Source organism: Thermomonas sp. (assembly GCF_023953935.1).
Classification (GTDB): domain Bacteria; phylum Pseudomonadota; class Gammaproteobacteria; order Xanthomonadales; family Xanthomonadaceae; genus Thermomonas.
This window is the reverse complement of sequence record NZ_JAMLIW010000002.1, coordinates 1-56,056: the sequence shown is the minus strand read 5'-3', so window position 1 is coordinate 56,056 and position 56,056 is coordinate 1. Positions and strand designations below refer to the sequence as shown.

Sequence of the window (56,056 nt, the reverse complement as noted above, 5' to 3'; positions counted from 1 at the left end):
TTGCGCCTTGGGCGCAAGAAGAGCGCGTGATTGGTGATTCGTGATTGGTGATTCGAAAGAGCACTGTTTCCCTTCCATCACCAGTCCCGGTCACCCGACTACCCCCACCAGCCCTCAGCTTCTGCCAATCACCAATCACGAATCACCAATCACCACTGCAATGAAATCCTTCTCCCGCACCGACCGCGTTTCCGCCTTGCTCCGGCGTGAGCTGGGGACGCTGGTGCATGAGGCGGTGCGCGAGCATGGGCTGGATTCGTCGAGCGTGTCCGATGTCGAGGTGACCCGTGACATGGCCCACGCCAAGGTGTTTGTCACCGTGTTGATGACCGAGCGTGCGGCGGACACCGTGAAGGCACTGAACGCGCTGGCTCCGGAGATTCGCCACCAGCTGGCGCGGGCGGTGCGGATGCGCCACGTGCCGGAGCTGCGCTTCCATTACGACAGCTCGGTCGAGCGCGGCGAGCGCATTGACCAATTGCTGCGCGGCGGCTGAGCCCGTGCTCGCCGCGACGGCGCTTGTCCGCTGCGGCGCCCCCGCCTACAGTCGCAACCATGACGCCCGCGCGCATCGTCTTCCGCAAACTCGACGGCATCCTGCTGCTGGACAAGCCGCAGGGGCTGTCGTCGAACCAGGCCTTGCAGCGCGTGCGGCGCCTGTTCCGCGCGGAGAAAGGCGGGCACACCGGCAGCCTCGATCCGCTGGCCACCGGGTTGCTGCCGGTCTGCTTCGGCGAGGCCACCAAGATTGCCGGCGGACTGCTGGGCGCGCGCAAGGCCTATGAAACGGCGGCGCGGCTGGGGATCACCACCGACAGCGACGATGCCGACGGCCAGGTGCTGCGCGAGCGCCCGGTGCCCGCGCTGACCGTGGATCGGATCGATGCGGCGCTGGGGCAATTGACCGGGCGCATCGCCCAGAAGCCGCCGATCTACTCGGCGCTCAAGCGCGGCGGCGAGCCGCTGTACGCGCGCGCGCGACGCGGCGAAATCATCGAAGTCGAAGCACGCGAGGTGGACGTGCACGCCTTCGATCTGCTCAACGCCGCCGACCTGCTCGATGCCGGCACGCCGCAGCTGCGCCTGCACGTGGAATGCGGTTCGGGAACCTACGTGCGCAGCCTGGTGCGCGATCTCGGTGAGCTGCTCGGCTGCGGCGCCCACGTCGCCGCGCTGCGGCGGCTGTGGGTCGATCCCTTCCGCGAGCCGCGGATGTGGACGCTCGATGAGCTTGAACGGCTGCTGGAACAGGCCGGTGAGCGCGTGCTCGACGCCTGCCTGCTGCCGGTCGAGGCGGGGATGACGTCCTGGCCCTGCGTGCGGGTCAACGCGGCGCAGGCGCAGCGGCTGGCGCACGGGCAGGGCCTGCACGGGCCTTACCAGCCGCGCCAGCGGCAGGTGGCCCTGCTCGACGAACGCGGCCGCGGGCTTGGGCTGGGCGAGGTGAATGCAGAAGGCGCGCTGCGCCCGAGCCGGCTGTTCACCTGGGCGGTCGGCGCGCCGGCCGCCTGAAGCGCGGTCAATCCCGAGCGAGTGGCCTGCTAAACTGCGCGATTGTCATCACCTTCGCGGTTTCCCCATGCTGGAACTCAATCCCATCCGAGCCCGCATCGCCGACCTCACCGGGCGGCTGGACGCGCTCCGGGGGTATCTTTGACTACGATTCCAAGCGCGAGCGGCTCGAGGAAGTCGAACGTGAACTGGAACATCCCGATGTCTGGAACGACCCGGCGCGCGCGCAGGCGCTGGGCCGCGAGCGTTCGCTGCTCGACAAGGTCGTCAACGGCATCCGCGAACTGAAGGACGGCCTGTCCGGCTCCGACGAACTGCTCGAGCTGGCCGAGATGGAAGACGACGAGGCCACCGCGCTGGCAGTGGAAGCCGACGTCGACCGCTACCAGAAGGGTGTCGAACAGATCGAATTCCAGCGCATGTTCTCCGGCAAGATGGACAGCGCCAACGCCTTCGTCGACATCCAGGCCGGCGCCGGCGGCACCGAGGCGCAGGACTGGGCCGAGATGCTGCTGCGCATGTACCTGCGCTGGGCCGAATCGCGCGGCTGGAAGACCGAGCTGCTGGAAGCCTCCGGCGGCGACGTGGCCGGGATCAAGTCGGCCAGCTTCCGGGTCGAGGGCGAATACGCCTACGGCTGGCTGAAGACCGAAATCGGCGTGCACCGGCTGGTGCGCAAGTCGCCGTTCGATTCCGACAACCGCCGTCACACCAGCTTTACCTCGGTGTTCGTGGCGCCGGAAGTCGATGACGACATCGACATCGAGATCAATCCGGCCGACCTGAAGACCGACGTCTATCGTTCATCGGGCGCCGGCGGTCAGCACGTCAACAAGACCGAATCGGCGGTGCGCATCCACCATGCGCCATCGGGCGTGGTGGTGGCCTGCCAGACCGAGCGCAGCCAGCACGCCAATCGCGACCGCGCGATGAAGATGCTCAAGGCCAAGCTCTACGAGCTGGAGATCCAGAAGCGCAACGCCGAGCGCGATGCGGTGGAAGCCACCAAGTCGGACATCGGCTGGGGCAGCCAGATCCGCAACTACGTGCTCGACCAGTCGCGGATCAAGGACCTGCGCACCGGCATCGAGCGCAGCGATACCCAGAAGGTGCTGGACGGCGACCTGGACGAGTTCATCGAGGCCAGCCTGAAAGCCGGCCTGGAGGCGGGTGCCAAACGCAGCGACGCGGCGTGATGGATCGCCGTTCATGGTTCGACAGGCTCACCATGAACGGTCTTGCGGCGAACGGTTTTCCGTTTGTCCCGAGCTTGTCGATGGATCGCCGTTCATGGTTCGACAGGCTCACCACGAACGGTCTTGCGGCGAACGATTTTCCGTTCGTCCCGAGCTTGTCGATGGATCGCCGTTCATGGTTCGACAGGCTCACCATGAACGGTCTTGCGGCGAACGATTTTCCGTTCGTCCTGAGCCTGTCGAAGGATGAACGGAACCCATGAACAATTCGCAGGACACCACGCAGCAACCCGCCCGGGACGAAAATCACCTGATCGCCGAGCGCCGCGCCAAGCTGGCGGCGCTGCGCGGGCAGGGCGTCGCTTTCCCCAATGATTTCCGGCGCGCGGACTACGCCGGCGACCTGCAGGCCGAGTACGCCGATGCGGACAAATGGACCGGTGAGGCGCTGGAAGCCGATGGCCGCTGCGTTGCCATCGCCGGCCGCCTGCTGGCCAAGCGGGTCATGGGCAAGGCCGCGTTCGCCACCGTGCAGGACATGAGCGGGCGGATCCAGCTGTTCCTGCAAAGCACCGCGCTGGGCGAGACCTACGAAGCCTTCAAGGGCTGGGACATCGGCGACATCGTCGCCGCCGAAGGCGGGCTGATGCGCACCAGAACCGGCGAGCTGTCGGTGCGTGCGGAATCGCTGCGCTTGCTGGTGAAATCGCTGCGGCCGCTGCCGGACAAGTTCCACGGCCTGAGCAACGTCGAACAGCGCTACCGCCAGCGCTACGTCGACCTGATCGTGACGCCGGAAGCGCGCGAGGTGTTCGTCGCGCGTTCGAGGATCGTCGCCGGCATCCGCCGCTGGCTGGATGCGCGACGCTTCCTAGAGGTGGAAACGCCGATGATGCACTACCTCGCCGGTGGTGCCACGGCCAAGCCGTTCACCACCCACCACAACGCGCTCGACCTCGATCTGTTCCTGCGCGTGGCGCCGGAGCTGTACCTCAAGCGTCTTGTGGTCGGCGGGCTGGAGCGGGTCTACGAGATCAATCGCAACTTCCGCAACGAAGGGGTGAGCACCCGCCACAATCCCGAGTTCACCATGCTGGAGCTGTACGAGGCCTACGCCACCTACACCGAAGTGATGGACCTGACCGAAGGCATGATGCGCGATGTCGCCTTTGATGCGATGGGCGCCACCGTGTTCGAATGGGATGGCAACAGCATCGACCTCGGCCCCGCGTTCCGTCGCTGGAAGCTGGAAGAAGCGGTGCTCGAATTGAATCCGGAGATTTCCGTCGCCGACTGCCGTGATCGCGACGCGCTGGCCGCGCATTGCGCACGCCTGGGCGTCCACGTGAAGCCGGGCTACGGCTGGGGCAAGCTGCTGCTGGAAATCTTCGAGAAGACGGTCGAGGGCGGCCTGATCCAGCCCACCTTCATCACCCATTATCCGGTGGAAGTCAGTCCGCTGGCGCGCGAATCCGACAGTGAGCCGGGGATCACCGACCGCTTCGAGCTGTTCATCGGCGGCAAGGAGCTGGCAAACGGGTTCTCCGAATTGAACGATCCGGAAGATCAGGCGGCGCGGTTCAAGGCGCAGGTTGCGGCCAAGGATGCCGGAGACGACGAGGCCATGCACTTCGACGCCGATTACATTCGCGCGCTTGAAATCGGTTTGGCCCCGACCGGCGGCCTGGGCGTGGGCATCGATCGCTTCGTGATGCTGCTGACCGGCTCCAGTTCAATCCGCGACGTGCTGCTGTTCCCGTACATGCGGCCGGAGGGCTGAGCGCGGGGCCGGGCGTTGCCCAGCCCGGGCTGATTGTCGTCAGTCGAATCTTCGGCAGTCGAATCGTCCTCAGTCGAAAATCCGCAGCGGGCTGGCGGCGTGCATCGGGGTGCCAACCGGGCAGCCCCAGGCGCTGGCAAAGCCCTGCGACTGCATCAGTGGCACGTTGGCGCGCCACTCGCCAGGCGCGCGCACGTCCTGCTGGACGCGGGTCTGCGCTTCGTTGAGGGTGACACGCTGTGCCCAGACCTGGGCCCAGCCGGTGAAGAAGGCCTTGCGCGTGGTCGTGTTGGCATTGGGCTGCGCGGCGTTGAGTGCCGCAAAGGCCAGTTCAACGCCGGCCAGATCGGCAAGGTTCTCACTGCGGGTCAGCGTGCCGTTGACCTTGGCGCCGGCCAGACCGGGGTAGGTGAGGCCGCCGTACAGGGCCACCACCTTGTTGCTGATGGCATCCCAGGCGCTGGCGTCGCTGGCACTCCACCAGTCGCGGACGTTGCCGTCGGCGTCAACGTGGCGGCCGCGGTCGTCGATGGCGTGGCTGAGCTCATGCCCGACCAGCGCGCCGAACGCGCCGTAGCGGTTGCCTTCCGGCATGGCCATGTCCAGCACCGGCATCTGCAGCATGGCGGCGGTGATGATCAGGCGATTGTGCGCCAGGTCGTAGGCCAGCGCCGGCTGCTGCGGCAGCACGTCCCAGCGGCGGACGGCATTCTTGCGTCCGATCCGGCGCATTTCCTGGGCATGGCGCCAGGTCGAGGCGATCAGCATGTTGCTGCCGAAGCTGCCGCGGCCCATCGGCTGGATGGTGTAGTCGATATCGTAGGCCGGCACCCCGATTTCGATGCGCAGACGCTCCAGCTTCTTCACCGCTTCGGCCTTGGCAGTCTCACTCATGCGGTGGCTGCCTGCGACCGCCTGCTTGAGAGCGTCGCGCACCTGCAATGCGATCTGCTCGGCCTGGCGGCGGCTGGCGTCGCTCAGGTTGGCGGCCGCGTATTCGCGGCCCAGCATCGGCCCGGCGGCAAGGTTGATGGCGTCGAGCACCTGCTGCCAGCGCGGTGCCGGCGCGGCCAGTCCGTGCAGGACCTTGCCGCGGAACTCGAAGTTCGCGCTGCGCCAGGGTTGTGACAGGTACGGTGCCATCGCATCGCCGACCCGGAACCGCAGGTAGGCCTGCCACTGGGCCGGGCGCTGCGTGCCGACCAGCTTGTCGATCTGGGCGAACAGCTCCGGGTTGGCCAGCGATACCGTGTCGTCACTGACGCCCTGGGCCTTGAGGAAAGCGTCGAGCTGCAAGTTGCGGAATTGCTTGCCGAGGCCGGATGTGGCCACCGGCACGAAGTTGCTGCGCGGATCGCGCAGTTCCGGAAGCGGGCGCGCGGCCTGCGCGAGCTTGCGCTCCAGGTCGAGCACCAGCGCGGTCTGGTTCTCGATGTCAGCCTGAGGTACCCCGGTCAGGGCGAGGACCTTGCGGATGTAATCGGCGTAGCGCGCCACCAGCGCCTGGGTGTCGGGATCGATGCGGGTGTAATAAGCCGGGTCGGGCAGGCCGAGGCCGCCCTGGCTGAAATAGCCCAGATGACGGCCGAGGTCGCGCAGATCGACATCGGCACCGAACTGGAACGCCACCGGGATGCCGACCTGATGCAGCGCCGCGATGGCGGGGGCGATGTCCTTGCTGGACTTGATGCCGTTGATGCGGCCCAGCAGCGGCGCCAGCGGCTTGGCGCCGTCGGCTTCCACCGCCGCTTCATCGAGGCCGCTGGCCCAGAAATCGCCGAGCAGCTTCTGCACGTCGTTCTGCGGCGACTGCATCGCCGCATCGAGCAAATTGCGCTGCTGCAGCTGCGCCCGCGCCGCCAGCTCGCCCAGCGCCGAGGTCGCTCCTGCCGCCGGCATCGGGTTGGCGGCCAGCCAGCCCTTGTTGGCTTCAAGGTAGAAATCGTGGCAGGCGGCCGCGGGCTTTCTGGCGGGAGCCGGACGCTTGGCCGCCTGGCTGGCGGGTGCGGCCAGGGCAGCGGCGAGGGTGACGGCAAGGGCGAGGGCAAGCGGGCGCTGGTTCGGCATGCGGCATGACTCGACGGGATCAAAGGACCGAGTTTAGCAGCAGCCCACGCCCCGATTGGCAGCCGCGGTTCAGCCTCACTTCACCCCGTGCATCATCCGCCGCAGCAGCGGCGCGACCAGGAACGCGAGCACCGCGCAGCCGATCCCGATCCACATCAGCAGCCAGAACAGGTGGGCGTATTTTGCCGCGGCGTCGGCGAGATTCAGGGCCTCGCCCTCGGGCACGTCGATGGCGGCCAGCTTGCCGAACAGCGCGGCCAGCGTTTCCGAAAACGCGGTGGCGAGGAACCAGGTGCCCATCATCAGGCTGACCACGCGCGGCACCGCCAGCTGCGTCACCGCCGACAGCCCCACCGGCGACAGGCACATCTCGCCGATTTCCAGAATCAGGTAAGCCAGCACCAGCCACCACACGCTGGCGATCGCGCCGGTGGCGCCCACCTGCTGCGCCGCCAGCGCCATCGGCACGAACGACAGTCCGCCGAACAGCAGCCCGATGGCCGATTTGGTCGGCTTGGACGGATCCAGCCTGCGCTTGTCCAGCCAGCCCCACAGCGCGGTGAAGATCGGTGCCAGCGCCACCAGGAAGAACGCGCCCAGATAGGTCAGCGAACCGGCGGTTTGCGGCAGCGCCACGCAGTCGCGGATCAGCAGCACCAGGATGACCGCGCTGGCGGTGAGGAACAGCGTGCGCGGTGCGGTCGAGTCCGGCTTGCGGTCGGACATCCGCGCCGCGAGGAAGAACGCCAGCGGCGCCAGCAGCAGCGACACCGTGGACCACGGCCAGGGCGTGCCGTCGCGCACCACCATCGCCGGCACGATGTCCTTGGTCAGCAGCCGATCGGTGAAGGTCACCCACGAACCGTAGGTCTGCTCGTAAAGGGTGAAAAACACCAGCGCCATGAAGATCATCGCCATCATCGCCAGCATCTGCTCGCGCTGGACCTTGCTGCAGCGGGCGCCGATGAACCAGCCAAACCAGACCAGCACCGCGCCCAGCACCACGATCATCAACAGCAGTGCCAGCGAGATTTCGCCGCCCAGCGCAAACGCGCCGTTGGCGGTGGCCCACATCAACCAGCCCACCGGCAGCACGCCCAGCAGCGCCAGCGCATAGATCAGCCACTCGCGCGGAATCCCGCCCAGCCGCTGGCGCAGCGCGGCCGGATTCGCTGGCTCGGCGTGGCCGTGCAGGTACTTCTGCCCCCACAAAAACATCGCCAGCCCGATCACCATGCCGATGCCGGCGGCGCCGAACCCGTACTTCCAGCCCCAGGTTTCGCCGACGTAGCCGCACACCAGCGAGGCAAACAGCGCGCCAAGATTGATCCCGGCATAAAACAGCGAAAACCCGGAATCGCGGCGCGGATCGTTGTCCGCGTAGAGCTTGCCGACGATGGTGGAAATGTTCGGCTTCAAGAAGCCCACGCCCATGATGATCAGCGCCAGCGACAGATACATCACCCGCAGCGCGCCCTCATCGCGCACCACCGCCCCGTTCACGACACTGGCCGCATGGCCTTCCACCGCCATGCCCAGATGCCCCAGTACCAGCAAGATGCCGCCAAACGTCACCGCCTTGCGCATCCCCAGCCAGCGGTCCGCCAGCAACCCGCCGATCACCGGCAGGCAGTACACCAGCCCGCCATAAGCCCCCAGCAGATCCAGCCCCGACGCATCCCCGAACCGGTGATATTTGATCAAATACAACAACAACAGCGCCTTCATCCCGTAAAACGAGAAGCGCTCCCACATCTCGGTGAAGAAGCAGACGTAAACCCCCTTGGGATGGCCAAGGAAATCCTCGCGGGCGGGCAGGGCGCTGGCGGCTGCGGTCAAAGGCGTGGCCTGGATGGGGTGGAGGGGGGATTGTAGGGGTGATTGTTGGCAGGGCGGGGTTTGGTTGCTGCAGCCGCGTGGCGAAGTGCGTTCAGTGGTCAAATGGCAGCGGACAGCTGTGCATTGTTGCCGCTTGACATGCTATATTTAGCCTAGCCACAATAAGCAATGTGGAAGATACTGGAACATCGCCAGGCGGACAAGGAACTCTCTTCCGGGCGTGTTCCCGTCGAAATCCTCAAGCGCTATGAAAAATGGAAGGACATTGCCATGCTTTCCGGCCCGCAAGGGCTTCGCGCCATCAAGGGCTTCCGGGATGAGGCACTCTCGGGCGACTGGAAAGGTTGCAGATCCTCCCGGCTGAACGAACAATGGCGTGTCATCTATTCCGTCGAGGCGGATGTGATGATTGTCCAGGTCGTTCGGGTGACTCCACATGACTATCGGAAACGCTGAATATGCGCAGACTCATTCCCGCCAAAAAGCGCATCGACGTCACGCCCGGTGAATCGGTGCGCATCATCCGCGAACTGCAGGGGCTCAGCCAGACGCAGCTCTCCGCCCTGTGCGGCATTCCTCAGACCACCATTTCCAGCATTGAAAATGGCCGGGTCAATCTGGGTGTGGAACGTGCCAAGGCGCTGGGTACGGCCTTGCGCTGCCATCCTGCCGTTCTCGTGTTTCCCGGCTGGCAGATCAAATCTGCCGCCTGACAATTCAGTCAGGTTTCCTCGACTTTGCGCGTCGGCAAGCAGCCGTTGAAGCCGGCCGGCGGGAACAGGCTACCGCGTCTACTACACATTCAAGGGCAAGACCTTGATTCTTCTGCTCTGTGGCGGAGACAAATCCTCGCAAAGCGAAAGACATACGGCTCGCCACTGAAATTGCCGCATCTTGGGAGACATGAACATGGCCAAATCCAAAGAGACCTTCACTCGCTTCGACACCGCCGACTACCTCGAGACCGAAGAAGACATTGCCGCTTATCTGACCGCTTGTGCGGATGAAGACGACCCTGCTCTCTTCCTCGCAGCTCTCGGTGACGTGGCTCGCGCGCGCAACATCACTCAACTCGCTGCGCAAACTGGCCTGACCCGCATGGGGCTATACAAGGCATTGTCAGGCACAGGAAATCCGAGCTTCGCCACCGTCAGCAAAGTTGCACATGCTCTTGGCCTGAAGATCACGGTAGCCGCCGCCTAACAATTCGTTCACGTCGAATGCACTTCAAGGCATCGGCTGCGTGTCTGCGCTACGCTAGCACGCAGCCGCTGCCACGACGCGAGTCGGCTCAACTCAAGCGTTAGCCATCACAAGGCGGGCACGCAGGACGGCCAAGCGCTCGGGTTGTTGGAGCAGCCGACTGCACTTGCTGGCCCGTTCGGCCTCGGAGTCGATGCGGGGCGGGAACAACCGAACCCAGCGTTTCGCGATGTCGGCATCTGTCCATGCCGCCAGCCAGGCCGGATCCATGTGCAGGACAAGATGCAGGTGGTTGCTCATTACCGCGTAGGCGTGGATGGCAACGGCAAAGCACTCGGCCAGCAGGTGAAGTCACTGTTCGACCCAGTGCTTGCGGTGTTCGAAGGATTGCCCGGAGTACCGATCCACCCCGCACAGGAAGGCGCGGCGCACGCAGCGCTGGACGCAGTGGTAGGCTCCCGGGGTGCCGGGTGCAATCAGCGTGGAGCGTGCGGTCGTCATGGTGCAATCGTGGCTTGCACGAGGCCATGACGGAATCGGAATTGGCTGGTTGCGGGGTCAGGGAAGTGCTGAATGGTGGGTGTTCTTGTTCTTGCTCCATCGACGTGATGACGGGATGGCTGCGCCAGCGAAGGAGCCAGTCAAGTTTCGGGCGCTGTTGTCTTTGTGTGCGTGGGTGAGAAGTGTGGAAAAAACCTTAGCCAAATGATGCGCTTGACGACGTGTGGGTGGCGTAGCAGTATCGGCGGATAGCTCCTTTTGGGAGTGTAGACAGATGTTATGTTGCAGATGAGACTACATGGCTAGCCAAGAACTGCTCCGTTATACCGAATTGCCATCCCTAATTCACATGCTCACCAACCGTGAGCTGACGCTTCTTGACCCGCTATCTTGGGACGACAAAAACGATTCGAGCTATATCACGCTGTATCGTGAAAAGTGCAAGCTAAAGTCCGTCCTAGCACTTTGTTTCGCCAGAGCGGAGGAAACCTATCATCACTGGCGAGTCTTTGCGCCCGGAGCATCCGGGGTACGCGTACAGTTTGATGAGAATAGACTCGAAGGGTCATTTGCCAACGTGCAAGGATTAAAATTCCAAAACGTCGAGTACCTGACCATCAAAGAGCTAAAAGATCAGGCTGTAGCTAAAGAGCGACTTCCTTTTCTAAAGCGTTACCCGTTCCGCCCAGAGCAGGAGTCAAGGCTTCTGTGGGAGTCAAAAACGGAAGAAAGGGCATCTCTTGCAGTTGCAATTGATCTAGCCGCAATCTCTAGAGTCACTCTCAGCCCATGGCTACATCCGTCGCTAGTTAAGGACGTCAAGTCGCTTATCAAAAGCATTAAGGGATGCTCCAACATCAATATCTATCAATCCACACTCATAAGCAATGCAGACTGGCTTAAGCATGGCGAGTCTGCAACATAACAATTCGTTCAAGCCGAACCCGCTTCACGGCGGCAAATTTTTTAGGCATGTTCGTGCTCTATTGCCGCCGTGCAGCGGGTCGGCTTAACTCAGGCGTTAGGCAACAGAGGGTTGTTCAATGGCTACTGCAACCAACAGCCTCATCTCATGCAACAGCGTATTTGCCTGGATTGCGGCAATTGCATGTGCACTGCTACTCATTCCGCTAATCGCAATGCAATTGAAAGATTCTGTCAATTGGAGCACCGCAGACTTCGCCGTCATGGGCGCACTCATTTTTGTTGCTGGATCTTCCTTTGTTCTCATCGCAAGAAAGGTCAATCCAAGCCGTAGGCTCGCGGTCGGCGCCTTAGTCCTAGCGCTGTTCCTGTACGTGTGGGCAGAACTTGCTGTTGGCGTCTTCACAAGCTTGGGCAGCTAGTTCATGCACTCAAGGTGCCCGGCCTGTTTTGTCCGCGCTCTATTGCCGCCGTGCAGCGGGGCGGATTAACTCAGGCGTTAGAGCTCACAGGAAAGATTATGACAATTGACCTTAAAAGCATGCACTTTGGCGCGCCCGCTGCGGAACGCGACATCAATGTTGGACTCGCCGAGTATTTTTTTGAGTCTGAAGCCTTTAAAAGAATCTCCGATCGGAAAAGAACCATTCTTCTTGGAAATCGCGGAACAGGGAAAAGCGCGATCTTCAAAATATTGGGCGAGAGAGCCCGTGCAAGCGGCGAACTTGTACTAGAGCTCAATCCGGAAACATATTCGTATGAAATGCTTTCATCCATCCTCAGGTCGGAGAGCGAAGGTGCTTGGGCAAAGCACGGCGCTTTCTCATCCGCCTGGAAATACTTGATTCTCGTAAAAACGATGCAGGCACTTTCGAAGGTCGGTAAAAAGCTAAAAACTGGGCCTTCCGCAAAAATATATGAATATCTTCGCGACAAACACGCGGAGTCGCAGGATAACCCCATTTCTGTGCTAATTTCCTACCTCAAGCGGATAGAGGGACTGAAAGTCGGCACTTACGAGGCCAGTGTAAAGACCAGACAGCTGGCAAACTTATATCAACTTCAGGAGTTGGAACCCTTTTATGACCCTCTACGAGAGCTCCTCAAGTCCCAAAAAATTGTCATCATCATCGATGAGCTGGACAAGGGATGGGACAACTCAGAGGACGCCCGCGCTTTCGTCTCCGGTTTGTTTCAAGCCTCAATATGGTTAAACGAACAATTCTCAGGCCTAACTACATACATCTCATTGCGGCAAGAGTTGTACGACAGCATCCCGTCGCTTTACGACGATGCCCAGAAATATCGCGACCTAATTGAGACCATTCGCTGGAACGAGGAGTCCTTATTGACCGTCGCAGCGAACAGAATCAGACATTCGTTTCCAGAGCTGAAGGGCCGAACAGACCAAGAAGCTTGGAACGAGGTCTTTGCTGAAACGCTTGCTTACCGCAAAACGAAGTCATTCAATTACCTGGTTGACCGGACACTTTACCGCCCTCGTGAGCTAATTCAATTCTGCTCTGACGCAGTAGACGACGCCCGCAGTGGCGGCGCGGCGCCTATTGATTACAGCACCATATCGAGGGTGGAACTTGACTACTCGGCGTCGCGCAACAAAGACATCGCCTCAGAGTATAGATTCCAAACACCTGGGCTAGAAAACATATTCGAAGTTTTTCGCGGAAGAGTATATCTGTTTGACCGCTCCGAGTTAGAGTATCTTTGCCTACAAATTTGCGAGGGCGAGATCAAAACATCTTCTAGCTCGTCATGGATTCAAGAGCAGAGTTACGATTACCTAATAGACCTTCTGTGGAACATTGGTTTTCTTCGGGCGAAAGCGATTGGCGGCCTCAAAGCGCAGAGACGCAGCGGTAGTTCCTATGTAGGTCCCCATCAAGTTTCAACATTAAATTTGAACTCAATCAACAGCTTCCAAGTGCACCCTATGTTCAGGGCGGCATTGGGCATGAAAGAGCCCAAGAACGATCCCTCAGGCGAGCTCTAACAATTTATTCAAGTCGAAGCTGCTTCGCGGCTCGGCTTGATTCAAGAGTTAGGTGCCACAAGAGAATTCAAGCATGTCTATACACCTGGAAGAGGTCTTCGCCCAGTGCGGCGCCTTCTATCGCGACACTTCGATCCCTTGGCCAACCATCTTGTCTTATGAGGTCGGGATGCTGTTTCGTGAGCCTACATTTTGTGATGCAACTTACAAATTCGGCGGCTTAGCCGCCCCGCATAGATATTTAATCATTTCAGCTAACGCTCGGTGTGTGGACAGCTTTTCCGCTTACCCAGAGTGGGGTCTATGCATGTGGAAATCCGGGCGAATTTTTAAAGTCATCGCAAGGCACCGTACCGATGCATTTACGCAAATTACACTATTGGAAGTTCCAGACGATCTGCGTGAAGAGCTTACAACTGCCCAATTGAGTGAAATCGAACATGAGTTTGCTGAACGTGCCGGCGAGCAATTCCTGATTGCAGCAACTCTACCGCCTTTGCCGGAACATACGGATGCCTCGTGGCTTAGTCGCCTTGAATTTCCGCTAGGCATTAACGACAGTGGTGAGTTCTTTGAAAAATGGCAATATTGTGGCACCTAACAATTCGTTCAAGCCGACCCTGCTTCACGGACACTTGGCTAAGCGATTCAATATCGCAACCCGAGTGGAGACAGATGAGCAGGGAGAAGTCAGAGACCAACCCTTCCGCACTGGACTTGCCCGCCCGCAGCGGCTAGCGTTGCGCGGTTGCCTGTCTGAAAGGATCGCTGATGTCGAACCCGGGTGAGAAGGTGCCGCAGTTGACGCTGCGTGCGGTGGTGCTGGCAATCGTGCTGGCGGTGATCCTGTCGGCGGCCAATGCCTACCTGGGGTTGTTCGCGGGCTTGACCATCGCCACTGCCATCCCGGCGGCGGTGGTGTCGATGGGGGTGCTGCGGCTGCTTGGCGGCGGCAGCATCCTGGAGAACAACATCGTCCAGACCGGCGCGTCGGCGGGGTCGTCGATCGCGGCGGGGGTGATCTTCACCATCCCGGCGCTGATCATCCTGGGCTACTGGCAGGACTTCAAATATCTGTGGGTTCTGGCGATCGCGGGCCTGGGCGGGTTGCTGGGCGTGCTGTTCTCGGTGCCGCTGCGGCGTTCGATGATCGTGGAAGAGCCGCTGCCGTTCCCGGAGGGCAAGGCGGCGGCCGAGGTGCTCAAGGCCGGCGAGAATCCGGGGCCGGGGCTGAAGATCCTGGCGTTTTCGGCGACGCTGGGCGGGCTGATCAAGGCGGCCGCGGCCAGCGGCATGCGGCTGATCCCCGACACCGCCGCCGGGGCCGGGTTCTTCGGCAAGTACCTGGGCTACATGGGCACCAACCTGTCGCCGGCGCTGCTGGGGGTGGGCTACATCGTCGGGCTGAACATCGGGATTGTGGTCGTCTCCGGTTCGATCCTGTCCTGGCACATCGCGATCCCGATTTACCACGCCTTCTTCCTCGATGCCGATCCGGCGCTGGCGCAGTCGATCGTGGGCGCCAGCCCGGCCGATGTCGCCGGGGCGATCTGGTCGGCCAAGATCCGCTATTTGGGCGTCGGGGCGATGCTGATCGGCGGGGTGTGGACGCTGTTTTCGCTGCGCAAGTCGCTGCTGTCGGGCGTGAAGAGCGGGATTGCCGCCGCGCGCAAGGGCAGCGGTGAATTGGTGGCGGAAACCGAACGCGATCTGCCGATGAAGTGGATGCTGATCGCGCTGGTGGTGTTCGTGCTGCCGCTGCTGGGGCTGTACCAGGCCATCGTCGGCCTGTGGCACGTCAGCATCCCGATGGCGATCATCATGATCGTCGCCGGCTTCCTGTTCGTCTCGGTGTCGGCCTACCTGGCCGGGCTGGTGGGCAGTTCCAACAACCCGGTGTCAGGCATCACGATTGCCACCATCCTGTTCGCCTCGGCGGTGCTGCTGGTGCTGTTGGGCGAGGCCGGCAAGCAGGCGGTGGGGGTGAACGGCGCGCCGTTGGGAGCGGTGGCGGCGATCATGATCGGCGCGGTGGTGTGCTGCGCGGCGGCGGTGGGCGGCGACAACCTGCAGGATTTGAAGGCCGGTTACATCGTCGGCGCCACGCCGTGGAAGCAGCAGTTGATGCTCGGCATCGGCGCGTTTTCCTGCGCCCTGATCATGGCCCCGGTGCTGAGCCTGCTGGCGCAGGCCTACGGCATCGGCGCGCCCACGCCGGAGCACCCGAATGCGCTGTCGGCGCCGCAGGCCACGCTGATGGCCTCGGTGGCCAAGGGCATGTTCGGTGGCGAGTTGCCGTGGACGATCATCGCGATCGGCTGCGGGATCGGCGCGGTCATCATCGCGCTGGACGAATGGCTCAAGGCCAAAGGCAGCAGCTTCCGCGTGCCGGTACTGGCCGCCGCCATCGGCATCTACCTGCCGCTGGAACTGATGGTGCCGATCTTCCTTGGCGGCCTGCTGGCGTATCTGGTCGAAAAGCGCCACGGCATGGTCGGCACGAAGGACGAATCCGCGCGCGATCGTCTGCATCGTCCGGGCACCCTGTTCGCGGCCGGCCTGATCACCGGCGAGGCGCTGATGGGTATCCTCATCGCGATCCCGATCGTGGTCTCCGGCCGTGCTGACGTCATCGCCTTGCCTGAATTCCTGCAGCAAGGGCAGTGGGTGGGCCTGGCGGTGCTGGCCGTGGTCGGCTGGCTGCTCTACCGCACCGGCGCCAAGGCCAATCCGAACGCGACTTGATCGTCGTTCCTGCGAAAGCAGGAACCCATGGACGTTTGTTGCATGCATCGAACGACCATGGATACTCGGACATTCGTATGTGAAACGATGCCCGCCTGCGTGGGGATGGACGAGCGAATGCCGCTCGTATCGGCGAGGTATCAGAGGTATCAAAGAATCCGCCATGAAACTTAGCAAGGACACCGCCATGAAACTCCATCACGCCGTTCTCCCGCTTGCCCTCGCCCTGGCGCTGCCGACGCTGGCCAACGCCGCGCCGGCCCGCCACGGCCTCAGCCCGCAGGAGATGATCCAGCTCGACCGCTATTCCTCGCCCACGCTGTCACCGGACGGGCGTTTCCTGGTGTTTTCCAAGCGCGTACTCGACCCGGCCACCGGCAAGGCCAGCAGTTCGCTGTGGCTGCGCAATCTCGTGACGCGCGACAACGTGCCGCCGCACCAGATCAGCCCGGAAGGGTGGAACGTCAATTCGCCGGCGTTTTCGCCGGATGGCCGCACGCTCTACTTCCTGAGCGGCAAATCCGGATCGAGCCAGCTGTATGCGATGCCGACCGAGGGCGGTGAGCCGCGCCAGCTCAGCAACTTCCCGCTCGACGTCGACGGCTACAAGCTTTCGCCCAATGGCAATCAGGCGGCGCTGGCGTTTGCGGTGTTTCCGGAGTGCGCGGCGGATCTGGCCTGCACGAAGAAGAAGCTGGATGAGGTCGCGGCGCGCAAGGCCAGCGGCGTCACCTTCGACCGCATGTTCATCCGCCACTGGGACACCTGGAACGATGGTCGCTTGAACCGCGTGTTCGCGGCGCCGCTGGGCGGCGAGGGCCAGCTGACCACCGCCACCCTGCTCAGTGGCGGCATCCACGGCGACATCCCCTCCAAGCCCTTCGGCGATCTGTCGGATTTCGCCTGGTCGCCGGACGGCAAGCAGGTGGCGATGAGCGTGCGCCAGGCCAACCGCGAGGAGCCGTGGAGCACCAATTTCGACATCTGGCTGGTCAATGCCGACGGCAGCGGCGCGCGCAACCTGACCGCCGCCAACCCCGCCTGGGATGCCGGCCCGGTGTTTTCCGCCGACGGCAAGACGCTGTACTACCGGGCGATGAAGCGCCCCGGCTTCGAGGCCGATCGGTTCGGGCTGATGGCGATGAACCTGGCCGACGGAAAGATTCGCGAAATCGATCCGCAGTGGGACCGCAGCGCCGATGGCATCACCCTGTCGGCCGATGGCGGGACGATCTATACCACCGCCTCCGACATGGGCCAGCATCCGTTGTTCGCGGTGGACGTGACCACCGGCGCGACGCGCAAGGTCGTCGGTGACGGCAGCGTGTCCAGCGTCGCCCTCGCTGGCGACACGCTGGCGATTTCACGCAACTCGATGCGCAGCGGCGACGTGATCTACACCACCGGCACCGATGGCCATTCCTCATTGCGCCAGATCACCCCGAGCGCGCAGGACATGCTGCCGAACGTGGCCTGGGGCGAGTACGAGCAGTTCAGCTTCACCGGCTGGAACAACGAAACCGTGCACGGCTACGTAGTCAAGCCGTGGAACTACGAGGCCGGCAAGCAATACCCGGTCGCCTTCCTGATCCACGGCGGTCCGCAGGGCAGCTTCGGTGATGGCTGGAGCTACCGCTGGAATCCGCAGACCTACGCCGGCCAGGGCTATGCGGTGGTGATGATCGATTTCCACGGCAGCACCGGCTATGGCCAGGCCTTCACCGATGCGATCAGCCAGCACTGGGGCGACCGCCCGCTGGAAGACCTGAAAGCCGGCTGGGCCGCCGCGCAGGCGAAGTATTCCTTCCTCGACGGCAACCGCGCCTGCGCGCTGGGCGCCAGCTACGGCGGTTTCATGGCCTACTGGATCGCCGGCAACTGGAACCAACCGTGGAAGTGCATCGTCTCCCACGACGGCGTGTTCGACAATTTCCTGATGGGCTATGCGACCGAAGAGCTGTGGTTTTCGGAATGGGAAAACGGCGGCACGCCGTATGACAACCCGGAAAGCTACCAGCGCTTCAACCCGGCCAACTACGTCAAGAACTGGCGCGCGCCGATCCTGATCATCCACGGCCAGCAGGATTTCCGGATCCCGGTGGAGCAGGGCATCGCCGCCTTCACCGCCGCCCAGCGCCGCGGGGTCGAATCGAAGTTCCTGTACTTCCCGGACGAGAACCATTGGGTGCTCAAGCCCGCCAACAGCCTGCTCTGGCACACCACCGTCAACGACTGGCTGCGCGCGCATATCGGGAAGTAAGGCAGCGGTCGCGGGCAGGGCCCGCTCCTGCATGAGAATTTGCAGGAGCGCCCCTGCGCTCGACATGGACATTGTGGGAGCGCGCCCTGCGCGCGACGCGGTGTGCTACAGCCAGTCGATCTTCTTGAGGTAGTAGTACAAGGTCAGGCAAGCCAGGATCACGACGCCGATCAGAATGGCGTAGCTGTAGCGGCCTGGCAGTTCCGGCATGTGTTCGAAGTTCATGCCGTACCAGCTGGTGATCAGGGTCGGCGCGGCCAGCAGAGCGGCCCAGCCGGCCAGCTTCTTGACGATCTCGCCCTGTGCCACCGTCACCAGCGACAGGTTCACGTTCATCGCCGCGGCGACCATTTCACGCAGGGTGTCGATGGTGTCGCCGACGCGTCGCGCGTGGTCGTGGACGTCGCGGAAATACGGCCGCACTTCCTCGGGGATGGCAAATGCCGGGGTGCGGGTGATCTGCGACAGGATGTCCTGCATCGGTGCGGCCGCCAGCCGCATCCGGGTCAGTTCCTTGCGCAGTTCGTACAGGCGCTGGATGGTGCCTCGCTTGTAGCTTTCGGCGAACACGTCCTGTTCCAGCGCATCGAGTTCGTTCTCGAAATCGGAGGCGATCGGCTGGTAATTGTCGACCACGAAATCCAGCACCGCGTGCAACGCCGCACTCGGGCCCAGCGCCAGCGCTTCCGGTTCGCGTTCCATCCGTTGGCGGACGCTGGCATAGCTCAGCGATGCCCCGTGCCGGACCGTGATCAGGAAACGCGGGCCGACGAAGATCTGGGTTTCGCCGAAAGCGACGTGGCCATTGACTTTCTGCGCAGTGTGCACGGCGACGAACAGGCTGTTGCCGTAGGCCTCGATCTTGGGACGCTGGTGCGCGCTCTGGGCGTCCTCGATGGCAAGGTCGTGCAGGCCGAACTCTTCCTGCAATTTGACCAGCAGGTGGGCGTCGGGCTCGTACAGGCCGACCCAGACAAAGCTGCCGTCGTCCACGGCCAGCACGTCGCTGATGGCGTCGAGGCTGATGTCGCGGCGTTGGCCGTGACGATCGTAGGCGGCGCAGTTGACCACGCATTGGGTCAGGGCGAGGGTGTCATTCATCGGCGAATCCTGCGCTGCTTGAATCGCCTGATCAAGTCGCGGCGGCGGTGCTGCGTCCCCAGCGCCAGGCCAGCGCCGCGTGCAGGGGCAGCAGCAGGGCGATCCAGTGGCCATTGCGCTGCGGGAAAACCTGCAGCCACAGCGGCAGGCAGGCCAGCGCGGCGAGAACGGCGACGGCCAGAAGCAGGAAACGGAATCGCGCCGATGGCTGGCGCCCGCGCAGCAGTGCCAGCGCCCCCGGCAGCAGCAGCAGGCACAGCGGATCCAGCAGCAACAGATTGCGATTGGCCCAGAGCGCGCGGTGTTCGGTGAAGCCCCAGGCCAGCGCCAGCGTCAGCCCAAGCACGCCGCACAGCAGCCAGAAACCGGCGGCCAATGCCGCCAGCGGACGAGTACTGCGCGTTCCGGCATTGCCGATCAGCAGCGCCAGCGCAATGCCTGCCAACAGCCACGGCCACAGCGGCACGCTGCCGTCTTCGGGTTCTGCGGCCAGCCGCTGCGGCAACAGCTCCACCTCCTGGGTGACCAGCGGGCGGCCATCGTCGAGGCGGATCTGGCGCAAGTCATCGGCGAGGCGACGCGGCAGGAAATCCTGCTGCCAGCGGGTCAGGGCGCGATCGTTCGACGGCCCCAGCGCGATGTCGAAACCGACCCAAAGCCACGGTGCCGGCGCGGCCAGCCGCAGCGATTCGCTGCGGTAGCTGTCGCCGCTGGAGCGGTTTTCGGTCTGGCGCCGCAGCCGTCCATCCAGCGCACGGTCGAGCGCGTCGCGCACCTTGGTGGTGCAGTTGCTGGTGAAGTAGTCGTAGTGGTAGCGGGCGTTCTCGGGACGGGCGTTTTCCGCCAGCGCGGCCGCCAGCGCGCGCGCCTGGGCGGGGCTCAGGTCCAGCCACTGCACACGCACGCCGCGGCCGACCCGGCGGTAGTAGTCCAGGTCCTCGGACAGCGGCAGGGCCACCAGCATGTATTGCATCCGTCCTTCGATGAAGCGACGCATGAATCCGGCCTCGTGCAGGTCGAAGAAGCCGAAGTTGTAGCTGGTCGGTTCGACCAGGGTGGGATCGGCGACCACGATCGAGTCGTGGCCGAAGCGTTCCCAGAAGATATCCCCCGGGCCCATGGTGAGCACGCCGATCCGCGGCGGCTCCGCGGCAGCCGGCGCAGCGGGTTCAGGCGCGGAAACCGGGGCCGATGCCGGCACCGCCGCAACCGCCAGCCGCAGTGCGCCCAGGGCCAGCAGGAGCAATGGAAGCAGGATGCAGAGCAGGCGCCGGGCGGTGCTGTCGCTGCCGCCGCGCCGGCGCTCACTGCTCGGCATCGACGCTCACCAGCAGCGCGATCAGGCGCCGGGCATCGGCGCGGGCGACCCGGAAGGCGAAGCGACCGAGGGTGAGTTCTTCGCCAGCCTCGGGCAGATGGCCGATGGCATCGGTGATGACGCCGCCGATGGTGTCGTATTCGTCGTCGGGGAAGTCCGCGCCGAAGCGCTCGTTGAAATCGGCGATCGGGGTCAGGGCGTCGACCACGAACTGGCCGTCGGCCTGCGCGGCGATCAGGGTGCCTTCGTCGCCGGCCTCGTCGTGCTCGTCGTCGATTTCACCGACGATCTGCTCCAGCACGTCCTCGATGGTCAACAGGCCGGAGACGCCGCCGTATTCGTCGATGACGATCGCCATGTGGTTGCGCGACTGCCGGAACTCGCGCAGCAGCACGTTGAGGTTCTTGGACTCCGGGATCAGCACCGCCGGGCGCAGCAGGGAATGGATGGTGGCCTGGCCGTGCTCGGTGGCGACGGCGCGCAGCAGGTCCTTGGCCAGCAGGATGCCGAGGATCTCGTCCTTGTCCTCGCCATGCACCGGGAAACGCGAATGGCCGGATTCGACGACCTGGGCGATCAGCTCCGGCAGGCTGGCGTCGGCGGGCAGGGTGACCATCTGGGCACGCGCGACCATCACGTCGCCGACGGTCATGTCGGCCACGCCGATGGCTCCTTCCAGCATGCGCAGGGTGTCCGCGCCGATCACGCCGTCGGTCTGCACGTCACGCAGCAGTTCGATCAGGTCTTCGGGGGTGGTGGGTTCGCCGGACAGCGCGGAGCTGATCCGGTCCAGCCAGGAGCGGTGGCCTTTGTCCGACGATTTCTCTTCGGGTTCGGCGGCGGTTCGACTGTCGTCCTCGGGCATTGGGTGCATTGGCGGATGTCTGAAACGCCGCCAGTCTAGCGAATCACGGCGCCCCGCGCCGGGTGGGCATGGTGCGAACGCCGGATTCCACGAATAATTGGCGCGTTGCTGCGGGAGGACCCCATGCGTCATTTGTCCGAAATCGGAGATGCAACAGCGGTGCGCAAGGCGCTTGCGGCGGTTGCGCTGCTGCTGGTCTTCGTGCTGACCGCCTGTTCGAAGCCCGCCGCACCGCCGCCGGCGAGCGCCCAGGCCACGGCGTCGCAATCCTCGCGGGCCGCGCCGACCGGGCAATTCCTGATCGGGGTCCTGCCGCTGGCCACCGCAGCCGACACCCCGGCCTATCTGGGCGATGGCATTGCCCGCCACCTGTCCGATGCGCTCGCCCGCACGCCGGCGCTGGCGACCATCGCGCCGGCATCGGCGTTCCGATTGCGCGATTCGGCGGAACTCACCCCGCAGATCGGGCAGCGGCTGGGTGCGACCCACCTGCTGCGCGGCAAGCTCACCCAACGCGGCGATCGTCTGCTGCTGGATCTGGACTTCGTCCGCGCCGGCGATGGCCAGAGCCTGTGGCACGAAACGCTGGACCGCTCTGCCGCGGAGCTGCCGGGTTTGGCGGAGCTGATCGCGGCGCGGATCGCCGCGGTGCTGAAAGTGTCGAGGGCGGCACTGGCCACCGCGCCGGACCTGCCGCCCGGCGGCAGCGCGCTGGCGTTCGACGCCTTGCTGAAAGGCGAGTGGGCCATGCAGCGCGGCGATCCGGCAGCGCAGCAGGCAGCGCTCGGGTTTTTCGCCAATGCAATCGCCATCGATCCGCGCTGGGGACGGCCGCACGCCATGCAGGCGCTGGTGCGGTTGCGACAGCTGGCGCTGCGCGATGCGGCGGCCGGCCCGGTGGAAGCGCTGCGCGAGCAGGCGCGGCTGGATACCGAAGCGGCGCTCAGGCTCGATCCCTCCGATCCGCTCGCGCACCGCGTCCGCGCGCTGTGGCTGGGCGACGTGGCCCTCGATGCGGTCAGCGCGGAGCAGGAGATCCGCAGCGGGCTGGCCTTGCAGCCGGATGACCCGGCCCTGCTCGGGATGCTGGCCGTGCGCCAGACCGGCTTCGGGCAGATGGAGGCGGCCGCGGCCACGCTGCGGCAGGCGCTGCGCCGAGATCCACTGTCCGCGTCGATGCTCTACCAGATGGGCTATGTCGAATTGGCGCTGGTCGATTACAGCCAGGCCGAGACGGCGCTGCGGCGCGCGCGTGACCTGGAACCGCGTCTGCCGCTGGTGCATGCGTTCCTTGCCGTGGCCCTGTTTCAGCAAAACCGGACCCGGGAGGCGATTGATGCGGCGCGCAGCGAGCCGCTGCCGCTGTGGCGGGAGTATGCGCTGGCGATGGCGTACTGGGCGGCCGGCGATCGCGCCAATTCTGAAGCCGCCCTGCAGGCGCTGATCCGTGATCACGGCCGGGATGCGCCCACCCAGATCGCCGGTATTTATGCCCAGCGCGACGATCGCGAGGCCTTGTTCCACTGGCTGGACGTGGCCCGCCGCAGCGGCGACCCGGGAATCGTGGAAATCCGCTACATGCCGTTCCTGGCGCGCTATGCCGACGATCCGCGTTTCAAGGCGATCCTGCGGGACCTGGATATCGCCGGCTCGGGGGCATCGCCCGACAATTGAAGCGGCAATGACGGGGGCTCAATCCTCGCGGTAGGGGTCGGGCAAGCCCAACCCGGCCAGGATCTCGCGCTCCAGCTGCTCCATCGCCTCGGCTTCGCGCGGGTCTTCGTGGTCCCAGCCGAGCAGATGCAGGCAGCCGTGCACGATCAGGTGGGCGTAGTGGGCGGCCAGTGGCTTGCCTTGTTCCTTCGCCTCGCGTGCCACCACCGGCGCGCACAGCACCAGGTCGCCCAGCAGCGGCAGCGTCACGCCCTTGGGCAGACCCTCGGGCAGCTCGGCGGGGAAGCTCAGCACATTGGTGGCGTAATCCTTGCCGCGGTAATGGCGATTGAGCGCGCGCCCCTCGCGCGCACCGACCAGCCGGATCGCCAAGTCTGCTTCACGAATCCGCCCGTTCAGCGCCGCCGCCACCCATTTGCGAAAACTCGTCGCTGCCGGGATTCCCTTGCGCGGCAGCGCATAGCCGACGGCGACTTCGAGATGGACGGGCCCTTGGGTCATTCGGGAGACCTCTGGCAGCTTGATGAAGATTCCTGATGCGGTTTGGCGTCGAAACAGCGAATTTCAGGATTCCGCGTTTCGTCCGTCGCGCGCATCGTAAGCGTTGACGATACGCGCCACCAGCGGATGCCGCACCACGTCGCGGGCTTCGAAGAAGGTGAAGCTGACGCCTTCCACGCCGCGCAGCACTTCGACCGCGTCCTTGAGGCCGGATTTCTGGTGCTTGGGCAGATCAATCTGGGTGAGGTCGCCGGTGATGACCGCGGTGCTGCCGAAGCCGAGCCGGGTCAGGAACATCTTCATCTGCTCGATGCTGGTGTTCTGCGCTTCGTCGAGGATCACGAAAGCATCGTTCAGGGTGCGCCCGCGCATGTAGGCCAGCGGGGCAATCTCGATGACGTTGCGTTCCAGCAGCCGCATTACCTTGTCCAGGCCGAGCATTTCGTACAGCGCGTCGTAGAGCGGGCGCAGGTAGGGGTCGACCTTCTGGGTGAGATCGCCGGGCAGGAAGCCCAACTTCTCGCCAGCTTCGACCGCTGGTCGCACCAGGATCAGGCGTTGCACCCGCGACTGGTTCAGCGCCTCGACCGCCATCGCCACCGCGAGGAAGGTCTTGCCGGTGCCGGCCGGGCCGACGCCGAAATTGATGTCGTGGCGGGTGATCGCCTGCAGGTAATGGCGCTGGTTGTCGCCGCGCCCGCGCAGGGTGCCGCGCTTGACCCGGATCGCCACGTCTTGCGAAGTGTGGTCGCCGGCTGGGCCGGGCGTCGGGGTATCGCCGGCGAACGCACCCAGGCGCAGGTGCACCGCTTGTTCGTCCAGCACTTCGCCGGCGGTTTCGTCCCAGAGCAGGCGCAGCAGGCGTTCGGCCTGCGCGGTGGCCTTGTCGTCTTCGCCGCTGACGCGGAACACGCAGCCACGATTGGCGATTTCCACCCCCAGCCGCAGTTCTATCAGGCGCAGATGGGCGTCGAACGGGCCGCACAGGTTGGCGAGCCGCTCGAGGTCGTCGGGTTCCAGGCTGAAGTCGTGCTGTGGCATGCAGCGTGCAGATTAGCGCGGCGCTGGCTCTGTCGTCACGCGCGGGCATCCACAGCCACCCGTGCGCTTGCTGTTGTGTATGGTTTGTCGCATCGTTCGCACGGTACCCCCGGGGCAATCACCATGCACAGATTCTTTCTTGCCGTGCTGCTGGCGCTCGCCGCCGGGCCGCTGGCAGCGGTTGATGTCACCATCCTGACGGCGCATCGCATCCACACCATGGACACGAACCAGCCGCAGGCGCAGGCGATGGCCTATGACGCATCCGGCAAGATCCTGGCGCTGGGCGATGCCGCCAGCTTGTTGCAACGCTATCCGGCTGCGCGCCGGCTCGATGTGGGCGCCGCCACGGTTGTGCCGGGGCTGATCGATGCGCATGGACACCTGCCCTCGTTGGGAATGAGTTTCCTGCAGGTCGATCTCAACGGCACCCGCAGCAAGGCGGAAATCCTTGCCCGGCTGAAGACATTCGCGGCGACGCTGCCCAAGGGCGCGTGGTTGACCGGACGCGGCTGGGACCAGAACGACTGGCCCGAGCAGGCGTTTCCCACGGCGGCCGATCTGGATGCGGCGTTCCCGGATCGCCCGATCTGGCTGCGCCGGGTCGATGGCCATGCCGGCTGGGCCAATTCCGCGGCGCTGCGCGCGGTCAAGCGTGACCTCAGCGGCAGCTGGCAGCCGGATGGCGGGGTGATCCGGCGCGACGCGCAGGGTCGTCCCGATGGCGTGTTCATCGACAACGCGATGGACCTGATGGACGCGACCGTCCCGGCGCCGGATGCGGCGACGCTGGAGCACGCGCTGGAATTGGCGATGCACGCTGCCGTCGCCGACGGACTGACCGGCGTGCACGACGCCGGTATCACCCTCGAAGAGCTGCGCGCTTACCAGCACCTGGCCGACCAAGGGAAGCTGCCGCTGCGGGTTTACGCGATGGCCTTTGGCGATGGTCCGGCGCTGGACTGGCTGTGCGCCAACGGGCTGTATCGGCACCCCTCCGGGCGCCTGCAGATGCGCACGGTGAAGCTGTTTGCCGACGGCGCGCTCGGCAGCCGCGGCGCGGCCCTGTTGCAGGATTACAGCGATGACCACGGCAACCGCGGGCTGTACGTCACCAGTCCCGAGGCGATGGCGGCGGCGACCGTGAAGGCCAGGCGCTGCGGCGTGCAGGTCGCCACCCACGCGATTGGCGATCGCGGCATCCGCATGACCCTCGATGCCTACGCGCATGCGCTCGGCACTGACAGCGGCAGCGACCACCGCTGGCGCATCGAGCATGTGCAGGTGCTGGCGCCCGAGGACTTGCCGCGCTTGGTGCAGCTGCATCTGGTCGCTTCGATGCAGCCCACCCATGCGACCTCCGACATGCCGTGGGCGCAAGCCCGGCTGGGGCCGCAGCGCGTGGTGTGGGCTTACGCCTGGCGCAAGGTGCGCGATGCCGGCGTGCCACTGGCGCTGGGGTCGGATTTCCCGGTCGAATCACCGGATCCGCGTCTGGGCCTGTATGCCGCCGTGACCCGCGAAGATGCACAAGGCAATCCGCCGGGAGGCTGGTATCCGGATGAAAAGCTGACCGCGTTCGAAGCCCTGCGTGGCTTTACCCTCGGCGCTGCCTACGCCGGTTTTGCCGAAATCGAGATCGGCAGCCTCGCGATCGGCAAGCGCGCCGATTTCGTGGTGCTGGCACAGGATCCGCTGGCGGTACCGGAGGCGCAGCTGCGTACGCTTGCCGTCAAGGCGACTTACGTGGACGGCAAGCCGGTGTTCGAAGCGCCCTGATCGCGGCAAGGCGCAGGCTCTGGTGCCCTCAGCCTGGTGCCCTCAGTCCGGTGCCCTCAGGCCGAGGATTGCAGCTTGAACAGCCGCCGTGCATTGGCGCAGGTGGCCTCGGCGATCCGCTCGCGCGGCGCATCGCGCAGCACGGCTACCACGTCCAGCACCTCGACCAGGTGCGCCGGTTCGTTGCGCTGGCCGCGCTGGGCGACGCCGGGCTGGTCCGGGCTGTCGGTTTCCAGCAACAGCTGTTCCAGCGGCATCGTTGCCACGACGCTCCGCAGGCGGTGCGCGCGTTCGTAGGTGACGGGCCCGCCGATGCCGAGCAGGAAGCCGAGTTTGTGCAGCTGCGCCGCCTGTTCGGCGCTGCCGGGAAAACTGTGCACCGCCCCGCGCAGGCCACCGATCTTGCGGATCGCGGTGATCACCGCGTCCACCGCGCGGCGTGCGTGCACGATCACCGGCAGATCGAACTCGCGCGCCAGCCGCAGTTGTCCATCGAAATAATCATGCTGCACATCGACATCGAGGCCTTCGACAAAAAAATCCAGTCCGCATTCGCCGATCGCGACCGGACGTTCCCGCGCGATCCAGTCGCGCAGTGCATGCAGGTGTTCCGGTCGGTGATCGGCCAGGAACATCGGATGCAGGCCGTAGGCAGGATACAGGCCGGGATGGCTTGCGCAGACCTGCCTGAGTTTTAGCCAGCCGTCGGCAGATATGGCGGGAACGATCTGAACGTCAATGCCCGCAGCCTGCGCACGGGCGAGCGCGGCGTCGCGGTCGGTGTCGAAGTCCGCAGCGTCGAAGTGGCTGTGACTGTCGATCAGGCGCATCTCAGCGCCGGACTTCGCCGTCGATCGGGGGGCGCGGGTCGGGTTCGGCCGCATCCGGTTTCTTCAACCGGGCCAGCAGCAGTGTTCCAAGCCCCAGCAGGATTTCATCGGCAAACGGTATGAAGTCCGGGATCGCGACGTCGAACAGGAACAGCGCAGCGGCGATGACGAACAGGCGCGGGAAGCTCAGCTTGCCCAGCCACTGCAACAGCCGTTGGGTGAAGGGATTGACCATGTGGAAAAACTAGCACGCACGGCGGCAAGGTGAGCGCTGCGCTTGATTCGGTCCGGATCGTCCGTTCAGGTGGGCAGGGCCGGGGTGGTTTGCGAATCGTGCGCCGGGATCGGCGGGATCGTCGATTTGCATGGCATCGTGGGCGAATTGCACGTACCGGCTGGGCGCTGTGCACGGGTAAAATGGCGGTTTCACCAAAACGAGTGCGGCCATGGCCCTCAATCCCGTTGATCTGTTCGATGTCCGCTCCCTCCTGACCGATGACGAACGCGCGGTGCAGGACACCGTGGCGCGCTTTACCGATGCGCGCGTGATCCCGATCATCGGTGAGGCCTTCGACCAGGGCCGCTTCCCGAAGGAACTGGTACCGGAAATCGCCGAACTCGGCCTGCTCGGCTCCTCGCTGCCGGAGAAATACGGCTGCGCCGGTTTGAACGGCGTCAGCTATGGCCTGATCTGCCAGGAACTGGAACGCGGTGATTCCGGCATCCGCAGCTTCGTGTCGGTGCAGAGCTCGCTGTGCATGTACCCCATTTATGCCTACGGCAGCGAAGAACAGCGCCAGCGCTGGCTGCCGGACATGGCGGCAGGCAAGGTGATCGGCTGCTTTGGCCTGACCGAACCGCACGGCGGTTCCGACCCGGCCAACATGAAGACCCATGCCAAGCGCGATGGCGGTGACTGGGTGATCAACGGCAGCAAGATGTGGATCACCAATGGCAACCTCGCCGATATCGCGATCGTGTGGTCGCAGACCGACGACGGCATCCAGGGCTTCCTGCTGGAAAAGGGCATGCCCGGTTTCACTGCGCAAGAGATCAAGCACAAGATGAGCCTGCGCGCCTCGGTGACGAGCGCGCTGTTCTTCGACAACGTACGCGTGCCCGATTCCAGCCGCCTGCCCAATGTGAAGGGCCTGAAGGGTCCACTGGGCTGCCTCACGCAAGCGCGCTATGGCATCACTTGGGGCCCGATCGGCGCGGCGATTGCCTGCCTGCAGGAAGTGCTGGGCTATACCAAGGAGCGCATCCTGTTCGACCGTCCGGTGGCCGCCACACAGAGCGCACAGATCAAGATGGCCGACATGGCGCGCCGGATTACCCTCGCGCAATTGCTGGTGTTGCAGCTGGGTCGCCTGAAGGACGCCGGCACGATGGCACCGCAGCAGGTGAGCCTGGCCAAGTGGAACAACTGCCGCATGGCGATTGATATCGCCCGCCAATGCCGCGACCTGCTTGGCGGCGCCGGCATCACCACCGAGCACGCCGCGATCCGCCACGCGCTGAACCTCGAATCCGTGATCACCTACGAAGGCACCGAGACTGTGCACCAGCTGGTGATCGGCCGCGAACTGACCGGCATCAACGCGTTCTGAGTGCCTGTTTTCCTTCTCCCGCCGGGAGACAAATCGGCAGGACTGCCGATTTGCACGGCGTAAGCCGCCCGAAGGGCGAGGCACAAGGATGTGCCGAGTGTATGTGACCCGCAGTGCCGGATGAGGGTTCACTGCATCGAACCTTTGTCATTGCTCGCGTGCCAGTCCTCACCCCAACCCCTTTCCCGGCAGGAGAGGGACCAGGATCTCCATCACAACACCATGTTCAACACCGTCCCGAACCCCATTCCTGCCCGCATGAAGGGCCTCAACCGCGCTGAAATCTGCGACGTCAATTTCAGCGAATTCGTGAAGAACTGGGCCGGGTCGCCACGTCCAAAGCCGGCGCCAGGCGAGGCCATTCTCGACGGCAGCGCGCTCAACGCGCAGGGCTTTCGCGAGTTGTTCGAATCGCAATTGATCTCGCGCCACCTCGACTTGATGGCGCGGGTGCTGCGGGTGCAGAACAAGGTCTTCTACACCATTGGTTCGTCCGGCCACGAAGGCAATGCGATGGTGGCACGGGCGGCGCGGCATACGGATCCGGCCTTCTTGCACTACCGTTCCGGCGGCTTTATGGCAGAAAGGTTCAGGAAGTTGCCGGGGATGGATCCGATCATGGATTCGGCGCTGTCGTTTGCGGCGAGTGCGGAAGATCCGGCGTCGGGCGGCCGCCACAAGGTTTGGGGTAGCAAGCCGTTGTGGGTATTGCCGCAGACCTCGACGATTGCCTCGCACTTGCCGAAGGCGCTGGGTACGGCGGTGGCGATCGAAGCGGCCAAGCGCATCGGTCATGCCCTTCCGATTCCGGATGACAGCATCGCGATTTGCAGTTTTGGCGATGCCTCCAGCAACCATGCTACCGCGCAGACCGCGTTCAATGCGGCTTCGTGGACGGCCTATCAAAAGCTGCCCGCGCCGGTGTTGTACGTGTGCGAGGACAACGGTATCGGCATCTCGGTGAAAACCCCGGGCGGCTGGATTGCGGAAAACTTCAGGAACCGCCCCGACCTCGATTACTTCTTCGCCGATGGCCTGGACCTGGCCGCAGGCTATGGCGATGTGCTGCGGGCGGTGGAGCACTGCCGCAAGACCCGTCGCCCGACCTTCCTGCACCTGCGCACCAACCGCATCATGGGCCACGCCGGCACCGATTTCGAAATCGAATGGCGTTCGATCGAGGAATTGTGTGCGGTGGAAGCCGCCGATCCATTGCTGCGCAGTGCCGCCATCGCGCTGGAATCCGGCGCGATGAGCAAGGATGACATCCTCGCCTTGTACGAAGCCACCCGACAGAAGTGTTTTGCCGCTGCCGAAGACGCCGACCGGCGTCCGCGCATCGCAACGCTGGAACAGGTGATGGCGCCGCTGGCCCCGTACACGCCGGACAAGGTGGCCGCGGAAGCGGTGCGAATGCCGTCGCTGGAAGCACGCATCAAAGCCTTCGGCAGTGAAGACAAGTTGCCGGAGAAGCAAGTTCCCAGGCATCTGGCGATCCAGATCAATCAAGCGTTGCACGATTTGTTTGCGAAATATCCCGAGACGCTGCTGTTCGGCGAGGATGTGGCGCAGAAGGGCGGCGTGTACACCGTCACCAAGGGCCTGCACAAGGCGTTCGGCAACAAGCGCGTGTTCAACACGTTGCTGGATGAAACCATGATCCTCGGCATGGCGCAGGGCTTTGCCAATGTGGGCCTGCTGCCGATTCCCGAGATTCAATATCTGGCCTATCTGCACAACGCGATCGACCAGATTCGCGGCGAGGCCTGCTCGTTGCAGTTCTTCAGCAACAACCAGTTTGCCAACCCGATGCTGGTGCGCATTGCGGGTCTTGGCTACCAGCGCGGCTTCGGCGGGCATTTCCACAACGACAACTCGGTGACGGCGCTGCGCGATATTCCTGGCCTGGTCGTCGGCTGCCCCTCACGTGGCGATGACGCCGCGATGATGCTGCGCACGCTGGCTGCGCTGGCGAAAGTGGATGGCCGGGTGTGCGCCATCCTCGAACCGATCGCGCTGTACATGACCAAGGATCTGTACGAGGCCGGCGATGGCGGGTGGCTGACCGACTACCCTGCGCCTGACAAAGCCCTGACCTTGGGCGAGGAGCGCGTCTACAACCCCAAGGCGAAGGACTGCGTGATCTTCAGCTTCGGCAACGGCGTGCCGATGAGCCTGCGCGCCGCGCGCCAGATCGAAGCCAAACACGGCTGGAAGGTGCGCGTGGTGGATCTGCGCTGGTTGGTACCGCTGAACCACGCGGCGATTGCCAAACACGCGAGCGAATGCAAGCGCATCCTGGTGGTGGATGAAGGCCGTCACAGCGCCGGGATTGGCGAGGGCGTGATTACCGCGATTACCGAAGCCGGCCACGGCGGCAAGCCGCTGCAACGCGTCGTCGGTGCGGATACCTACACCCCGCTGGCGGGCGCGGCGTTCCTGGTCATTCCGAAGGATGAGGACATCGTGGCGGCGGCGAATGCGTTGGCGGGATGATTGATTTGCGGAATGAATAGGGGTACGTTGTGGGTACAAACGCGGCTATATTCGCCATGAATGCCTCCATCAAGACCCGTATCGAACCCGAACTGAAGGATCAAGCCGAGGCCACCCTGAGCGCCTTGGGCTTGGATCTGTCGTCGGGCATCCGTCTGTTCCTCAAGCAGGTGGTGCTGACGCAGGGCTTGCCATTCCCGGTGACCTTGCCCACGCCCAACACCGCGACGCAGAAGGCCATTGCGGATTCTTTCGCGGGACGCACCCGGCGTGCATCCTCGGTGAAGGCGCTGTTTGACGAGGCGGCAAAGGGCTGATCGCAAGATGGCGGCATCGGTGAGCAAGCGCGTTGTCCATGCCACCAGCCAGTTCCGCAAGGACCTCAAGCGTGCGCTCAAGCATCGCAAATGCGACGTTGGGGAATTGCGGGCCGTGATGCAGGCGATCGAGACCCGCAAGCCTCTGGACGCAAAATATCTGGATCATCTGCTGACCGGACGCTACCCGGATCAGAAAGGTGGCCACACCGATTGCCGTGAATGCCACACCAGCAACGATTGGCTGCTGGTGTATCGATTGCCCGATGACGGCAGCGTACATTTCATTCGCTGCGGCACGCATTCGGATTTGTTTTGAGACGACAGATCGACACCCAAGCGGGCGATACGTTGAAGCCTCGAAGTCTCCCTACGGCGCAAGCTTGCGCTTGAGCGCCAGTGCCAGCGGTTTCGGCAGGTTGGGCAGGCTGCGCAGCAGCCACGGCAGTACCTTGCGCTTGGCCCCGCCGAGCGATTCCGGGATCACTGCCTCGATCAGGCGCGGGCCGGGGTGGGCGAGGGCGTGTTCCAGCGCCTTGCAGAAATCACCGGCGCGGTCTGTGCGGACGGCGGGCACGCCCATGCCGCGCGCCAGTGCGGAAAAATCCAGCGTCGGTCCGTGCAGATCGAGCTGCGCGCGCGCCTTGGGCCCGCCGCCGCTGCCGGCGCCGACGCGATCCAGCTCGACATTGAGCACCGAGTAGCTGGCGTTGTTGAAGATGATCGCGACCACGTCGAGGCGTTCGCGGGCCATCGTCCACAGCGCCTGCAAGGTGTACATCGCGCTGCCATCGCCGACCAGGGCAATGACCTTGCGGTCCGGGCAGGCGATCGCGGCGCCGACCGCATTCGGCAGCGCTTGCCCGATCGCGCCTCCGGTCAATGTCAGCAGATCGTGACGGGTCGCACCGGCCGTCATCACGCCGAGCATCAGGCCGGAGGTGATCGCTTCGTCGATCACGATCGCGCGCTCGGGCAGCAGGTGGCCCAGCGCCTTGCAGACCTTGGGCGCGGTCAGCCGTCCGCGCGGGCGCGACGGACGCTGCGCCGGTTGCAGTGCGGGCGTTGCGGCGGCCGCGCCCAGTGCTTCGACCAAGCGTTGCAGACTGGCTATGGCGTCTTGATCGGGACGGGCGAGCGTGTGCACGGTACAGCCTGCCGGCACCAGCTCGCTGGCCTTGCCGGGATAGGCGAAAAACGACACCGGCGATTTCGCATCGACGAGGATCAGGTGTGCGATGCCGGAAAGTTGCAATGTCGCCATTTCGGCCAGATAGGCGATCCGCTCGACCGCCGGCAGGCCCGCGCCGCGTTCCAGCCGGGTCGGGAAGACCTCGCAGAACAGCTTCACGCCGCTGTGCGCGGCGAGCTTTGCGGCCGCCAGCAATCCCGGTTCGCACAGCGCCTGCCCGCCCAGCAGCAGCGCGCAGTTTTCGCCGCTGCCAATCGCCGCGGCGATGGCCGCAACCGTGGCGGCATCGGCGGGCGGCGGCACCGGCGGCGCGGGTGGCGGGCAGGGAATCCCACCTTCGCCCCAGGATACGTCGGCGGGCAGAATGAGTGTTGCGACCTGGCCAGGAAGCCCGCGCGCGGCGACGATCGCATCCACCGCATCGGCACACAGCGCGGCGGTGTTTTGCGAGGTGCGCACGAACCCAGGCGAGACGTTGCGCGCCACGGTTCCGATATCGGACTGCAACTGCGCGTCCAGCGGGACGTGGAAGGTCGCGTGGTCGCCGACGATATTGACCACCGGCACCTTGCCCTTGCGCGCGTTGTGCAGGTTGGCGAGGCCGTTGCCGAGGCCGCAACCCAGGTGCAGCAAGGTCGCGGCCGGCTTGCCGGCCATCCGCGCGTAACCGTCGGCGGCGCCGGTGGCCACGCCTTCGAACAGACACAGCACCGCCCGCATGCGCGGCTCGGAATCGAGCGCGGCAACGAAGTGCATTTCGCTGGTGCCGGGATTGCTGAAACAGACCTCGATGCCGGCATCGGCCAGCGTCTGCAGCAGGGCTTGGGCACCGTTGGGCATGGCCTCAGCCGGCTTTGATCGAACGTGCGGCGGCGCGCGCGGTGAGGATGCAGCCGGGCAGGAAGGTGCCTTCCAGCGAACGCTTGCCGCAGGAGCCGCCGCCGCCGAAGCCGGCGGCTTCGCCGACGCAGTAGAGCCCGTCGATCGGCTGGTCATTGCCGTCCAGCACGCGGCTGTCGAGATCGGTGCGCAGGCCACCGAGGCTCTTGCGGGTGATCAGCTGGGTCTGGATCGCGATGTAGGGGCCGGCGCCCAGCTGCTGCAATGGTGCCGGCTTGCAGGTGCGCAGGCGGTCCGGGCGCCATTGGCGCGCGTGCAGAATGGCGCGGATCTGGGCGTCGTTCTCGAGCGTCTTGCCATCGATGAAATTGGCATCGAAGGCGTCGACGGTGGCCTGCAGGATGTCCGGGTCGATGTGCTCGTGGCCGGTCAGCGCGTTCATCCGCGCCGCCAATCCCGCCAAGCTGTCATCGACCAGGAATTGCGGCACTTCGCGCTGCATCTGGTCCACCAGCCGCGCGTTGCCCAGCAGGGTTTCGCGCAGGAAGTGCAGGAACTGACGGTCGCGGATGCGCGGGTTGTGCTCGGCGCCGGAGATTGCGAATTCCTTGAGGGCAATGCGGCGATTGAGCAGGTGCCAGGTCCAGTGCGCGTCCTGCTCGGCAACGCGCCGACACAGCCAATTCGTGTCGAAGCCCGTCACCAGCGGTTCCGGGCCGATGCGGCGACCGCGGTGGTCCAGCCACAGCGCGGACTTGCAGGGAATCAGCGACAGGCCGTGGCCGGGGAAGTGCGGCTTGGGATGCGGGATGCCGGCGGCGTAGTTCCACATTTCGCCGGCGTGGGTGATCTGGGCGCCGAAACCGGTGGCGATCTGGTGCAGCTTGCCGTCGGAGAGCGGGCTGGCGCCGTTGAGCATCTGCGTTGGCAGCGGCTGCTGGATCGGCCAGTTGCGGCGCGCCTGGGCGTGGCTGCCGTTGATGCCGCCGGTGGCGATCACCACAACCGGCGCGTCCAGCCGCACTTCGGCGCCGGTGTCGTCATTGCGGGCGGTGGCACCGGCCATCCGCCCCAGTCCGTATTCCAGCCCGATCACGCTGTGCCGATGCAGCAGGGTGAGCTTGCCGCCGGCGCCGGCGGTGCGCAGGGCATCGGCGAGCGTGCGGACCATGCGCTGTGCGGTGCCCCAGATGACGTGGTAGCGCGGCAGGCTGTTGCCCTCGCCGAAGCGCCCGCGTTCGACCCAATTGACCGCCGGCAGAAAACCGATCCCGTGGGCTTCGAGCCAGTCGTGGACGTCGTTGCGCGAGCGCTCGACGTAGTGCTGCGCCCACAGGTAGGGCCAGGTGTCGTTGGGATCGAGTTCGCCGAAGCGCACCCAGTCGCGCAGCGCGCGCTCGGCGCTGTCCGGAATGCCGGCGCGTTCCTGCAGCGGGGTGCCGACCAGCGTCATGCCGCCGAACGCCCACAGCGCCAGCCCGCCGAAACGCTCGCGGGTGTCGCGGTCGACCAGGGCGACGCGATTGCCCGCGCGCAGGCATTCCAGCGCCGCCACGATCCCGGCCAGGCCGCCACCGATGACCAGAGCGTCGGATTGAACGTGCGATACCTCTGGCGTCATCCGCCACCTCCCGCGTCCATCATCGCCCGGGACGCGGCCGTGCGCCAGTCGGGAATCCGGGAGCGCGGAAACCGTGCGACAGTTCACGTTCCGCGCCCGCATTCATGGTCCGCCAGTCGCACGGGATCAACGTGATGCCTCGTGCATCACGGCGCGCGCTTGTCCCGACCGGCTGTCGCGACGTAGACTTTACCGGCAATGAACGCATCGACAGCAGACCAGCCTGAAATCGTGAAGATCCCGAACGAGGCGCCTCAGGCGGGGCCCGAGCTGGCCCCGAAGCCGCCGCAAACCCCCGCGCTGCCGCCGGAGTATGGTGGTCGCAAGAGCGGGCTGGAGCCCACGCGCTATGGCGACTGGGAGAAGGACGGCCGCTGCATCGATTTTTGATCCACGCTCACGCGGCCTCTGCCGCCACTACGGAGAAGCGACCGCCCATGGCGACCCGCGAACGACCCTTATCGCCGCATCTGCAGATCTACAAATGGCAGGTGCAGATGCAGACTTCCATCTACCACCGTGCGACCGGCATCATCCTGTCGTTCGGCGCGCTGCTGATGGCCTGCGGTCTGGTGGCGCTGGCCGCTGGTCCCGAGAGCTGGATCGAATTCACCCGCTACGCCGGCTCGATCCCGGGCCTCGTGGTACTGCTCGGGTTCACCTGGGCGCTGAGCTACCACCTGATCAACGGTATCCGCCACCTGCTGCAGGACGGCGGCCTGGGCTACAGGATCCCGCAGTTCGTGCGCAGCAGCCTGATCTCGATGATCGGCAGCGTGGTCCTGACCGCGATCATCTGGGGCGTCGTCCTGACGCGTTGGGGGCAGTGATGGCCAATCGCATCGACGACCTGCGCGAGCCGCTGAAAACCGCCCGCAACTGGGGCTCCGGCCGGGACGGCGTGCACCACTTCATCTGGCAGCGGGTGACGGCCATCCTGATCGGCCTGTGCGCGCTGTGGCTGCTGGGCATCGCCCTGACCCTGCGCAGCGCCAGCTATGAAATCATCCACGGGCTGGTCGCCGACCCGCTCAACGCCACGGTGCTGATCCTGTTTCTGGTGTCGGTGTTCTGGCACGCCAAGCTGGGGCTGCAGGTGGTGATCGAAGACTACGTGCATACGCCGATCAATGGCGTGGTCCTGCACCTCCTCACGATTCTTGTCTGCGCGCTGGCCGGAATCGCCAGCGTGCTTGCGGTGCTGCGCATCGCGCTTGGGAGCTGATTGCCGATGCCTGCCTACAAGATCCAGGAACACAAGTACGACATGCTGGTGGTCGGGGCCGGCGGCTCCGGCCTGCGCGCCACCTTCGGACTGGCTGAAAAAGGCCTGAAAACCGCCTGCATCAGCAAGGTGTTTCCGACCCGCAGCCACACCGTGGCCGCCCAAGGCGGCATTGCCGCCGCGCTGGGCAACATGGGCGAGGACGACTGGCGCTTCCACTTCTACGACACCGTCAAGGGCGGCGACTGGCTGGGCGACCAGGACGCGATCGAATACATGTGCAAGAACGCGCCGCGCGCGGTGATCGAGCTCGAGCACTACGGCGTGCCGTTCTCGCGCACCGAAAGCGGCCATATCTACCAGCGCCCGTTCGGCGGCATGACCACGCACTACGGCAAGGGCACCGCCCAGCGCACCTGCGCCGCCGCCGACCGCACCGGCCACGCCATGCTGCACACGCTCTACCAGCAGGCGCTGGCGCACGGCGCGACCGTGTTCGTCGAATATTTCGCCACCGACCTGATCTTCGATACCGACGGTACCTGCGTCGGCGTGCTCGCGCTCGACATGAACGAAGGCACGCTGCACTTCTTCCGCGCCCACGGCGTGGTGCTGGCCACCGGCGGCTATGGCCGCGCCTATTTCAGCTGCACCTCGGCGCATACCTGCACCGGCGATGGCGGCGGCATGGCGCTGCGCGCCGGGCTGGCGCTGCAGGACATGGAATTCGTGCAGTTCCATCCCACCGGCATCTACGGCGCCGGCTGCCTGATCACCGAGGGCGTGCGCGGCGAGGGTGGCTACCTCACCAATTCCGCCGGCGAGCGTTTCATGGAGCGCTACGCGCCCAGCGCCAAGGATCTGGCCTCGCGCGACGTGGTCAGCCGCGCGATCACGATCGAAATCCGCGAAGGCCGCGGCGTCGGCGAGCACAAGGACCACGCCTTCCTCAACCTGATGCAGCTCGGTCCCGAGGTCATCCACGAACGCCTGCCCGGCATCGCCGAATCCGCGCGCATTTTCGCCGGCGTGGATGTCACCAGGGAACCCATCCCGGTGCTGCCGACCGTGCACTATTGCATGGGCGGCATCCCGACCAATTACCACGGCGAGGTGATGCAGAAAGTGGGCGACGACAATGACGTCCACGTGCGCGGGCTGTACAGCATCGGCGAGGCCGCCTGCGTCTCGGTGCACGGTGGCAATCGCCTCGGCTCCAACTCGCTGCTCGACCTGGTGGTGTTCGGCCGTGCGGTTGCCGAGCGTTGCGCCGAAACCCACAAGCCGAACGCGCCGCACAAGGACCTGCCGGGCGATATCCTCGACAAGGCCCTGGACCGCTTCGACCGGATCCGCCACGCCAACGGCGAGTTGTCCACGGCGCAGATCCGCCTGAACATGCAGCGCACCATGCAAGCGGACGCGGCGGTGTTCCGCACCGCCGCATCGCTCAAGGAAGGCTGCGAAAAAATCGATGTCGTGTACAAGTCGTTCGAGCAGGTGCGCGTCACCGACCGCTCGATGATCTGGAATTCGGATCTGATCGAAACCCTGGAGCTGGCCAACCTGCTGGAACAGGCCGTCGTCACCATGCACTCGGCGGAGCAGCGCCCCGAGAGCCGCGGCGCGCATGCGCGCGAGGACTTCCCCGACCGCGAGGACGAGCACTGGATGAAGCACACGCTGGCAACGATCGATGGCGACGGCAAGGTGGCCTTCGACTACCGCCCCGTCCACACCCAGACCTTGACCGACGACGTCAAATCGGTGCCGCCGGCGAAACGGGTGTATTGATTGGGGATTGGTGATTGGTGATTGGTGATTCGCAAAAGCTTGTTGACTCATCTCTCGCCACGAACCACGAACCTCGAATCACGAATCACGAATCACGAATCACGAATCACGAATCACGAATCACGAATCACGAATCACGAATCACGAATCACGAGTAAAACCAATGGGCGAATTCACGCTTCCGAAAAACTCGAAGATCCAGAAGGGCAAGCACTGGCCCACGCCCAATGCAAAGAAGCCGCGCCTGTTCCACATCTATCGCTGGTCACCGGATGATGACCAGAACCCGCGGATGGACACCTACGAGGTGGACATGGCCGCCTGCGGGCCGATGGTGCTGGACGCGCTGATCAAGATCAAGAACGAGATCGACCCGACCTTGACCTTCCGCCGTTCCTGCCGCGAGGCGGTCTGCGGGTCGTGCGCGATGAACATCGATGGCACCAATACGCTTGCCTGCATTTGCGCGGTCGACAAGATCGACAAGGGTGACGTCAAGGTCCACCCGCTGCCGCACATGCCGGTGGTCAAGGACCTGGTGCCCGATATGACCCATTTCTACGCCCAGTACGCCAGCATCCGGCCGTGGATCCGCACCCAGTCGCCGGCGCCGGCCGATCGCGAACGGCTGCAAACGCCCGACGACCGCAAGAAGCTCGACGGCCTGTACGAGTGCATCCTGTGCGCCTGCTGCTCCACCGCCTGCCCGAGCTACTGGTGGAACGGCGACCGCTACCTCGGCCCGGCGATCCTGCTGCAGGCCTACCGCTGGATCATCGACAGTCGCGACGAGGACACCGGTACCCGTCTGGACGAATTGGAAGATCCGTTCAAGCTGTACCGCTGCCACACCATCATGAACTGCACCCGCACCTGCCCGAAAGGCCTGAACCCGGCCAAGGCCATTGCGGAAATCAAGAAGCTGATGCTGGCGCGCAAGATGTAGTCGGCAGTCGGCTCTTCATCAGGTTTGAGGGTTTCATCTTGCCTACATCGAATGCGGGTGCGCTTGTCCATGGCGGTCGTGCCACGACCGGTTTCACCGCCACCCATGGCTGTTTGCGGCTTGGCGCCGGGCTCCTGCCACTGCTTGCCGTGCTGGTGTTTGCGGGTTGCACGCGCGCGCCGGCGGCCGATGCACCCATTGCCGCAATGGCATCTCCGCCGGCGGCAACGGTATCGGCAACTGCGCCGGCAACGGCAACGGCAACGGCAACGGCTGTCACGCGGCCGCGGATGATCGTCCACAAGGACCCCAATTGCGGCTGCTGCGAAAAGTGGATCGAGCACGTGCGCGCCGCGGGATTCACGGTGGACGTGCGCAACGAATCGGACATGAATCCGATCAAGGAACGCCTGGGCGTCCCGTATGGAAAAGGCTCATGCCATACGGCCGAGGTGGGGGGCTATGTCATCGAGGGCCACGTGCCGGCCGAAGACATCCTGCGCCTGCTGGCTGAAAAGCCCGACGCGCGCGGGCTGACGGTTCCGGGGATGCCCGCCGGCTCGCCGGGCATGGAGCTTCCCGATGGGCGCGTGCAAGCCTATGCCGTCGAGCTGATCGCCCGCGATGGCAGCGTGACGACGTTTGCCCACCATGGACCGGGCGCGCAGTGAATGCGGCAGCCGTCACTTGCCGTGTCGGCGCGCTGAAGCAGCCCCGCGATGAGGCGGCGATGGCGCGGCCAACGGCTCGCCCAACGGCCCGCCGCGTGCCGATGCTTGGCTTTGATGAGCGTGCGAAGGAAGGCCCGCGCCGCGCGGCCACGGTGCCGGTTGCGTGAACGAAGAACGGATCGAACTGAACAAGCTCCGCTGGCGCTGTCGGCGCGGCATGCTGGAGCTGGACGTGCTGCTGGCGCGCTGGCTGGAGCGCCGGTGGCGGCAAAGTCCGATGCCGCAACGGGCGGTTTTCCTGCGGCTTCTGGACTGCGAAGACGACAGACTCTGGCGCTGGCTTTCCGGATTGGACCGCCCCGATGACCCAGAGTTTGCCGCCCTCGTCGACGAAATCCGCAATCTTCCCGTCCGCGCCTGAGCAGGCTCCGGTGAATGGCAGTTTTCTCTGGCGGCCTTCGCGCGTCTGTGCGCGGCTGCTGTGGGTGTTGGCGCTGCTGGCGCCGCTGTCGGTGCTGGCCAGCGAATTGCCGGCGGCGCTGGCATGGCCGCTGGCGCTGCTGGCCGGCGTGTTGGGAGCACGCAGCGCGCGCATCAGCCTGCGCGTCCCGGCACGGCATCTGGTCATTTCCGGTCCGGAGCGCGCCGCCAGCTGCGAGGGAGCGCCGATGGACGAACTTCGCCTGCGCTGGCGCGGTCCGCTGGCCTTCCTGGATTGGGGCTCACCGGCGGGTGGGCCCAGACAGCGCCTCGTGTTCTGGCCGGATGTCCTCGACGCCGCGGCCCGACGTGAACTGCGGCTGGCCGTACGCCGGTACGAGGCTGCATCCGGCAAGCCATCGGTGGCAGGATAAGCGGTCACAGCAAGGGCAACCGATGTACAAACCCCTCCCCGTCGCCATCGGCCTGCGCTACCTGCGCGCCAAACGTCGCAACGGCTTCATCTCCTTCATCTCGCTGGCGTCGATCCTCGGCATCGCGCTGGGCGTGACCGCGCTGATCACCACGTTGGCGGTGATGAGCGGCTTCCAGAAGGAAATCCGCGACCGCATGCTCGGCATGGCGGCGCATGCCACGGTCAGCGGTTATGGCGAACCGCTGCAGGACTGGCGGCATGCCGTGCAGGTAGCGCTCAAGGATGCGCGGGTGGCCGGCGCCGCGCCCTACATCGAAAAGGAGGCGCTGATTTCCGGCGCCAACAATCAGCCGGCGATGGTGCGCGGGGTGCTGCCGGCCGAAGAGGCCAAGGTCTCGGTCCTTGCCGACAAGATGGTCCAGGGCAAGCTGTCCGAACTGACCCCCGGCAGCTTCAACATCGTGCTCGGGCGGGAACTGGCGCTGTGGCTGGGCGTGCGGGTGGGCGATGACGTCATCGTCACCCTGGCCGAGTTCCGCAGCACTCCGGTGGGCGGCGTACAGACCATGAAGCGGTTCCGGGTCAGCGGCATCTTCGAGGCCGGCTACAACGAATTCGACAAAGGCCTGGCCGTGGTCAACCTGGAGGATTTGCAGCGGGTGTTGCGGATGGGGCAGGGCGTCACCGGCGTGCGGCTGAGGATGCACGACATGGACCTCGCCTTTGACGTGGCGCGCGATCTGGCGCTGGCGCTGAAAGGACCGTACCGGGTCAGTGACTGGACCCAGGACAACGCCAACCTGTTCCGCGCGCTGAAGATGGAGAAGACGGTGATGGCGATCCTGCTGTCGCTGCTGGTGGCGATGGGCGCGTTCAACCTGGTGTCCTCGCAGGTGATGCTGGTGACCGACAAGCAGGCCGACATCGCCATCCTGCGCACGCTGGGCCTGACGCCGGGCAAGGTGATGCAGGTGTTCATGGTGCAAGGCAGCCTGATCGGCCTGATCGGCACCGTCAGCGGCGTGGTCGGCGGCATCCTGCTGACCCTGAACCTGGATGCCATCCTGCACGGCATCGAGCTGCTGCTGCACGTCAAGCTGCTGCCCGAGGACGTGTACTACATCACCGGGCTGCCGACCGATTTGCAGGCGTCCGACGTGGTGACGATTGCCTGCGTCGCGCTCGGCATGGCCTTTCTCGCCACCCTGTACCCGGCCTGGCGCGCGGCGCGCACGGCGCCGGCGGAGGCGCTGCGCTATGAGTGAGGTCGGGGATTCGGGATTCGTGATTGGTGATTCGAAAAAGCGTGCTCTGGACGCTGCGGGTGCCGTGATCCGTGCCGATGGGCTGGGCAAGACATATTCCGAGGGTGCGCTGCGCACGCCGGTTTTCGACGGCCTGGACTTCAGCGTTGCGCGCGGGGAGACCGTGGCCATCGTCGGCGCCTCGGGTGCCGGCAAGAGCACCCTGCTGCACCTGTTGGGCGGATTGGATGTTCCGAGCGCAGGTGAGGTCTATGTCGCGGGCCAGAAAATGAGCGCGTTGTCCGATGCCGCCCGCGGGCGGCTGCGCAACAGCGCGCTCGGTTTCATTTACCAATTCCACCATCTGCTGCCGGAGTTCACCGCGCTGGAAAACGTGATGATGCCGGTGCTGCTGGCCGGCCGCGCCACCGCCGCCGCGCGCCAGCGGGCGCAGGGGTTGCTGGAATCGGTTGGCCTCGGCCAGCGGCTGCTGCACAAGCCTGGCGAGCTTTCCGGTGGCGAGCGCCAGCGTGCCGCGGTGGCGCGCGCCTTGGCCAACAATCCGGCCTGCGTGCTCGGCGACGAGCCGACCGGCAACCTCGATGACAAAACGGCAGCGGCCGTGTTCGAAATGATGCTTGAACTCAACCGGGCCCATGCCACCAGTCTCGTGGTGGTGACCCACGATCGCCGCCTCGCCCGCCGTCTGGATCGCGTGCTGGAACTGCGCGAAGGTCGGCTGCACCCGCTGGCAACGGCCGAGGTCTGACCTTCCCGGGAGTGCATTCTCCCCGCGTCTCCGGTCAGCTTCCTCGATTTCCGTCACCCCGGCGGAGGCGGCAGCCCGATTTCGGAAAATCCTGAGGCTGTGACAGGGACTGCGCTGATCGTGCCCGACGGCGGCGGTTGGCAGGATTCCCCCATGGCCATCGTCGCTCAGCGCTGGAGCTTTGCATCCGGATTCCTCGCGAGCGGAGCGACCGCCGCGGGCGAAGCTGGTGCCTACACCTGGCCGTTGTTCGGGCCACACTGTGCCGTCGCCCTGCTGGCAGGCGCGGGGTGTTGCCTGTTGTTGCCGGTGTTTCCGCCGCACTGGCTGCTGCTGGTGCTGCTGGTTCCAGGCGCAGCCTGCGTCTGGCGCTGGACGGCGCTGCGGCCACTGGGCGTGTTTTTGCTGGGCGTGGCCTTTGCTGGTTTGCAGGCCACGGCGGTGTTGGCGGCGCAGTTGCCGAACTCCCTGCAAGGCAAACCGCTCACCCTCAGCGGCCAGATCCGGGATCTGCCAGTGAGCGAGCCCAGGCGCACCCGGTTCGAGTTCGTGGTCGATGCCGACGTCCGTCAGCCGGAGGCGCTGCGCGGCAAGACGCTGCGTTTGAGCTGGTACGACGACGATCCGCAGCCGCGCGCGGCGCTGCGGGCGGGCAGCCGCTGGGAACTGCCGGTGCGGTTGCGTGCGCCGCGCGGATTGCGCAACCCCGGCGGCAGCGATGCCGAACGCTACGCACTCGCGGCGCGCATTGCCGCCACTGGCCATGTGGTCAAGCCGTTGCGTGCGCACAGGCGGGCCGGCCCGGTGGGAATCGACGCCTGGCGCGAGGACATGAGCGCGCACATCGGCAGGGCGGTGTCCAGCGATTCCGCGCGCTACGTGCGTGCGCTGGCGCTGGGCGATACCCGCTTTCTCGATCAGACCGATTGGGCGCGCCTGCGGGCGGCGGGCCTGACCCACCTGATCGCCATTTCCGGCTTCCACGTCGGACTGGTGGCCGGTGTCTGTGCGCTGCTCGTGGCCGGGCTGTGGTGGCTGTTCCCGTCCCTGTGCCACGGGCTGCCGCGCCAGTTTGCCGCCGGTGGCGGGGCGATCTGCGGGGCATTCGGCTATGCCGTGCTGACCGGGATGGCGGTGCCGACCCTGCGCACTGCGGTGATGATCGCGGCCCTGGTGGCCACGCGCTGGTTGCGGCGTCGCCAGCGTCTTGCCGATGTGCTGGCCCTGGGCTGCATTGTCCTGTTGCTGCTGGATCCGCTGGCGCTGCTGGGCGCCGGCTTCTGGCTGAGCTTTGCTGGCGTGGCCTGGCTGCTGTGGTGCCTGCCGGAAGGCGATGCGGCCGGCCTGCGCGGGCGGCTGCGCGGCCTGGTGGCGGCACAAGCGGTGGCCAGCCTCGGGCTGTTGCCGCTGGGCGTGGTCCTGTTCGGGCAGGCTTCGACCGCCGGGCCGCTGGCCAATCTGGTGGCGGTGCCGTGGTGGAGCCTGGTCGTGGTGCCGCTGAGCCTGCTGGGCGTGCTGGCCGAGGCTCTCCACGCCGGCTGGGGCGGCTGGCTCTGGCAGGCGTCGGCCTGGTGCTTCGATCTGCTCTGGCCGGCATTGGCGTGGATCGCGGACAGTCCGCTGGCGCTGCTGTGGCTGCCGGAGTCGCGCTGGTATGCGCTGCCGCTGGCGCTGCTGTCGGCGTTCTGGCTGCTGCTTCCGCGCGGTCTGCCGGGGCGCTGGCTGGCGCTGCTGCTGTGGCTGCCGCTGTTGCACCCGCCCCAGGAACTGCCGGGACCGGGCGAGCTGGACTTGACCACGGTGGATGTCGGCCAGGGACTGTCGGTGCTGGTGCGAACCCATCGCCATGCGCTGTTGTTCGACATGGGTCCAGCGGTTCCGGACGGCTACGATGCGGGCGAGCGCGCCGTTGTTCCCGCCCTGCATGGGCTCGGGGTGCGACGCCTGGATGCCGGCATCGTCAGCCACGGCGACATGGATCACGCCGGTGGCCGCGCTGCGGTGGCGGCCGTCTTCCCGATGCCGATCGTGCTGGCCCCGGCCGGAAGTCCGTCGCCTGGCAGCATGGACTGCATTGCCGGCCGCAGTTGGACCTGGGACGGGGTCCGATTCACGATTCTGCATCCGGGTGAGGGCTTTCCCTATCTCGGCAACGAAGCCAGCTGCGTGCTGCATATCGAAACCGCCTACGGCAATGTCCTGCTGCCGGGCGATATCGGCGGCTATGCCGAACGCAAGCTGGTCCGGGAAGGCGCGTCCACGCTGCGCAGCGACGTCGTGCTGGTCCCGCACCACGGCAGCGATGGATCGTCGGACCCGGCCTTCATCACCGCCGTTGGCGCGCGGCTGGCGCTGGTGTCGTCCGGCGCCGACAACCGTTTCCGCCACCCCCGCCCGCCGGTCGTGCGCCGCTGGTGCGGCGCCGGAGCCGAAGTGCTGGACACCGCGCGCTCCGGCGCGCTGCGGGTCTGGCTGGGTCAGGGCGGGCTGCGCGTGCGTGAATACCGCAGTTTCCGGGAACGCGCCTGGGACGCCGTGCGGCGGCGCGGGCAGTCGGCTGGGCTATGCTACGCGCCTGAGCGATGACGGCCATGAGGGCCAAAGGTTCGATCCGTGCTGGAATTGATCAAGGCTGGAGGCTGGCCGATGATCCCGCTGCTGCTGCTGACCGTGGCGGCATTTGCAATCGTGGTGGAGCGGTTCTGGAGCCTGCGCCGGGAACGCATCCTGCCCCCCGGTTTGGGTGCCGAGGTGCGCGATTGGGTGGCGCGCGGGCATGCGCTCGACCCGACGCACATCGATTCGCTGCGCGCCACCTCACCGTTGGGTGCGCTGCTGGCGGCCGAACTCGACGTGCGCCAACGCAGTCGCGAAATCATCCGCGAGCGGGTCGAGGACGTGGGTCGCCACCTCGTTCACCGGATGGAGCGCTTCCTCAATTCATTGGGCACGATCGCCGCAGCCGGGCCGCTGCTGGGCCTGTTCGGGACCGTGGTCGGCATGATCCAGCTGTTCCTCGGAATCCTCGATCACGGCATCGGTGATGCCACCCTGCTGGCCGGTGGTATCGGCAAGGCCCTGGTCTGCACCGCCACCGGGATGATCGTGGCGATCCCGGCGCTGGCGTTCCACCGCTATTTCCGCGGCCGCATCGCCAGCTACATCGTGGACATGGAGCACGAGGCGATGCAGTTGCAGGACGTGCTGGATGCCACGGCCCAGGCCGCCGGCCGGCCGGTTGACTGAAAGGCGCGCGCGTGCGGATCGTCGACCACCGCGAAGACGACAGCCCCGAGATCAACCTGATCCCGTTGATCGACGTGGTGCTGTGCCTGCTGATCTTCTTCGTCGTCACCACCACCTTCGACGCCCGCTCGGTGCTCAAGATCGAGCTGCCCAAGGCCGGCGGCGAGCCCGCCACTTCGGCCAACCAGCCGCTGGGCATCCTGATCAATGCCGATGGCCGCTACTTCGTCGGCGATCGCGAAGTGCTGCGCACCGACGTCGATGCGCTCAAACAGGCGCTGGCGGAGGTGGCCGGCGACGATCGTGACCGGGTGGTGTTGATCCGCGCCGATGCCCGCACCCCGTGGCAGGCAGTCGTCACCGCTTACGAGGCGTTGGCACAACTGGGCTTCCGGCGGGTCGCCAATGCCACCGCGCCGCAGGTCACGGCGCAGGGCCCGTCGCGATGAGCGCAGGCGGTTCGGCCTGGGCGGTGTACCGGCGCCTGCTCGGGCTGGCGCGCCAGTACCGGCTGGTGCTGCTGATCGCGGCCATGAGCATGATCGTGGAAGCGGCGGCGGCGGGCGCGTTTGCCTGGCTGACCAAGCCCATGGTCGATGAAACCTTCGTGCTGAAAAACCAGCAGTTCAGCCTGCTGCTGCCGCTGGCGATCATCGCGATCTTCGTCGTTCGCGGCGCGGCCGGCTACGTCACCGACCTGAACATGGCCAAGGCCGCGCGCGGCATCGCCCGCGACATGCGGGTGACGGCGCTGGACAAATACCTGCGCCTGCCGGGCCTGCGCTTCGACGCCGAACCGGTGCCGTCGATGCTGGTGCGCCTGAGCTCGGACAGCGACCAGCTGGCGCAGGCGGTGATCGATTCCGGCAAGGTCATGGTCCAGCAAAGCCTGCAGGCAGCGGCCATGATCGCGGTGATGCTCTACGCCAGCTGGCGGGTGACCGTGGCGGTACTGCTGCTGGGCCCACTGGTGGCGTGGCTGATGGACAAGGTCGGGCGCCGCTATCGCCGCTACGGGCACCGCGTCCAGGAGACTTCGGCCGAACTGATGCTGGCCGCCGACCAGGCCCTGGCCGGACAGCAGGAGGTCAAGGTCTACGGCGCCCGCGCGGCGGAAATGGAGCGCTACACCGCGCTGGCCAACAAGAATCTCAAGCTGAACCTGCGCGTGGAAAGCACCCGCGGGCTGTTTTCGGCCGTCGTCCAGCTCACCGGGGCCACCGGACTGGCCGTGCTGCTGCTGCTGGCCGGACGCGAGGCGCTGGCCGGGCGCCTGAGCGCGGGTGGATTCGTGCAGTTGATGATGTCGATGATGGCGATCATCCCGGCGCTCAAGCAGCTGACCAATGTGCAGGGCATGCTCCACCGCGGCATTGCTTCGGCCGAGCGCCTGTTCACGGTGCTCGACGCCCCCGATGAGGAAGACACCGGCACCCGCCCGCTGCAGCGCTGCAAGGGTCTGATCGAATTCCGCGACGTGCGGATGCACTACGAGGGCCGCGAGGGGCCGGCGCTGGACGGCGTCAGCTTCACCGCGCGTCCGGGGACGGTCACCGCCCTGGTCGGTCGCTCGGGCAGCGGCAAGTCCACCCTGATCAAGCTGATCCCGCGCTTCTACCAGCCGGACGCAGGCCAGATCCTGCTCGACGGACATCCGCTGACCGAATATCGATTGGCGGATCTGCGCCGTCAAATCGCGATGGTCAGCCAGCAGGTCATGTTGTTCGACGGCAGCGTGGCGGACAACGTGGCCTACGGCGAATTGCGGGCAGCGGATCCAGTGGCGGTAGACAAGGCCGTGCGCGCTGCCAACGCGATGGAGTTCGTCGAGCAGATGCCGCTGGGCCTGCAATCGCCGGTCGGGCCCAAGGGCGGCGCGCTCTCCGGCGGCCAGCGCCAGCGTCTTGCGATCGCCCGCGCGGTGCTCAAGGATGCGCCGATCCTGATTCTCGACGAGGCGACTGCGGCGCTCGACAACGCGTCCGAACGGCTGGTGCAGGACGCGCTTTCCCAGCTGATGCCGGATCGAACGACCCTGGTGGTGGCCCATCGGCTGTCGACCGTGGAGCGCGCCGACCAGATCCTCGTGCTCGACGAGGGCCGGATCGTCGAACGCGGTACCCACGCCGAACTGGTGGCGCAGGGCGGCATCTACGCGCAACTGCATCGCATGCAGTTTCGTGAGGCCGGGGCGTGAGTGGACAACGCACGCCACACTGGTGGTTTGATGGCAGCACCCCCCCGTTATGGGCCCGCCTGCTGACGCCGATCTATGCGGCCGTCACCGCCTTGCGGCGGTTCTGCTACCGGCGCGGCCTGCGGGCGCAGGTGCATCCGGGCGTGCCGGTGATCGTGGTCGGCAACCTGGTTGGCGGCGGCACCGGCAAGACGCCGCTGACCGTTGCGTTGGTCGAACACCTGCAGCGTGCGGGCTTCACCCCCGGGGTTGCCAGCCGGGGATACGGGCGTGCGGACGCGAAGACGGCGCGCTGGGTCGAGCCACAGTCGGGCCCGGCCATGGTCGGTGACGAACCCATGCTGATCGCGGCGCGCACGGGCGCCAGAGTGCGGGTCGATGCCGATCGCGTGGCCGCCGCGCAAGCGCTGGCGGCAGCCGGCTGCGATGTCGTGGTCTGTGACGACGGGCTCCAGCACTACCGGCTGGCGCGGGATGTCGAAATCGAGGTGCAGGATGTGCGCCGGCGCTACGGAAATGGCCGCCTGCTTCCGGCCGGCCCGCTGCGCGAACCGCTCGAACGCGCCGCCGACTGCACCTTCCGGGTGCTCAACCTCGGCCAGCCGGCGGGGACCGAGGTCGTGGATCCGAGCGTGGTCACGGCGGCGGCAGGTCAGGAATGGCCGATGTGGTTGGATGTTGGAAACGCCTGGCCGCTGGCAGGCGGGCGCGGGGTGCCGCTGGCGGCCTTTGCCGGCCAGCGCGTCCATGCCGTGGCCGGAATCGGAGAGCCCGAGCGCTTTTTCGTGACGCTGCGCGCCGCCGGGATTGCCGTGGTCCCGCACGTGTTCGCCGACCATCACGGCTATCGCCTGGACGACTTCGACTTCGGCAGCGCGCTGCCGGTGCTGATGACCGAGAAGGATGCGGTGAAATGCCGCGCGTTCGCGCAACCGGGCTGGCACGCGGTGCCGATTTCGGCACGGTTGCCGGAGGCCTTCTGGAACGCACTGCTGGAGCGGTTCAGGCCCGCGGCATGACGGTGGCCCCGGGTTGGGGCTTGCGGCGCAGCTGCGGTGCAAGCCCGGCTTGCCCGATTGCGGCACGCACGGGCGGCCGTGGCCGGGCAGGCTGCCGGAACGGTTCATCGGAATGGCTGCGGCATCGGCGATAATCGCGGCGTGGACGCACCTGATTTCATCGTTGCCATTCCCGCCCGGCATGCTTCGACCAGACTGCCGGGCAAGCCGTTGCGCCTGATCGGCGGCGTGCCGATGGTGCTGCAGGTCGCCCGCCGGGCGCTGGCCGCGGGCGCGCGCGAGGTCTGGGTGGCCACCGATGATGCGCGGATTGCCGAGGCGCTGGCCGTCAGCGGGGTGCAGGTGGCAATGACCTCGCCCGATCATGCATCGGGTACCGATCGCCTGGCCGAGTGTGCCCGCATCGCCGGTTGGGACGATCAAGCCATCGTTGTCAACCTGCAGGGTGATGAACCCTTCGCCCCGGTCGATGGCATCAACTGCGTGGCGCGCACCGTGGCCACCAGCGGCGCCGGAATCGCCACCCTCGCTGCGCCCATCGATACGGTCGAAACCTTGCTGGATCCGAACGCGGTGAAGGTGGTCCGTGCCGGCAACGGGGATGCCCTGTATTTCAGCCGCGCCCCGGTTCCGTGGCCGCGCGACGCCTTTGCCCGCGATCCCAGGGTGCTGCCGGAAGGGCAGTGGTTGCGCCATATCGGCATCTACGGCTATCGCGTGCATGCGCTGCGGGCGTTTGCCGGGTTGGCGCCGGGGCGGCTGGAGCAGGTTGAATCGCTGGAACAGCTGCGCGCCCTCGAAGCCGGTTGGCGAATCGCGGTGGCGCTGGCGCCCTCGCCATTCCCGCCCGGCGTCGATACCGAAGCCGATCTCGAGCGTGCGCAGCGCACCTTCGAACTGCAGCACGGACACGCATGACGCGAACGTATTCAATCCTGATCGTGTGCCTGGGCAATATCTGCCGCTCGCCGACGGCCGAAGGCGTGCTGCGGGCGCGGCTTGCGGAAGCAGGCCTGCTGTCCGCGGTGCATCTGGACTCCGCCGCGACCGGGGATTCCCACATCGGCAGTGCGCCTGATCCGCGCGCGATCGACTGCGCCCTGCGCCACGGCGTCGACATCTCCGGCCTGCGCGCGCGGCGCCTGGTTTACGACGATTTCGAGAATTTCGATCTGCTGCTGTGCGCGGACCGGACCATCCTGCATGAAACCCGCATTCGCAAGCCACGCACGGCCCACGTCGATGTCGCGCTGATGCTCGATTGGGCGGGAATCGGCAACAAGGATATTCCCGACCCGTATTACGGCGGCGCACGTGATTTCGATCGCGCTTTCAAGCTGATCGATGCGGCCGCCGCCGGCATCGTGGCGCGCCTGCACGAGGGCCGGCACTGACCGGCCCCGGAGCAGCCCCGTGGCCAGGACCCAGCCCGAACCGCCCGCCTTCGACGGCCACGCCTTCGCCGCCGGGTTGCCGCTGGCGCCGGGCGTCTACCGGATGATCGACGCTGCCGATGCCGTGCTCTACGTGGGCAAGGCGCGCGCGCTGCGCAACCGCGTCGGCAGTTATTTCAACGCCACCCCCAAGCCGGCCCGGATCATGGCCATGCTGGCCCAGGTGGCACGCATCGAAGTGGCGGTCACCCGCAGCGAAGCCGATGCGCTGGTGCTGGAAAACGAGCTGATCAAGTCGCTGCGGCCCCGCTACAACGTGCTGCTGCGCGACGACAAGAGCTATCCCTACGTGCTGATCACCCGGGACGAATATCCGCGGCTGACCCTGCACCGCGGCCCGCAGACCGTTCCGGGGCGCTACTTCGGCCCGTATCCGAACGTCACCGCCGTGCGCGAGACGTTGAACCTGATGCACAAGCTGTTTCGCCTGCGCAACTGCGAGAACAGCTTTTTCAGGAACCGCAGCCGGCCCTGCCTGCAATACCAGATTGGCCGCTGCAGCGCGCCTTGCGTGGCGCTGATCGACCGTGCCGCCTACATGGAATCGGTCCGCCGCGCCGAGCTGTTCCTCGAAGGCCGCAATGACGATCTGGGTGCCGAATTGACCGCGGCCATGCAGGCCGCCAGCGATGCGCTGGAATTCGAAAAGGCCGCGCAGCTGCGTGACACGATCGCCTCGATCCGCCGGTTGCAGTCGCGCCAGACCATGGATGGCCGCAGCGCCGATCTCGACGTGCTGGGCGTGGCGTTGCAGGGGGGAATGGCCTGCGTGCTGCTGCTGGCGTTCCGCGACGGCCGCAACCTCGGCACCCACGCGTTCTTTCCGAAGACCAACGGCGAGGACAGCGCCGCGGAAGTGCTGGGTGCATTCGTCTCGCAGTATTACAACGAACACACCGCGCCCGGCGAGATCGTGCTCGATCGCGAGATTCCGGAACGCGAATTGATCGAGCAGGCGCTGGGCGAGCGTGCCGGCCACCGGGTTGCGTTGCGGACCAGCGTGCGCGGTGAGCGCGCGGCCCAGCTCGACATGGTGCGCCGCAACGCCGCGCTGGCGCTGGCCACGGAGTTGACCAGCAACAGCGCGCAACAGGCGCGCAGCGAGGCCTTGCGCGATCTGCTCGGGTTGCCGGAGTTGCCCGGGCGGATCGAGTGCTTCGACATCAGCCACACCATGGGCGAGGCCACGGTGGCCTCCTGCGTGGTGTTCGATGGTCAGGGGCCGGTGCGCAAGCAGTACCGGCGCTACAACATCACCGGCATCCAGCCCGGCGACGACTACGCGGCGATGCACCAGGCCTTGCAGCGGCGCTTTCGTCCGGTCGCGGAAGCCGCGCCGGATGCGGTCGTCCCTGACGTCTTGTTGATCGATGGCGGGGAAGGGCAGGTGGCGCAGGCGCGCGCAGTGTTGCTGGAGGCCAGCGTCGACGGGGTGGTGCTGGTGGGCGTGGCCAAGGGGCCGGAGCGCAAGCCCGGCGCGGAAACCCTGTTGCTGCCGGACGGTCGCGAGGTGCAACCCGGACCGGCCTCACCGGCGCTGCAGCTGATCCAGCAGGTGCGCGACGAAGCCCATCGTTTCGCCATCACCGGGCATCGCCAGCGTCGCTTGAAGGCCCGCGTCACCAGTCGCCTGGAAGACATCCCCGGCATCGGCCCGAGCCGGCGCGCCGCACTGCTCAAGCACTTCGGCGGGCTGCCCGGGTTGAAAGCGGCGGCGGTCGATGAAATCGCCCGCGTCGAAGGCGTCAACAGCGCGCTCGCCCGGCGCATCTGGGAGCACCTGCACGGGCTGGGCTGAACCGCGGATGCGGTTCTCCACGGTCTCGCCTCCGTGTTGCTTCGACATGGCCCCACCGTCGGCTGCAAAGGCGTTTCGGGCTGCCGGTAGAATGGGCGGATGAAGCTGACGTTTCCCACCTGGCTGACCCTCGGCCGGATCGCGCTGATCCCGGTGCTGGTGGCGGTGTACTACCTCGGCGGGCGCTGGTCCAACCCAGGCGCCACGGCGGTGTTCGTGCTGGCCTCGCTGACCGATTGGCTGGATGGCTGGATCGCGCGCCGCTACGGCCTGTCGTCACGCTTCGGCGCGTTCCTGGATCCCGTGGCCGACAAATTGATGGTCGCCACCGCGCTGGTGGTCACCGTCCAGCACCACCACACCGTCTGGATGGCGCTGTGGGCCAGCGTCATCATCGGTCGCGAGATCGCGGTGTCGGCGTTGCGCGAATGGATGGCCGAAGTGGGCCAGCATGCCAAGGTCGCGGTCGCCATGATCGGCAAGGTCAAGACCGTGGTGCAGATGATTGCGCTGGGTTTCCTGCTCTATCGCGACCCGCTCCTTGGCCTGCCGATTTTCCTGATCGGGGAATGGCTGCTGGCAGCCGCGGCGGTACTGACCCTGTGGTCCGGGTTCGAATACCTGCGTGCGGCCTGGCCCGCGCTGCGCGATGAGGCGCCGGAAGTTGTTGACAGCAGCAAGTGAGCCCGTAAAATAGCGGGCTCATTGCGGGAATAGCTCAGTTGGTAGAGCACGACCTTGCCAAGGTCGGGGTCGCGAGTTCGAGTCTCGTTTCCCGCTCCAGATTCCAAAGCCCCGTTCGCGGGGCTTTGTTGTTCTGGATGTACTGATACGATATGTGCGCCATCGGCCGGGTGGCAGAGTGGTCATGCAGCGGACTGCAAATCCGCGTACGCCGGTTCAATTCCGACCTCGGCCTCCAATCTCGAAGGGCCCCGCAGCGCGGGGCCCTTTTCCTTGGAGCACGGCATGGCTGCGGCTTCCGCACGCAGGACGGCTCTTGGCCGGGCGCCTTCGCGTAAGCTTGGCGGGGGCCCGGGTGGCGAAACCGGTAGACGCAAGGGACTTAAAATCCCTCGGCCGCAAGGTCATGTGGGTTCGATCCCCACTCCGGGCACCAGTACCAGCATCACGCAGGAGTCGCCATGTCCCGCTATACGGCATACGTTGCCAGTATTGTCCTTGCCCTGGTCATGCTGGCGCTTGCGCTGCGCTTTCCGCAGGCGTGGTGGGGCGTGGCGGTGTTCGGCGGTCTGGCGCTGCTGGGGACGCTTGACATGCTCCAGCGCAAGAGCACCCTGCGTCGCAACTACCCGCTGTTGGCGCATTTCCGCTACGGGCTGGAGACCATCGGCCCCGAGATCCGGCAGTATTTCATCCAGGCCGATACCGACAAGGTGCCGTTCTCGCGCGAACAGCGTGCGCTGGTCTACCAGCGCGCCAAGCATGTCAACGACGTGCGCCCGTTCGGCACCCTGCGCAATGTCTACGACACCGATTACGAATGGATCAATCATTCGATCGCGCCGGTCGAGGTGGCTGATCACGATTTCCGGATCACGATCGGCGCCGGAACCAGGCAGCCGTACTCGGCCAGCGTGTTCAACATTTCCGCAATGAGCTTCGGCGCGCTGTCGGCCGCCGCGATCCGCGCCCTCAATGGCGGTGCCAAGCGCGGCGGGTTCTACCATGACACCGGCGAGGGCTCGATCTCGCCCTATCACCGCGAAGGTGGCGGCGATCTGGTCTGGGAATTGGGCTCGGGCTACTTCGGCTGCCGCAACCACGATGGCAGTTTCAATGAAAAGCGCTTTGCCGAACAGGCCGCTGATCCACAGGTGAAGATGATCGAGATCAAGCTCTCGCAGGGCGCCAAGCCGGGCCATGGCGGGGTGCTGCCGGCGGCCAAGGTCAGTCCGGAGATCGCGGCCACCCGCGATGTGCCGATGGGACAGGATTGCGTGTCGCCGGCCAAGCACTCGGCGTTCTCGACCCCGCTTGGCCTGCTGCAGTTCGTCGCCCACCTGCGCGAGCGCTCCGGCGGCAAGCCGACCGGGTTCAAGCTTGCGATCGGGCATCCGTGGGAATGGCTGGGCATTGCCAAGGCGATGGAGGAGTGTGCGGCTTCAAGGCCCGAACTCCTGCCCGACTTCATCGTGGTCGATGGTGCCGAAGGCGGCACCGGGGCGGCGCCATCGGAATTCGTCAACCATGTTGGCGTGCCGATGCACGAAGGCCTGCTGTTGGTCCACAACACCCTGGTCGGGTTGAACCTGCGCGATCGCATCAAGATCGGTGCTGCCGGCAAGATCATCAGCGCCTTCGACCTCGCACGCGCGATCGCGATGGGCGCGGACTGGTGCAATGCCGCGCGTGGCTTCATGTTTTCGCTGGGCTGCATCCAGTCGCTGAGTTGCCACACCAACCGCTGCCCGACCGGGATTGCCACCCAGGACCCGAAGCGCTGGAAGCACCTCGACGTGCCCGACAAGACCACCCGCGTTGCCGAATACCACGACAACACCGTGCGCGCGCTGCGTGACCTGCTGTGCGCGGCCGGCTTGCGGCATCCCGACGAACTCGGCCCCGAACACATCCTGCGGCGGGTGTCGCAAACCCAGGTACGTTCACTGGCGTCGCTCTACCATTTCCTCGAACCGGGCGAATTGCTGGGCGGGAATCTGCCGGACCATGCGGTGTTCCGTGATTACTGGCGGGAATCACGCAGTGACACATTCGCAGCACCGGAGCGGCTGCTGCGCCTGCGGACGAGCAAGGCAACCTGATAAAATCCCGCCTTTCGCATCTCCACGGCGCGCGCCTTGAACAACGGACTGTCACACCTCGACCAGCTCGAAGCCGAGAGCATCCACATCATGCGGGAGGTCGCCGCGGAGTTCAGCAACCCGGTCATGCTGTATTCGGTGGGCAAGGACAGCTCGGTGCTGCTGCACCTGCTGCTGAAGGCGTTCCATCCGGCCAGGCCGCCGATCCCGCTGCTGCACGTGGACACGACCTGGAAATTCAGCGAGATGATCGCCTTCCGCGACCGCCGCGCCGCGGAGACTGGTGTCACCCTGCACGTGTACACCAATCCGGACGGGCTGGCGCGGGGAATCAATCCGATCACCCACGGTGCCACCGTCCACACCGACGTGATGAAGACCCAGGCGCTCAAGCAGGCGCTGGACAAATTCGGCTTCGATGCGGCCATCGGCGGCGCCCGCCGCGATGAAGAGAAGTCGCGCGCCAAGGAGCGCGTCTTCAGCTTCCGCAACGCCCAGCACCGCTGGGACCCGAAGAACCAGCGCCCGGAACTATGGAACCTGTACAACGCGCGCATCCACAAGGGCGAATCGGTGCGCGCGTTCCCGCTGTCGAACTGGACCGAACTGGACATCTGGCTGTACATCTTCCGCGAGCGGATCGAGGTGCCATCGCTGTACTTCGCCAGGCAGCGGCCGGTGGTCGAACGCGACGGCGCCCTGATCATGGTCGACGACGAGCGCCTGCCGCTGCACGTCGGCGAAGTTCCGATGCAAAAGCAGGTGCGTTTCCGCACCCTGGGCTGTTATCCGTTGACCGGCGCGATCGAATCCGAGGCCGACACGCTG

Annotated in this window: 54 protein-coding genes and 3 tRNA genes; 44 read left to right on the top strand and 13 right to left on the bottom strand. The window is 65.6% G+C overall.

Annotation, left to right across the window (positions count from 1 at the left end):
- Positions 1 to 160: 160 nt before the first annotated feature.
- The 5 genes from rbfA (at position 161) to lysS (ending at position 4,488) form a co-directional block, all read left to right on the top strand.
- Entirely contained in the window at positions 161 to 496 is a 336-nt protein-coding gene (gene rbfA, locus M9902_RS03025; protein WP_297171712.1) for a 30S ribosome-binding factor RbfA, read from the top strand.
- Positions 497 to 555: 59 nt separating this feature from the next.
- Complete coding sequence (truB, locus tag M9902_RS03020; RefSeq protein ID WP_297171714.1) at positions 556 to 1,512, top strand: tRNA pseudouridine(55) synthase TruB; 957 nt, start codon at positions 556 to 558, stop codon at positions 1,510 to 1,512.
- Positions 1,513 to 1,579: 67 nt separating this feature from the next.
- A protein-coding gene (prfB, locus tag M9902_RS03015) for a peptide chain release factor 2 (RefSeq protein WP_297221111.1) occupies positions 1,580 to 2,708 on the top strand; the annotation gives its coding sequence in 2 pieces (ribosomal slippage) (positions 1,580 to 1,654 and positions 1,656 to 2,708; 1,128 coding nt in all).
- Between the two features lie 32 nt (positions 2,709 to 2,740).
- Positions 2,741 to 2,971, top strand: coding sequence for a hypothetical protein (locus tag M9902_RS03010; RefSeq protein WP_297221109.1), 231 nt, complete (start codon positions 2,741 to 2,743; stop codon positions 2,969 to 2,971).
- Positions 2,968 to 4,488: a lysine--tRNA ligase gene (lysS, locus tag M9902_RS03005; protein WP_297221107.1), complete on the top strand. Its 1,521-nt coding sequence runs from the start codon at positions 2,968 to 2,970 to the stop codon at positions 4,486 to 4,488. Before M9902_RS03010 ends, lysS begins: the two co-directional genes overlap by 4 nt.
- A gap of 69 nt (positions 4,489 to 4,557) precedes the next feature.
- Here the strand turns inward: lysS and M9902_RS03000 are convergent, their stop codons facing one another.
- Both M9902_RS03000 and M9902_RS02995 read right to left on the bottom strand, forming a co-directional pair.
- Positions 4,558 to 6,555, bottom strand: coding sequence for a M13 family metallopeptidase (locus M9902_RS03000; protein ID WP_297221105.1), 1,998 nt, complete (start codon positions 6,553 to 6,555; stop codon positions 4,558 to 4,560).
- Positions 6,556 to 6,630: 75 nt separating this feature from the next.
- Positions 6,631 to 8,394 carry an oligopeptide:H+ symporter gene (locus M9902_RS02995; RefSeq protein ID WP_297221103.1) on the bottom strand — a complete coding sequence of 588 codons (1,764 nt, stop codon included), beginning with the start codon at positions 8,392 to 8,394 and terminating at the stop codon, positions 6,631 to 6,633.
- Between the two features lie 168 nt (positions 8,395 to 8,562).
- On the opposite strand from M9902_RS02995, the gene M9902_RS02990 reads away from it, so the two are divergent.
- The 3 genes from M9902_RS02990 to M9902_RS02980 all read left to right on the top strand — a co-directional run bounded on the left by M9902_RS02990 (position 8,563) and on the right by M9902_RS02980 (position 9,597).
- Positions 8,563 to 8,850, top strand: coding sequence for a type II toxin-antitoxin system mRNA interferase toxin, RelE/StbE family (locus tag M9902_RS02990; RefSeq protein WP_297171501.1), 288 nt, complete (start codon positions 8,563 to 8,565; stop codon positions 8,848 to 8,850).
- 2 nt (positions 8,851 to 8,852) lie between these two features.
- Positions 8,853 to 9,107 (top strand): helix-turn-helix transcriptional regulator, encoded by a 255-nt coding sequence (locus tag M9902_RS02985; protein WP_297171500.1) that lies wholly within the window; start codon positions 8,853 to 8,855, stop codon positions 9,105 to 9,107.
- A 196-nt stretch (positions 9,108 to 9,303) separates the two neighbouring features.
- Positions 9,304 to 9,597 carry an addiction module antidote protein gene (locus tag M9902_RS02980; RefSeq protein ID WP_297171499.1) on the top strand — a complete coding sequence of 98 codons (294 nt, stop codon included), beginning with the start codon at positions 9,304 to 9,306 and terminating at the stop codon, positions 9,595 to 9,597.
- 93 nt (positions 9,598 to 9,690) lie between these two features.
- Here the strand turns inward: M9902_RS02980 and M9902_RS02975 are convergent, their stop codons facing one another.
- On the bottom strand, positions 9,691 to 9,897 hold the full coding sequence (locus M9902_RS02975; RefSeq protein WP_297221101.1) for a hypothetical protein: 207 nt from the start codon (positions 9,895 to 9,897) through the stop codon (positions 9,691 to 9,693).
- Between the two features lie 51 nt (positions 9,898 to 9,948).
- Entirely contained in the window at positions 9,949 to 10,098 is a 150-nt protein-coding gene (locus M9902_RS02970; protein ID WP_297221099.1) for a hypothetical protein, read from the bottom strand.
- Between the two features lie 298 nt (positions 10,099 to 10,396).
- Between M9902_RS02970 and M9902_RS02965 the strand changes: the two genes are divergently transcribed.
- The 6 genes from M9902_RS02965 to M9902_RS02940 all read left to right on the top strand — a co-directional run bounded on the left by M9902_RS02965 (position 10,397) and on the right by M9902_RS02940 (position 18,038).
- On the top strand, positions 10,397 to 11,023 hold the full coding sequence (locus tag M9902_RS02965) for a hypothetical protein (RefSeq protein ID WP_297221097.1): 627 nt from the start codon (positions 10,397 to 10,399) through the stop codon (positions 11,021 to 11,023).
- A gap of 118 nt (positions 11,024 to 11,141) precedes the next feature.
- Positions 11,142 to 11,444 (top strand): hypothetical protein, encoded by a 303-nt coding sequence (locus M9902_RS02960; protein WP_297221095.1) that lies wholly within the window; start codon positions 11,142 to 11,144, stop codon positions 11,442 to 11,444.
- A gap of 14 nt (positions 11,445 to 11,458) precedes the next feature.
- Positions 11,459 to 13,033 (top strand): hypothetical protein, encoded by a 1,575-nt coding sequence (locus M9902_RS02955; RefSeq protein ID WP_297221093.1) that lies wholly within the window; start codon positions 11,459 to 11,461, stop codon positions 13,031 to 13,033.
- 73 nt (positions 13,034 to 13,106) lie between these two features.
- The gene (locus M9902_RS02950; protein ID WP_297221091.1) at positions 13,107 to 13,634 is read left to right on the top strand and encodes a hypothetical protein; all 528 of its coding nucleotides are present in this window, start codon (positions 13,107 to 13,109) and stop codon (positions 13,632 to 13,634) included.
- 170 nt (positions 13,635 to 13,804) lie between these two features.
- On the top strand, positions 13,805 to 15,778 hold the full coding sequence (locus M9902_RS02945) for an oligopeptide transporter, OPT family (protein WP_297221089.1): 1,974 nt from the start codon (positions 13,805 to 13,807) through the stop codon (positions 15,776 to 15,778).
- 187 nt (positions 15,779 to 15,965) lie between these two features.
- Entirely contained in the window at positions 15,966 to 18,038 is a 2,073-nt protein-coding gene (locus tag M9902_RS02940) for a S9 family peptidase (protein ID WP_297221329.1), read from the top strand.
- Positions 18,039 to 18,143: 105 nt separating this feature from the next.
- Here the strand turns inward: M9902_RS02940 and M9902_RS02935 are convergent, their stop codons facing one another.
- The 3 genes from M9902_RS02935 to M9902_RS02925 are packed head-to-tail and all read right to left on the bottom strand — an operon-like array spanning position 18,144 to position 21,322.
- Positions 18,144 to 19,139: a magnesium and cobalt transport protein CorA gene (locus M9902_RS02935; RefSeq protein WP_297221088.1), complete on the bottom strand. Its 996-nt coding sequence runs from the start codon at positions 19,137 to 19,139 to the stop codon at positions 18,144 to 18,146.
- Between the two features lie 31 nt (positions 19,140 to 19,170).
- Positions 19,171 to 20,457, bottom strand: a complete 1,287-nt coding sequence (locus M9902_RS02930) for a DUF4105 domain-containing protein (RefSeq protein ID WP_297221087.1) — start codon at positions 20,455 to 20,457, stop codon at positions 19,171 to 19,173.
- On the bottom strand, positions 20,444 to 21,322 hold the full coding sequence (locus M9902_RS02925) for a transporter associated domain-containing protein (protein ID WP_297221328.1): 879 nt from the start codon (positions 21,320 to 21,322) through the stop codon (positions 20,444 to 20,446). The genes M9902_RS02930 and M9902_RS02925 overlap by 14 nt, the downstream gene beginning before the upstream one ends.
- Before the next feature lie 123 nt (positions 21,323 to 21,445).
- Between M9902_RS02925 and M9902_RS02920 the strand changes: the two genes are divergently transcribed.
- The gene (locus M9902_RS02920; RefSeq protein WP_297221086.1) at positions 21,446 to 22,996 is read left to right on the top strand and encodes a tetratricopeptide repeat protein; all 1,551 of its coding nucleotides are present in this window, start codon (positions 21,446 to 21,448) and stop codon (positions 22,994 to 22,996) included.
- A gap of 18 nt (positions 22,997 to 23,014) precedes the next feature.
- On the opposite strand, the gene ybeY is transcribed toward M9902_RS02920, so the two are convergent.
- Together ybeY and M9902_RS02910 are read right to left on the bottom strand one after the other, a co-directional pair.
- Positions 23,015 to 23,497 (bottom strand): rRNA maturation RNase YbeY, encoded by a 483-nt coding sequence (gene ybeY / locus M9902_RS02915; RefSeq protein WP_297221084.1) that lies wholly within the window; start codon positions 23,495 to 23,497, stop codon positions 23,015 to 23,017.
- A gap of 63 nt (positions 23,498 to 23,560) precedes the next feature.
- Positions 23,561 to 24,538: a PhoH family protein gene (locus M9902_RS02910; RefSeq protein WP_297221083.1), complete on the bottom strand. Its 978-nt coding sequence runs from the start codon at positions 24,536 to 24,538 to the stop codon at positions 23,561 to 23,563.
- Between the two features lie 123 nt (positions 24,539 to 24,661).
- Here M9902_RS02910 and M9902_RS02905 point away from each other — a divergent pair, with 123 nt between their 5' ends.
- Positions 24,662 to 26,317: an amidohydrolase gene (locus M9902_RS02905; RefSeq protein WP_297221082.1), complete on the top strand. Its 1,656-nt coding sequence runs from the start codon at positions 24,662 to 24,664 to the stop codon at positions 26,315 to 26,317.
- A 56-nt stretch (positions 26,318 to 26,373) separates the two neighbouring features.
- On the opposite strand, the gene M9902_RS02900 is transcribed toward M9902_RS02905, so the two are convergent.
- On the bottom strand, positions 26,374 to 27,147 hold the full coding sequence (locus tag M9902_RS02900; protein WP_297221080.1) for a TatD family hydrolase: 774 nt from the start codon (positions 27,145 to 27,147) through the stop codon (positions 26,374 to 26,376).
- Between the two features lies 1 nt (position 27,148).
- Positions 27,149 to 27,382 (bottom strand): DUF6116 family protein, encoded by a 234-nt coding sequence (locus tag M9902_RS02895; RefSeq protein WP_297174242.1) that lies wholly within the window; start codon positions 27,380 to 27,382, stop codon positions 27,149 to 27,151.
- Positions 27,383 to 27,593: 211 nt separating this feature from the next.
- On the opposite strand from M9902_RS02895, the gene M9902_RS02890 reads away from it, so the two are divergent.
- The 4 genes from M9902_RS02890 to M9902_RS02875 all read left to right on the top strand — a co-directional run bounded on the left by M9902_RS02890 (position 27,594) and on the right by M9902_RS02875 (position 31,889).
- Positions 27,594 to 28,757, top strand: coding sequence for an acyl-CoA dehydrogenase family protein (locus M9902_RS02890; RefSeq protein ID WP_297221077.1), 1,164 nt, complete (start codon positions 27,594 to 27,596; stop codon positions 28,755 to 28,757).
- A 222-nt stretch (positions 28,758 to 28,979) separates the two neighbouring features.
- On the top strand, positions 28,980 to 31,253 hold the full coding sequence (locus M9902_RS02885; RefSeq protein WP_297221072.1) for a thiamine pyrophosphate-dependent enzyme: 2,274 nt from the start codon (positions 28,980 to 28,982) through the stop codon (positions 31,251 to 31,253).
- Positions 31,254 to 31,309: 56 nt separating this feature from the next.
- A complete protein-coding gene (locus M9902_RS02880) occupies positions 31,310 to 31,570 on the top strand; it encodes a type II toxin-antitoxin system RelB/DinJ family antitoxin (RefSeq protein WP_297221070.1) in 261 nt (86 codons plus the stop codon).
- 19 nt (positions 31,571 to 31,589) lie between these two features.
- Entirely contained in the window at positions 31,590 to 31,889 is a 300-nt protein-coding gene (locus tag M9902_RS02875) for a type II toxin-antitoxin system YafQ family toxin (protein ID WP_297221062.1), read from the top strand.
- 51 nt (positions 31,890 to 31,940) lie between these two features.
- On the opposite strand, the gene M9902_RS02870 is transcribed toward M9902_RS02875, so the two are convergent.
- Entirely contained in the window at positions 31,941 to 33,602 is a 1,662-nt protein-coding gene (locus M9902_RS02870) for an acetolactate synthase large subunit (protein ID WP_297221060.1), read from the bottom strand.
- Positions 33,603 to 33,606: 4 nt separating this feature from the next.
- Positions 33,607 to 35,223, bottom strand: coding sequence for an FAD-dependent oxidoreductase (locus M9902_RS02865; protein ID WP_297221058.1), 1,617 nt, complete (start codon positions 35,221 to 35,223; stop codon positions 33,607 to 33,609).
- Positions 35,224 to 35,421: 198 nt separating this feature from the next.
- Here M9902_RS02865 and M9902_RS02860 point away from each other — a divergent pair, with 198 nt between their 5' ends.
- From M9902_RS02860 to cysD, 24 genes are all read left to right on the top strand, one after another.
- Positions 35,422 to 35,613, top strand: a complete 192-nt coding sequence (locus M9902_RS02860) for a DUF1674 domain-containing protein (RefSeq protein WP_297174227.1) — start codon at positions 35,422 to 35,424, stop codon at positions 35,611 to 35,613.
- Positions 35,614 to 35,660: 47 nt separating this feature from the next.
- Positions 35,661 to 36,053 carry a succinate dehydrogenase, cytochrome b556 subunit gene (sdhC, locus tag M9902_RS02855; RefSeq protein WP_297174224.1) on the top strand — a complete coding sequence of 131 codons (393 nt, stop codon included), beginning with the start codon at positions 35,661 to 35,663 and terminating at the stop codon, positions 36,051 to 36,053.
- A complete protein-coding gene (sdhD, locus tag M9902_RS02850) occupies positions 36,053 to 36,448 on the top strand; it encodes a succinate dehydrogenase, hydrophobic membrane anchor protein (protein ID WP_297174221.1) in 396 nt (131 codons plus the stop codon). The genes sdhC and sdhD overlap by 1 nt, the downstream gene beginning before the upstream one ends.
- A gap of 6 nt (positions 36,449 to 36,454) precedes the next feature.
- Positions 36,455 to 38,242 (top strand): succinate dehydrogenase flavoprotein subunit, encoded by a 1,788-nt coding sequence (sdhA, locus tag M9902_RS02845; RefSeq protein WP_297221056.1) that lies wholly within the window; start codon positions 36,455 to 36,457, stop codon positions 38,240 to 38,242.
- 163 nt (positions 38,243 to 38,405) lie between these two features.
- The gene (locus M9902_RS02840; protein ID WP_297174214.1) at positions 38,406 to 39,188 is read left to right on the top strand and encodes a succinate dehydrogenase iron-sulfur subunit; all 783 of its coding nucleotides are present in this window, start codon (positions 38,406 to 38,408) and stop codon (positions 39,186 to 39,188) included.
- A gap of 206 nt (positions 39,189 to 39,394) precedes the next feature.
- Positions 39,395 to 39,859: a DUF411 domain-containing protein gene (locus tag M9902_RS02835; protein ID WP_297174211.1), complete on the top strand. Its 465-nt coding sequence runs from the start codon at positions 39,395 to 39,397 to the stop codon at positions 39,857 to 39,859.
- Positions 39,860 to 40,022: 163 nt separating this feature from the next.
- A complete protein-coding gene (locus M9902_RS02830) occupies positions 40,023 to 40,280 on the top strand; it encodes a succinate dehydrogenase assembly factor 2 (RefSeq protein ID WP_297174208.1) in 258 nt (85 codons plus the stop codon).
- Between the two features lie 10 nt (positions 40,281 to 40,290).
- Positions 40,291 to 40,713: a hypothetical protein gene (locus M9902_RS02825; protein WP_297174205.1), complete on the top strand. Its 423-nt coding sequence runs from the start codon at positions 40,291 to 40,293 to the stop codon at positions 40,711 to 40,713.
- A gap of 22 nt (positions 40,714 to 40,735) precedes the next feature.
- A complete protein-coding gene (locus M9902_RS02820; protein ID WP_297221053.1) occupies positions 40,736 to 41,980 on the top strand; it encodes a lipoprotein-releasing ABC transporter permease subunit in 1,245 nt (414 codons plus the stop codon).
- Complete coding sequence (gene lolD / locus M9902_RS02815) at positions 41,973 to 42,728, top strand: lipoprotein-releasing ABC transporter ATP-binding protein LolD (RefSeq protein WP_324529107.1); 756 nt, start codon at positions 41,973 to 41,975, stop codon at positions 42,726 to 42,728. Before M9902_RS02820 ends, lolD begins: the two co-directional genes overlap by 8 nt.
- Positions 42,729 to 42,881: 153 nt before the next feature.
- Positions 42,882 to 45,314 carry a DNA internalization-related competence protein ComEC/Rec2 gene (locus M9902_RS02810; protein ID WP_297221050.1) on the top strand — a complete coding sequence of 811 codons (2,433 nt, stop codon included), beginning with the start codon at positions 42,882 to 42,884 and terminating at the stop codon, positions 45,312 to 45,314.
- 27 nt (positions 45,315 to 45,341) lie between these two features.
- A complete protein-coding gene (locus M9902_RS02805) occupies positions 45,342 to 45,974 on the top strand; it encodes a MotA/TolQ/ExbB proton channel family protein (protein WP_324529109.1) in 633 nt (210 codons plus the stop codon).
- A gap of 11 nt (positions 45,975 to 45,985) precedes the next feature.
- Complete coding sequence (locus M9902_RS02800; RefSeq protein ID WP_297221048.1) at positions 45,986 to 46,423, top strand: biopolymer transporter ExbD; 438 nt, start codon at positions 45,986 to 45,988, stop codon at positions 46,421 to 46,423.
- Positions 46,420 to 48,171 (top strand): lipid A export permease/ATP-binding protein MsbA, encoded by a 1,752-nt coding sequence (gene msbA / locus M9902_RS02795; protein WP_297221046.1) that lies wholly within the window; start codon positions 46,420 to 46,422, stop codon positions 48,169 to 48,171. Before M9902_RS02800 ends, msbA begins: the two co-directional genes overlap by 4 nt.
- Positions 48,168 to 49,190: a tetraacyldisaccharide 4'-kinase gene (gene lpxK / locus M9902_RS02790; protein ID WP_297221044.1), complete on the top strand. Its 1,023-nt coding sequence runs from the start codon at positions 48,168 to 48,170 to the stop codon at positions 49,188 to 49,190. The genes msbA and lpxK overlap by 4 nt, the downstream gene beginning before the upstream one ends.
- Positions 49,191 to 49,331: 141 nt before the next feature.
- Positions 49,332 to 50,108, top strand: coding sequence for a 3-deoxy-manno-octulosonate cytidylyltransferase (kdsB, locus tag M9902_RS02785; RefSeq protein ID WP_297221042.1), 777 nt, complete (start codon positions 49,332 to 49,334; stop codon positions 50,106 to 50,108).
- On the top strand, positions 50,105 to 50,584 hold the full coding sequence (locus M9902_RS02780) for a low molecular weight protein-tyrosine-phosphatase (RefSeq protein WP_297174181.1): 480 nt from the start codon (positions 50,105 to 50,107) through the stop codon (positions 50,582 to 50,584). Before kdsB ends, M9902_RS02780 begins: the two co-directional genes overlap by 4 nt.
- A 19-nt stretch (positions 50,585 to 50,603) precedes the next feature.
- Positions 50,604 to 52,442 carry an excinuclease ABC subunit UvrC gene (gene uvrC, locus M9902_RS02775; RefSeq protein WP_297221039.1) on the top strand — a complete coding sequence of 613 codons (1,839 nt, stop codon included), beginning with the start codon at positions 50,604 to 50,606 and terminating at the stop codon, positions 52,440 to 52,442.
- A 99-nt stretch (positions 52,443 to 52,541) separates the two neighbouring features.
- The gene (gene pgsA / locus M9902_RS02770) at positions 52,542 to 53,126 is read left to right on the top strand and encodes a CDP-diacylglycerol--glycerol-3-phosphate 3-phosphatidyltransferase (protein WP_297221037.1); all 585 of its coding nucleotides are present in this window, start codon (positions 52,542 to 52,544) and stop codon (positions 53,124 to 53,126) included.
- Positions 53,127 to 53,149: 23 nt separating this feature from the next.
- A tRNA-Gly gene (locus M9902_RS02765) sits at positions 53,150 to 53,225 on the top strand.
- 65 nt (positions 53,226 to 53,290) lie between these two features.
- Positions 53,291 to 53,364: transfer RNA gene (locus M9902_RS02760), tRNA-Cys, on the top strand.
- 111 nt (positions 53,365 to 53,475) lie between these two features.
- Positions 53,476 to 53,562: transfer RNA gene (locus M9902_RS02755), tRNA-Leu, on the top strand.
- A 25-nt stretch (positions 53,563 to 53,587) separates the two neighbouring features.
- Positions 53,588 to 55,228, top strand: a complete 1,641-nt coding sequence (locus M9902_RS02750) for an FMN-binding glutamate synthase family protein (protein ID WP_297221035.1) — start codon at positions 53,588 to 53,590, stop codon at positions 55,226 to 55,228.
- Between the two features lie 36 nt (positions 55,229 to 55,264).
- On the top strand, positions 55,265 to 56,056 hold a 792-nt coding region (gene cysD / locus M9902_RS02745; protein ID WP_297221033.1), incomplete at its 3' end, for a sulfate adenylyltransferase subunit CysD.

What these genes read in the sequence shown, in the direction of transcription:
- rbfA (WP_297171712.1), top strand. Translation starts at nt 161, where the DNA reads ATGAAATCCTTCTCCCGCACCGACCGCGTTTCCGCCTTGCTCCGGCGT.
- truB (WP_297171714.1), top strand. Translation starts at nt 556, where the DNA reads ATGACGCCCGCGCGCATCGTCTTCCGCAAACTCGACGGCATCCTGCTG.
- M9902_RS03010 (WP_297221109.1), top strand. Translation starts at nt 2,741, where the DNA reads ATGAACGGTCTTGCGGCGAACGGTTTTCCGTTTGTCCCGAGCTTGTCG.
- lysS (WP_297221107.1), top strand. Translation starts at nt 2,968, where the DNA reads ATGAACAATTCGCAGGACACCACGCAGCAACCCGCCCGGGACGAAAAT.
- M9902_RS03000 (WP_297221105.1), bottom strand. Translation starts at nt 6,555, where the DNA reads ATGCCGAACCAGCGCCCGCTTGCCCTCGCCCTTGCCGTCACCCTCGCC.
- M9902_RS02990 (WP_297171501.1), top strand. Translation starts at nt 8,563, where the DNA reads ATGTGGAAGATACTGGAACATCGCCAGGCGGACAAGGAACTCTCTTCC.
- M9902_RS02985 (WP_297171500.1), top strand. Translation starts at nt 8,853, where the DNA reads ATGCGCAGACTCATTCCCGCCAAAAAGCGCATCGACGTCACGCCCGGT.
- M9902_RS02980 (WP_297171499.1), top strand. Translation starts at nt 9,304, where the DNA reads ATGGCCAAATCCAAAGAGACCTTCACTCGCTTCGACACCGCCGACTAC.
- M9902_RS02975 (WP_297221101.1), bottom strand. Translation starts at nt 9,897, where the DNA reads ATGAGCAACCACCTGCATCTTGTCCTGCACATGGATCCGGCCTGGCTG.
- M9902_RS02970 (WP_297221099.1), bottom strand. Translation starts at nt 10,098, where the DNA reads ATGACGACCGCACGCTCCACGCTGATTGCACCCGGCACCCCGGGAGCC.
- M9902_RS02965 (WP_297221097.1), top strand. Translation starts at nt 10,397, where the DNA reads ATGGCTAGCCAAGAACTGCTCCGTTATACCGAATTGCCATCCCTAATT.
- M9902_RS02960 (WP_297221095.1), top strand. Translation starts at nt 11,142, where the DNA reads ATGGCTACTGCAACCAACAGCCTCATCTCATGCAACAGCGTATTTGCC.
- M9902_RS02950 (WP_297221091.1), top strand. Translation starts at nt 13,107, where the DNA reads ATGTCTATACACCTGGAAGAGGTCTTCGCCCAGTGCGGCGCCTTCTAT.
- M9902_RS02945 (WP_297221089.1), top strand. Translation starts at nt 13,805, where the DNA reads ATGTCGAACCCGGGTGAGAAGGTGCCGCAGTTGACGCTGCGTGCGGTG.
- M9902_RS02940 (WP_297221329.1), top strand. Translation starts at nt 15,966, where the DNA reads ATGAAACTCCATCACGCCGTTCTCCCGCTTGCCCTCGCCCTGGCGCTG.
- M9902_RS02935 (WP_297221088.1), bottom strand. Translation starts at nt 19,139, where the DNA reads ATGAATGACACCCTCGCCCTGACCCAATGCGTGGTCAACTGCGCCGCC.
- M9902_RS02930 (WP_297221087.1), bottom strand. Translation starts at nt 20,457, where the DNA reads ATGCCGAGCAGTGAGCGCCGGCGCGGCGGCAGCGACAGCACCGCCCGG.
- M9902_RS02925 (WP_297221328.1), bottom strand. Translation starts at nt 21,322, where the DNA reads ATGCCCGAGGACGACAGTCGAACCGCCGCCGAACCCGAAGAGAAATCG.
- M9902_RS02920 (WP_297221086.1), top strand. Translation starts at nt 21,446, where the DNA reads ATGCGTCATTTGTCCGAAATCGGAGATGCAACAGCGGTGCGCAAGGCG.
- ybeY (WP_297221084.1), bottom strand. Translation starts at nt 23,497, where the DNA reads ATGACCCAAGGGCCCGTCCATCTCGAAGTCGCCGTCGGCTATGCGCTG.
- M9902_RS02910 (WP_297221083.1), bottom strand. Translation starts at nt 24,538, where the DNA reads ATGCCACAGCACGACTTCAGCCTGGAACCCGACGACCTCGAGCGGCTC.
- M9902_RS02905 (WP_297221082.1), top strand. Translation starts at nt 24,662, where the DNA reads ATGCACAGATTCTTTCTTGCCGTGCTGCTGGCGCTCGCCGCCGGGCCG.
- M9902_RS02900 (WP_297221080.1), bottom strand. Translation starts at nt 27,147, where the DNA reads ATGCGCCTGATCGACAGTCACAGCCACTTCGACGCTGCGGACTTCGAC.
- M9902_RS02895 (WP_297174242.1), bottom strand. Translation starts at nt 27,382, where the DNA reads ATGGTCAATCCCTTCACCCAACGGCTGTTGCAGTGGCTGGGCAAGCTG.
- M9902_RS02890 (WP_297221077.1), top strand. Translation starts at nt 27,594, where the DNA reads ATGGCCCTCAATCCCGTTGATCTGTTCGATGTCCGCTCCCTCCTGACC.
- M9902_RS02885 (WP_297221072.1), top strand. Translation starts at nt 28,980, where the DNA reads ATGTTCAACACCGTCCCGAACCCCATTCCTGCCCGCATGAAGGGCCTC.
- M9902_RS02880 (WP_297221070.1), top strand. Translation starts at nt 31,310, where the DNA reads ATGAATGCCTCCATCAAGACCCGTATCGAACCCGAACTGAAGGATCAA.
- M9902_RS02870 (WP_297221060.1), bottom strand. Translation starts at nt 33,602, where the DNA reads ATGCCCAACGGTGCCCAAGCCCTGCTGCAGACGCTGGCCGATGCCGGC.
- M9902_RS02865 (WP_297221058.1), bottom strand. Translation starts at nt 35,223, where the DNA reads ATGACGCCAGAGGTATCGCACGTTCAATCCGACGCTCTGGTCATCGGT.
- M9902_RS02860 (WP_297174227.1), top strand. Translation starts at nt 35,422, where the DNA reads ATGAACGCATCGACAGCAGACCAGCCTGAAATCGTGAAGATCCCGAAC.
- sdhC (WP_297174224.1), top strand. Translation starts at nt 35,661, where the DNA reads ATGGCGACCCGCGAACGACCCTTATCGCCGCATCTGCAGATCTACAAA.
- sdhD (WP_297174221.1), top strand. Translation starts at nt 36,053, where the DNA reads ATGGCCAATCGCATCGACGACCTGCGCGAGCCGCTGAAAACCGCCCGC.
- sdhA (WP_297221056.1), top strand. Translation starts at nt 36,455, where the DNA reads ATGCCTGCCTACAAGATCCAGGAACACAAGTACGACATGCTGGTGGTC.
- M9902_RS02840 (WP_297174214.1), top strand. Translation starts at nt 38,406, where the DNA reads ATGGGCGAATTCACGCTTCCGAAAAACTCGAAGATCCAGAAGGGCAAG.
- M9902_RS02835 (WP_297174211.1), top strand. Translation starts at nt 39,395, where the DNA reads ATGGCATCTCCGCCGGCGGCAACGGTATCGGCAACTGCGCCGGCAACG.
- M9902_RS02820 (WP_297221053.1), top strand. Translation starts at nt 40,736, where the DNA reads ATGTACAAACCCCTCCCCGTCGCCATCGGCCTGCGCTACCTGCGCGCC.
- lolD (WP_324529107.1), top strand. Translation starts at nt 41,973, where the DNA reads ATGAGTGAGGTCGGGGATTCGGGATTCGTGATTGGTGATTCGAAAAAG.
- M9902_RS02810 (WP_297221050.1), top strand. Translation starts at nt 42,882, where the DNA reads ATGGCCATCGTCGCTCAGCGCTGGAGCTTTGCATCCGGATTCCTCGCG.
- msbA (WP_297221046.1), top strand. Translation starts at nt 46,420, where the DNA reads ATGAGCGCAGGCGGTTCGGCCTGGGCGGTGTACCGGCGCCTGCTCGGG.
- M9902_RS02780 (WP_297174181.1), top strand. Translation starts at nt 50,105, where the DNA reads ATGACGCGAACGTATTCAATCCTGATCGTGTGCCTGGGCAATATCTGC.
- pgsA (WP_297221037.1), top strand. Translation starts at nt 52,542, where the DNA reads ATGAAGCTGACGTTTCCCACCTGGCTGACCCTCGGCCGGATCGCGCTG.
- M9902_RS02750 (WP_297221035.1), top strand. Translation starts at nt 53,588, where the DNA reads ATGTCCCGCTATACGGCATACGTTGCCAGTATTGTCCTTGCCCTGGTC.